The sequence below is a fragment of the uncultured Campylobacter sp. genome (assembly GCF_937921625.1).
Lineage (GTDB): Bacteria > Campylobacterota > Campylobacteria > Campylobacterales > Campylobacteraceae > Campylobacter_B.
This window is the reverse complement of sequence record NZ_CAKZTI010000055.1, coordinates 1-56251: the sequence shown is the minus strand read 5'-3', so window position 1 is coordinate 56251 and position 56251 is coordinate 1. Positions and strand designations below refer to the sequence as shown.

The window sequence follows — 56251 nt, the reverse complement described above, 5'->3', positions numbered from 1 at the left end:
CTGCTTCCGTTTATCATCCTAGCGGTTATGAAAGCAAATCGCGACAAACCTCGTGAGACCGATCCTTGGGCGTGCGGCTTTAAATATAGCCCTCGCATGCAGATAACTGGCGGTCCTTTTACCGGCGATTTAAGAAAGATTATGGACTGGTTATTTAGAGGTCATAAACGCAGAATAGAGCAAAACGGCTACTTCGGACCGATCGAGTATCACAACCACCCACAAGACATTTGGTGGACGATAATTTATCAACCGGTAATCGATTGGAGTAAGAAGGTCGCCGATAAGATAGGAATTATTCAAAGCGGCTATGCAAATTTATATACGCTTTACATCCTAATCTACCTTTGCGCGATACTGGGCGTCGGATATTTTTTGATCTAGGAGGTTTGAGATGCAGACTATACAAACTATATTTTTAATGATATTTCAAGTCGCGGTTATCGTCCTAGTCGCTCCACTCTTCGACGGTATGGCTAGAAAACTTCGAGCCAAGCTTCAGTCGAAACAAGGAAGTGATTTTTTCCAGACTTACCGCGATATTATTAAGCTTTTTAAGCGCGGCAGAACCGTTCCTGCGTGCAGCCACTGGGTATTTAGGTGGGCTCCGTTTTTCCTATTCGCTACTTCGGCGGCGATCTTGGCGGCCATTCCTATAACATACAGCAAAGATACCCTTTTCGGAGCATATTCGGATATTTTCGTTATCCTATATCTAGGCGCGCTTTTGCGCTTCGTATTCGGTGCGGCTTCGATAGATAGCGGTAACCCTTTTGCGGCAACCGGCGGTGGACGCGAGCAGATGCTTGCCGTTTTTGTCGAACCTGTGATGATGATGTGCCTAATCGTAGTAATGATGGCTGCAGGAACTTCAAATTTAGTTGAGATCCAGCAGATGGTACGCAGCGGTCAGATCGGCTATCAAATTCCAAGCTTTGCTGTCGCTTCGATTGCGTTTTTATGGTGCATGTATGTAGAAACCGGCAGAAAGCCATTTGATCTTGCCGAAGCCGAGCAAGAGCTTCAAGAAGGACTTTTGGGCGAATACGCAGGCAGCGATTTGGGCTTAGTGCAAGCGGCGCTTATTTTGAAGCAGTTTGCGATGATCGGATTATTCCTAACGATATTTGAGCCGTGGAATTTTAGCAATCCGTTTTTGGCAATCATAATCTTTGTGCTAAAAACCGGTGTATTTTACGTAGCAGCCGTTTTCATCGACAACTTTGGACCACGCTTCAGAATGACTTCGAGCATGCGCAAAATTTCATGCGGCGCTCTTGCCATTGCTTTTGCGGCATTAACGCTTTACGTAGTAGGATTTTAAGATGAATAGTATCGATATTTTAGCAATTTGTATGATCGTAACGTCACTCGCGGTATTCGGACTTAGAAATTTAAAACTTTCGATCGGAATTTACGCGATTCAGACGCTACTTTTGGTAAGCATATTTTTTATGCTATATTCTAACTTCAATGCGCCGCAGCTTAGAATTTGGGCGATAGTGGCGTTTTTTACGAAGGTTATTTTCGTGCCAGGAATTTTATTTTGGCTAGTTAAAAAGCTGGATGTGATCAGCGAGGATGAGCCGGTAGGCGGCTTTTTCGTAAGCCCCGTTATTGCGATGGGATTTTCGCTAGCGATTGCGATGACAATTAATCCGATCTTGCTTAAATTCTCTCTTATTCAAGAAAGAATCGTTCTAATAGCGGCGGTAACCGTATTTATGATGGGAATTTTCGGCTTCATGCTAAGAAATTCTTTCATCAAGCAAATTCTAGCCTACTGCCTCTTTGAAAACGGCATCCACCTAAGCCTTGCGCTTATGGCTTACAACTCTCACGAGCTAGTCGAGCTTGGAATTTTAACCGATGCAATCTTTGCGGTTATTATTATGAGCATTTTGGCGGTTAGATTTTACAAAGCCTATGACGGGCTTGATACGTCTAAAGCTTCGAATTTAAGGGGTTAATGATGAATAGTTTAGCTTTTATATTAATTTTTCCGTTGCTCGGAGCGCTGATATTATTCTTATGCCCTAAGAATTTCAAGCTCCTAAGCACGCTACACGTTTTGATTTCTGCGGTTACATCCGCAGGGCTACTCTGTAACGTAGGCAAGCTTATCAGCGGCAACTTTGAGGCTTTTTACGCATACGATAAATTCCTATTCCTAGATAGCCTAGGCTGCGTATTTTTAGTGCTAATCGCTGTAACGGGCTTTTTGGTAAATTTATACTCTACCACCTATATGAAATGGGAGATACAGGGCGGTCATCTGGATCTTAGCGATCTTAGAAAATACTATGCGCTCTGCCACGTTTTCGTTTTTACGATGACGCTTAGCGTTATATGCAACAACGTCGCGTTTATGTGGGCTGCAGTAGAGGCCACTACGTTAGCATCGGTATTTTTGGTCGCTATTCATAAAGACAAAAAATCTACCGAGAGCGGTTACAAATATATCGTTATCTGCTCGATCGGCTTAGCGTTTGCGCTTTATGCGACCGTTTTACTATATGCGGCTACATTCAAAATCACGGGCGATGGCGAGGCTTCGATGCTTTGGACTAGCATTATGGATCACGCCAAAGGCTTAAACAAAGATGCCGCTAAGCTTATCTTTATATTCGCTCTAATAGGCTTTGGAACCAAAGCAGGACTTGCTCCTACTCACACTTGGCTTCCTGACGTTCACGCAGAAGGTCCGGCTCCGATTTCGGCACTACTTTCGGGTGTGCTTTTAAAATGTGCGATGCTAGCGATATTTAGATATTACGCGGTAACCGCCGAAGCGGTAGGGCCAGACTTCGTTAAGCACGTGATGCTGATTTCGGGCACGATCACGCTATTTATAGCAGGAATTTTCCTTGTTCGTCAGCACGATGTAAAGAGGATGTTTGCTTACCACTCGGTTGTTCATATGGGTGTTATTGCATTTGCACTAGGCATCGGCGGATATTTTGGCTTGCTTGCCGCGATCTTTCACTGCTTAGCTCACAGCTTTACCAAGGCTCTTGCATTCTGCTCTACCGGTAATATCGCTAGAATTTACGGTCACAAAGATATGACCAGAATGGGCGGCATGGTAAAAATCGCTCCGCTTACTACGATAATGTTTGGTGCTGCGGTTTGCTCGCTCGTAGGTGTTCCTGCGTTTGCGATATTCGTGAGCGAATTTAACGTTTTCAAAGGCGCGATAGCCAGCGGTCAATACATAGCCGTAGCGTTATTTGCGATCGCGCTCGTAATTATTTTCATCGCGGACTTCGCGCACTTTAATCTAGCGAGCTTCGGTACGCCTAAAGGTGAAGTGGTTTATGCTAAAGAGATGAGCTTGTTTGAAAATTTACCGCTAATCTTGCTTTGCGCTTTAGTGATAATTTTCGGCGTATGGCACGTAGGTGATTTTTGGATGCTCGTCGAAAACGGCGTTAGAATAATGATGAGAGGTTAAAAATGAGAGGCGATAAATTTATAGAAATTTTAAAGACCAAAGTCAAGGTCTTAGAAGTTACCCGCCAAGCCGAGGATCAAATCACCGTTTTAGTGGATAGAAATGATCTGCCGCTTGCGGTTAAGACGCTATATTATGACATCGGCGGTTTTATCAGCACGATGATCCCTAACGATGAGCGCGAGCTAAACGGAAATTTCGCGCTTTACTATGCGATATCTATGGAAGGTGGCAAAATGACCGAAGCGGAGGATTTCGCCGCAGAGGATAAATGCTTCATTACCGTTAAGACGCTAATTCCCGGATCGGATCCAACATTCCCGTCGGTTACTCCTTTAGTGCCTGCTTGCGTATGGTACGAAAGAGAAGCTTTCGATATGTTTGGTTTAATCGCCGAAGGCTTGCCTGATAAACGCCGTTTAGTACTAAGCGACGATTGGCCGGATGGACTTCATCCGCTTCGCAAAGACGCGATGGACTATCGCTATAGGCCCGATCCTGTAGATCATAAAGACGAGCCTAATGCAGAGTTTTTATTTCCTAGCGGCGACGGCGTAGTAGATGTTCCGCTTGGACCTCTTCACGTAACGAGCGATGAGCCGGGACACTTCAGACTATTTTGCGATGGCGATGAGATTATCGATGCAGACTACCGCTTATTTTATCAACACCGCGGTATGGAGAAACTAGCTGAAAACCGAATGAATTACGATCAGATGGGCTATTTAGCAGAGCGCGTCTGCGGAATTTGCGGCTACGCTCACGCGATTGCGTGTATTGAAGCAGCAGAGAAAGCCATCAAGCTTGAAATTCCACTTCGTGCGCAAGCCATCCGCGTCATCTGCCTTGAGATTGAGCGTCTTCACAGCCATCTTTTAAATATCGGTCTAGCCTGCGAGGTAACGGGTAACTACAACGCCTTCATGCATATCTTTAGGGTGCGTGAGTATTCTATGGAGCTAGCCCAGCTCGTAACCGGCGGTCGCAAAACTTACGGCAACGTCATTATGGGCGGTCTTCGCCGCGATATGACCGATAACGAAATCCGCAAGAGCATCGAGATCATCAATAAACTTGATGTTCAAATTTCTGAAATTTGGGACGCCGTTATGGAGGATAAACGCCAAATCGGTCGCTGGAAGGGCGTGGGCGTATTAGATCGCAAAGTAGCGCGCGATTTCAGCCCGGTAGGTCCAAATATGAGAGCTTCCGGTTTTAAACGCGACAACCGCTACGATCATCCTTACGATTTCTTCAATAAGATAGAATTCGAAGTAGCCGTAGAACACGGTGGCGATGTATTCAGCCGCGAAGTCGTAAGATATAAAGAGCTTAAACAATCGATCCACATCATCAGGCAGTGCTTGCATCAAATGCCGCAAACTCCGATAATGATCGATCCACAGACTATGATCAGACCGGAAAACTACGCTTTAGGTCACGACGAAGCGCCGCGAGGCGAAAACGTCCACTGGATCATGCAAGGAAACGCACAGAAGGTTTACCGCTGGAGATGTCGCGCCGCTACGTATAACAACTGGCCGAGCTTGCGATTTCAATTCCGCGGAAATAACATCTCCGATGCGGCGCTAATCGTATGCTCGATGGATCCGTGCTACTCATGCACCGAGCGTGTAACTTTAGTCGATATTAATAGCGGAAAGAGTAAAATTCTAACCGAAAAAGACCTTAAGAAATTTTGCCAAGACGGCAAGGTTAGCAAAAAGGATTTAAGATGATGAAATTATTCGACATTACCGAAAAATATGGTAAGGCGACCTATGCTTATCCGTTTGAGCCATACATCGTGCCCGAGAATTTTCGCGGGCAGCCTGAATATACCTATGAGCTTTGCATAGGCTGTGCTGCGTGCGGAATCGCCTGCCCATCTAATGCGATTGAGCTTAAGATGAATGAAGCCCAAACCAAACTAATTTGGGAATTTGATTGCGGACGCTGCATATTTTGTGGTCGCTGCGACGAGGTATGCCCTACGGGAGCGGTAAGGCTAGGCAATAGCTTTGAGCTAGCGGTAAAATTTGATAAAAGCGCGCTTATCCAACACGGCGAGCTTGAGATGGAGAAATGCAGCTGCTGCGGCAAGCCAATGACCCCAAAAAGGCTCATCAATTACACGCTAGAAAAGTTAAGTACTGCAAATTTGCTCCCAGGCAGATTAGAAGAAGCTAAAAAATATCTCTATATCTGTCCTGAATGCAAAAAAGCTCAAGCGGTCGAAAGAGTGACCAAAGGTATAGAGGAGGCAATAAAATGAGTTTGTATCAAGTCCCCGAAAATATTAAAAACGCAAACGATCTAACCGCAAAATTGGAGCTTTTGAAAAATATCAAACGAAGCTTCAGCGTTTATCGTATCGACTGCGGAAGTTGCAATGGCTGTGAAATCGAAATTTTTGCTTCTATCACGCCGATGTGGGATCCGGAGCGCTTCGGATTTAAACTCGTAGCTAACCCTCGCCACGCAGATATCTTAGTCTGCACCGGTCCGGTTACTAGACAGATGTATTATCCGCTGCTTCGCGCTTATGAGGCCGCACCTGATCCAAAGATCGTAGTAGCTCTTGGAGCCTGCGGAAGCACTGGTGGAATTTTTCATGACGCATATAGCGTATGGAGTGGTATCGATAAGATTATACCGGTAGATGTTTATATCCCCGGCTGCCCTCCGCATCCTGCTAGCATCATCTATGGTCTTGGCATGGCGCTTGGCATCATCGATCAAAAGCTTCAAAAGAAGAGCTATGAGCAAGATAGCACTCTTCCGCCACCGGTTAAGAGTTCAGTTATCGGCGATATTTTATTCGAGCGCGATCTGCAAGCTGAAGCTAAGAGGCTGATGAGCTATATTTTCGGAAGAGTTTTATTCGCAAAATATATGGATGCGATCAAAACCTCATCTGACGTTCACGATCCAAAAGCTTCTCGCGAGGCTCTACTTAACGCTATCCACACCGAAGAGGATCCTAGATACGCGGAGTGCATGGCACTATTGCACAATGACGTATATCTAAAATACGCCCGCGCTACGGAAGAATTTAAGATCGATCCGCAAAAAGAGGTCTGGAGCAAACGATGATTGAGGTTTTTAAGCTTACAAAGCGGCATATGGACGAAAACGAAAATTTACCTAAAGAGCTAAAGGATATCAAGGTTTTTTCCACCTGCGTCGGTCACGGCGTGGGTACGATAGATTTTAGCGAAAAGGTGCTTGAGATAGACGATGAAGAATTTAAACGCATCGTCGAGAACTCGGGCGACTACGTTAAATTTAAGATCGGTAACCTAAGCAAGTATTTCGAGATTGAAATTTTTGCCGAGCACGCAGCCAAGCTAATCCCTCAGCTTTGCGAATGTGAGCTTAAAGATCTGCTAAAAAATATGCGCGAAGGATACTTCGTGCTAAGGAAGGATTTTTGATGCGAAAGGCGTTGCTTTGTATCGGCAATCCCCTTCGCGGCGACGACGACGTGGGCAATGAAACAGGGCGAATAGTCGAGGCAAACTTAAAAGATTGGCGCGTTTTTTATGGGCAGGATGTGCCCGAAAACGAATTTGCAGCCCTTAGGGAATTTGCCCCTGAAATTCTAATCGTAGTAGATGCGATGAGCGGCTTTGATGAGGATAAGATAGAATTTTTCGACCTCAGCAACGATCGTGACTATATCTACTCGACGCATAACCTGCCTACGCCGGTGCTTCTAAGCTATCTGCGCAAAATTTGCCCAAAGACATTGTTTTTGGGCATTAGCGTGTTGCTCGATAACGTCCTTGATTTTAAAGAAGGACTGAGCGAGAGCGCAAAAAAAAGTGCGCAAAAAGCTTATGAGCGTATCTTAGAAATTGATTCAAATTTAAATGAGGAGGAGTAAATGTTAAATCCTGCAGAAACCGCGCAAGCGGTATCTAGTTCGATGCAACACAAGGCGCATACCCCGCTAATTAGCATAATTTTTCTAGCTATAATGGCGGGCGCTGCAATCGCTATGGGCGATATTTTCTGGGCTCACTCGACCGTCGGAATGGCTGAAAAGCAATCTATTGGCTTATCGAATTTCATCGGCGGTATTACCTTTAGCTGCGGTCTGATGATGGTGGTTTTTTACGGTGGGCATCTATTTACCAGCTCGGTTTTAACGGGCGTACCTGCCGCCGATGGCAAATTACCGCTAGGTAAAACTATCGGCTATTGGGCTATCGTTTGGTGCTTTAACTTTGTAGGTGGCGCGTTAATCGCGTATATGTATTATTACTCAGGACTTCCGCTTAAATATGATGGCTACATCTTGCAGCACTTCATTCCTGCAGCAGCAGGCAAAATAAACGCACCTTTTCATGAGCTATTCATCCGCGGAATTTTTTGTAACGTGTTTGTATGTATGTCTATCTGGACTGCGACCAGCGAGAGTAATCTATCGGGTAAATTCTTCGCAATTATGTGGATGATCGGCGCATTCGTAGCTTGCTCTATGGAACACTGCGTGGCAAATATGTTTATCCTAACCGAAGGCATCATCGCTAAAGGCCACTATTTAGCAGCTGCTGGTGGCGATGTAAATGCTCTTGCAAGCTCGCTTCACGGTGTAACGGCGGCTCAAATAGATTCAATAAACTGGGGAAATTTCATCGTTAAAAATATGATCCCAGTTACGCTAGGTAACATCTGCGGCGGTCTATTTTTCGTAGGCTTGGTCGGATTTATGGTAAATAAATACGATATGAAAAAGAAAGACTAATCTATCGCGCTTCACCACGATATAAACAAAATATGGCGCGGCACTTTGCCGCGCATTTTTAGTTTCTTAAATTTTAAAAATTCCGATGCGTAAAATTTCGTTCGATCCAAAATTTTAAATTCCATTGCAACACATAAAATTCCAGCTTGATTCAAAATTTTAAATTCCATAGCCTGCCACTAAATTTAAAATTCCAAAGCTTTGCGTTTTAGGATAGCGGATAAAATCAAAAAGCGAATTGTGCGTTAAAATTTTAAGCAAATTCAAAACAGAATTTTAAACGAGACCACAAACCCAAATTTTATATAAGTTAAAATTTTAGACGAAATCCTAAGCGAAATTCGGGATGAAATTCCAAAACCAAGCTCTTGATAAAAATTTTACGCTGTAAATCTGGACAAAATTTTGCGCCGTAACTTTAGACAAAATTTCGCGCCTAAGCCGTAACGTAAGCCGCATAAATGCTTTAAAAACTCTAGCCCGCGCCTAAACACAGTAACTAAGCAATCTGTCGTAGTCTAGGATCAAAAACTCGTGCTGACTGATTTTTTGAATTACGTTATCTTTTACAAGCTCGTTAAACGCGGTACTCGCGCTTTGACGCTTGAGCCCCACAAAGGATGAAAGCACCTTTAGCGAAAAGGGCAAAAAGACGTATTTGTAGCCATTTTGATGAAAATTCTGCTCGTTTGCAAGCTCGATCAAAAAGCTCGCGATGCGCCCTTTTGCATTTTCAAAAAGTATAGAGCGTGTGATTTTGCGCTGCAGCAGAATTATCTCTGTTAAAATTTTTATATACGCCTCGCAAAAGCTGCGATTTGCCAAGATCTCTCCGAGTCCGCTCGCATCGATCGTGTAAATCTCGCTGTCCTCTAAAAACTCAAGCGCGCAAATTTCATTAAGAATGGTAATATTGTCCTTATTTAGGTAGTTGATGATGAATTCTTCGCCGTCTTCAAAAAACGAAAGCTTCGCCTGTCCACTTTTAAAAATAAAAACTTTAGGCGCCTCGCTATAAAAAACATAGCCTTTTTTGATGACTTGGTGCTCGAACATTGCAAGCTCCTCGTCGCTAAGCGTGGCGATGGCCTCGGTTTGCAGTAGTCCTAGCCGCGATTTTTCCATATAACCTCCAAAAGCTAAGAATTATACAATGAAATATTTAGACAAAGATAAAGCTGCGCGGACTAAATTTACCATCCAGGCTATAGCTGCGCATCTGGGTCACCTAAGCTAATAAATTTTATAGCTATTAAAATTCTAATTTTACCCGCGCTTTACATCGCATAAAATTTCAAAATTAATTGAGCTTTACGCGGCAATATTATAGCCAAAACCCGCGGCGCGAATTTAAAATTCTGTCTTTAAATAAAAATTCATATCATTTCATTGAAATTTTATTTAGCAAGGATATAATAATACATATTAAAAATAAGCGGTATTTTGCTCGCGATGACACCGCAAGAAAGGCACTTCATGCAAAAGTTAAATTTTAAAGATAACGTTTCCGAGACGCTGCTAATCAACGTCTATATGCGCCATTTGGATTTCAAAGACGCGGATCCGATCCTAAATGATCCCTTTTCAAGCGCCGCGGTCGAACAGATCGATTATGATTTTGCAAAATTTAACGACGCGCGCCTTAGCAAGACGGGCACCGTGATCCGCGCGAAATTTTTCGACGACGAGACGCTGCGACTCGCGGCGGAGCTTGATCGCCCTATCATCGTGCAGCTTGGCGCAGGGCTCGACACCCGCCCGCTTAGGCTCCAGCACGTCCTACCAAACGCTCTATTTTACGACCTCGATCTGCCCGACGTCATCGCCGCACGCGACGCGCTGCTACCCAAAGCTCAGAACAACTTTAGCTTGCCCTACTCGATGCTAGATCCCTCATGGATGGACGAGCTGGTCGCAAAGCACGGCAGCACGGGCTACATCTTCATCTTAGAGGGCGTGAGTATGTATTTTGAAAAGGAGGAATTTAAAAAATTTTTTATCGCGCTTTCGCAAAAATTTAGCGGCTACGTACTGAGCGACTTTATGAGCGAGTTTTCGGTTAGGAAATTCGACTCTAGGCGCCATGACGCGATGCGGCACATGCAAAACGCGCCCTTTAAAATGGGCATTAGCGGCGGCGCAGAGGTGCAGGGCTGGGATAGTGCGCATATCTGCTTCGCCAAAGAGGCTGCAATGCTGAAAATGTATAAAAGCCACTGGAGCCTCAAAGGGCGCCTATTTAGCCTGATTCCCGCCTTTTTTAACGCTTGCAAGATGTTCGTTTTCAAAATCGGCGGTGATGAATAGGCTTAAAAATTTCAGTTGATTGCTTTTCAAATTTCGACAGCTAAGGCGGGAATTCTAAGCTGCTTATCTGGCAAGCTGGCATGCAGCAAACGGCACATACCGCTTTGCTTAATACTTGAGTAAAATTATAAAAACGCTTTAAAATTTCGCTTAAATTTCTCTCGATTTATAGGAATTTAAGAGTTTTTAAAATATATTTTCGCATCTTAAATTCACGGAAAAGATCATGCAAAATTTTCTCGACAAACTCACCGCCACAATTGACGCAATCAACTCCTTTTTGTGGGGTCCGTACTTTCTAATCGCCCTACTTTGCGGCACCGGCGCGTATTTTACGGCGCGCTTGCATCTGGTGCAGATTTTTAAATTTAAAATGGGTGCGCGCAAGCTTTTCGGCAACTTCTCCCTGCATGGCGAGGCTGCGGGCAAAAGCGGCATGAGCTCGTTCCAAGCCGTCGCCACGGCAATCGCCGCGCAGGTCGGTACGGGCAACTTGGTAGGCGCCAGCACCGCGTTAGTAATGGGCGGACCGGGCGCGATATTTTGGATGTGGTGCGCGGCGTTTTTGGGCATGGCGACGAACTTTGCAGAGATCTGCCTGGCTCAAATTTACCGCACCAAGGACGACAGCGGACACATGATCGGAGGGCCCGCGTTTTACATCAGTCGCGGACTTAAAAACCCCCTAGCCAAGCCTTTAGCGGCGTTTTTTGCGCTGGCCATCATCTTTGCTTTGGGTTTCATGGGCAATATGGTGCAAGCAAACTCCATCTCCGACGGCTTTAGCAGCGCATTTGGAATCCCGAAGTGGGTGAGCGGCGCAGCATTGGCGCTCATCTGCTGCGTCATCTTTTTCGGCGGCGTAAAAGCGATCGCGCGCGTAGCCGAAAAGGTCGTGCCACTAATGGCGATCTGCTACGTACTCGTTGGTCTCGTCATCATCGGCTCAAATTTCGATAAAATTCCATCCGTCATTGCGCTGATATTCAAAGCTGCTTTCGATCCATCGGCTGCTTGGGGCGGCGCTACGGGCGCTACGATCGCCACCGCGATGAGATACGGCATCGCGCGCGGGCTCTTTTCAAACGAAGCGGGCATGGGCTCGACGCCGCACGCACACGCCGCAGCGAACGTCAAACACCCCGTAGATCAAGCCGTGCTCGGCATAATGGGCGTTTTCGTCGATACCTTCATCGTACTTAACATCACCGTTTTTGTGGTGCTTAGCACTGACGTAGTCACCTTCGAAAACGGTAAGGCGGTATTTTCGGGCATCTCGCTGGTGCAAGAAGCCTTCGCATCGCAAATTTTAGGTCGCAGCGGCGGCTACGGCTTCGTGGCGATCTGCCTGTTTTTCTTCGCATTTACCACGATTTTGGGCTGGTATTACTTCGCCGAGATTAACGTGCGATACCTCCTGGGCGCAAAATTCGTCAAGCTCTTGCAAATTTTAGTCGTCGCATTCGTATTCATAGGAAGCGTGCAAAAGATCGACCTCGTCTGGGGGCTAGCGGATATGTTTAACGGACTGATGGTGATCCCAAACCTAATCGCGATCATCCTACTTAGCCCCGTCGTCGTGCGGCTTTTGAGCGACTTTAACGACGGCAAAAGCTACGACGCAAACGACTACAAATAACACCGCGCGCTAAATTTCAAGCCCGCACTTGAAATTTAGCGCAAAATCGCCGCAAAATTTAGAATTTTAAAATTCTTTTCTAGCTAAAATTCTTGCCTAAAATTTTATGATCTAAGGAGAACGGATGCAAATTTTAAGGAGCGAAAAATGCCAGTTTTAAAGGCATTGCTGACCGGGCAACCGCGCGCTTACGGCGATGAGCGTGCTACGCAGCCTCTAAAAAGGCGCTGGGAGACGGCGATTTTTAAGCAAGCTAGAGCGGGCGAAGTGCACGCAAATGAGCTTGGATTCGAGGGCGACGCGGTAGCCGACACGCTGCATCACGGCGGAGAGGAAAAGGCGATTTTTGCCAACTCGTTGCAAAATTACGCCGCGTGGGAGAGGTTTTTGGGGCTTAAAAATCTAGCTTACGGCGCAATGGGCGAAAACCTCACGATCAGCGGACTACACGAGCAAAACGTATGCATCGGCGATGTGCACCGCATAGGCTCGCTGGTACTGCAAGTAAGCCAGCCGCGCAAGCCCTGCTACAAGCTCTCAATGCGCTGGGGCAACGTGGAGATGACGGCGGAGATCGCGCGCAGCGGACTTACCGGCTGGTACTACCGCGTGCTGGAGGCGGGCTCGTGCCGTGCGGGCGACGAGATTTACGTCGTAGAGCGCGACCCCGCTACGATGAGCGTGATGGAACTCAACCGTCTATTTTACGGCGAGCGTATCGATGAAGGGCTGTTAGCAAAATTTAACCTGCTTACGACGCTTACGCCAAAATGGCGCGAGGACATGCGCCGCAAGCTGGAAGGCAGCTACGACGACAGCTTTATGCGGCTATAAAATTTAGCCTCGAAGCGGCGTTTTAAAACAGCAAAGTAGTGCCGCGCCTTGTTAGTTTTAAAACGGTCTCTTGGTGCGGATTTTAAAAATACTTTCTAGCGAGCCAGCCTGCAAAATACTTTTTTGCTTGAGTATTTAAAACATCTTCTAGGCTTTCGGTATCAGCGCGCAAAACTACTTCTTAAGTGCAAGCATAAATTTAGGCTAAATTCCAAAAACGAAATTTTAATTTAATCCACGCCTCACGCACGCAAACGATCTATTCTCGCACTCTGTTTTGCAATACGATACAGGCTACAAACGGAATTAAAAATGCAAATTTAACCGCACTTAGAATTTAAGCCGCTATGAAATCTAAATTTAATCGCACATTAAAAGCCGCGCGTGCGCTCTTTGTAAATTTTAAAATTTAAAAGCGGTAAATTTAATCCCCTTGCTACGCAACGAATTTTCCATAAAAGCAAAAAAGAAAATTATTTACTCGCGCGACGCACTCATCTCGCGCATTCAGCGGCGTGGCTCTTACGCTGTAAGCGAGCTTCCTTAAAGCTTATAATGCATGCCGAATTAGACATGTCAGATGTTTTGCCAAGCGCCTTTCAAAGCTCATTCATAGCGCTCGCCATAGATAGAATTTCGCGTGGAATTTTGTGCGGTGCGGTAATAATTACGACCTTTAAAAAACGCGCGCCGCAGCCCAAAAGCCTATTTCAGCTTTTTTAAAACCGCGCGCTGTATGGCTCAAAGTCCACTCCTGCGCTCACTCCACTATCGTGATCCCTGCATCTGCGCAGGCTTTTCGCGCCTTTTTTGATATGCCGATGCCGGTCGTCTCTATTTTCTTAAGATTAACGAAGGGCGCAAGCTCGGCGGCGTCAATGTTTTTAATGTCGAAAAGCTCATCCTCGCCGTCCCAATCAGGCGCGATTTGCAGGTAAATTTCGTTTCCGCCGTCAAGATATAGCTCGCTCACCTGCTCCGCCAGATTTGCGGGAATCGGATAGTCTTTAAACCACTTTTTGGCTTGCGGTAGGGCGCCAAAATCCGCATACGGATCGATACCGCGCTACTCGCAGTACTCAAACACGTCAAATTTGGGCTGTAGCAGGGCTTTTTCATACATCAGCTCGTTCATCACGGCGATTTTGAAATTGAAATTTTTAAACAGGAGCGTCTCGCCGGCCGCGCGCGGAAGCTTAAATTTATCGCTCGGCCTGCGCTTTACCTTTTTCGCCTTCTGATTGATGCAGACGCGCCCTATCGGCATTTTCGCAGCTCGCACGATATCTGCGATCTCGTCGGTGTCGCGCTTAGCGAAGCGCTCGGCAAAGTCCATCGCGCCTATGCGCTCCTGCACGGCCTCGGCAAGAGCTAGCGAGACTTCAAATTTGCCTAGGCTAAGCTCCAAAAATATATATGCGCCGCGCAGCTCCTGCTCAGGCACGGCCTCAAGCGGCGGTCTGCCATCTATCGTGAACGCGCCGCCGTATAGCTTTCGCGGAACCTCGTGCTGCACGCCCTTTGCAACCTCAAGCATCAAAATTATCTCGGCAAGCTTCGGTTCTGCGAGCTCGCCTACGCGCACAAAGGCGAAAATCCCCGCCTCATCCCAAAAATAGCGACTTTTGCCCTCTCCGTCATCGATCACGCGCGGCTGACCCAAGGCTTCGTTAAACTTAGCTAGATCAAACTCACAGTTTACGCCGCCGATGAAAATGCCATCCGGACGCACATCGATGTCAAATTTTTGCTTTTTAAAAATGCCAAACAGTCCCATTTATCGCTCCTAATTTTGCGTTAAATTTCGTTTTAAAATTTTTTCAAAAACCCATAAAAATCATCTGCGAAAAGCCTATCCTCGCTCTCCACGTAGTCGCGCACATAGACCTTGTATTCACACGGCGCGTCGCCTGCTCGCTCACTCGCTATCTTTTTCGTCGCTCCGCTTGCCGCCTCGCTCATTGTCGCGCCTGCAGCTTTGCACGTCGTTTCATCTGGAGCTTCTGCATTCATATCGCACGCCGCATCCGGCGATCGCTCCGCGCGCGCTTCGTCGTCCAACGCCCTATTTTCTGCACCGTCGGCTACCGTCGCGACGACTGTATCGCTCGCAGCTTTGCCACTCGTGCTCTCCGCCGTCTTGCCGTGCGCCGTGTTTGGCGAGCCATCCGCTATGTCGCTTGCGGGCGAAATTTTAAAATAATACTCCTCGTCCTCGAGCTGCAAAAACACGAGCTCGTCCGTGGCAAATAGGCCATTTTTTAGATTTACCTCATACGTGTAGCAGATATCGGCGTCGGCATCCTCCGCAAACTCGGGCGGCGCGATCGTTTTTAGCTTCGTCCCCGCCGCACTGACGCTAGCGTATCTTAGCAGCATCTGCTTGTAGCTCGCAGGAAGCGCGAAACCGAGCCGCCGCTGCGCCTGCGCGATCCACGCAGGCTCTATGTCGCTGCGCCCCGCTGCCGTGATATTTTTAGATTTTTGAATAAGTTTTTCTATCATTTTGATCCCATTTTGAGCGAGAAATTTTAACGCCTTAGCACACCAGACGTGCTGTTTACATAAACCCGCGGGTATTTAGCGCGGCTTTGAAAATCTAAATTTAAAAGCTCGCGCAGCTTCAAAACCAAAGCGAGCCGTTTAAAATTTCGAGCAGCCCGCGTCCAAATTTTAACCGTAAACGCGAACCGGCAGAGTTCTAGCGATCCAAATTTAGTGCTAAGCCCTAGCCAGCGCTATTACTTCGATCTCCACAAGCGCGCCTTTGGGGAGCTTGGCGACCTGCACCGTACTGCGAGCTGGCTTGTGCTCGCCGAACGCCGCTGCGTATATCTCGTTCACCGCGGCAAAATCGCCCATATCGGCCAGAAAAATCGTCGTTTTGACGGCATCTTGCAGCGTCGCGCCCGCCTCTTTCAATATCGCGGCGAGGTTTTGCAAAACCTGCCTCGTCTGCGCCTCCACGCCGCCCGCGACGAACTCGCCGTCCGGCTTAAGCGCGATCTGCCCCGAGGTAAAGATGAGCCCGCCCGCCTTGATCGCCTGAGAGTACGGCCCGATGGCCTGTGCCGCATCGGGAGTCGAAATAATCTGCATACTAAATCCTTTGTGAAAAATTTCGTCCATTTTATCGCAAAATATTTTAACTTTGTTTTAGGCGGCGGAATTTTGCGAGCAAGATTGCGGGTGCAGCGGGTACGATGAAATTTAATAGGTACGAGAGGTTGGCTAAATTTCGGCGGGCGAGGCGAAACAGATACGCGGTAATGCGACAAATTAAATGGCATGGATAGACAATCGCCTACGATATCAGAGTGAAACGGCAGGCGCAGCGGTGCGGTTAAATTTATCGCGCAAATACAGCTAGCAATAGGCGAGGGGCTAGCGCGGAAAGCGAGCCGTGGCAGCAAAACGGCAAAATTTAAAATAGCTGATGGTCGCAGAAAATAGCGTGTGGAAGTGCGGCTAAATTTAATCGATACGAGTACGGCGGCGAATCTGCACAGCAAATGGTTGAACTGTCGGCACGAGCGCAGGGCGAGCAAAACGGCTTGCTAACGGTGGCGTATATTTTAAAAGGCAAATAAGCGGGAAAGAGGCGTGCGTGACGGTGCCCGATTAAATTTCATCAATGCGGGGCACGATAACGCCGCGCTCTCGGCAATACGATGACTCTATCGGCAACACCGAATGAATGGCATGGCGATACGACGAAATAGATACGGGCAGTGTGGCTAAATTTGACTGATGCGAATGGACGAAACTTCATCGGCATCGTTGTGTAGCAAATCAAATCCTTGCACCATCAAGATGGCAATGTCGTGACAGCAAAACCGAGCCGCCCACGGTAGTGATACGGGCGGCGGGGCGGTAAAAGCAGCGCTAAAATCGCTACCATCGCAGCAGAAAGAACAGCGCCGTCATAAAAAAATCAGTGCGACACCGCGCAACGCAATTAAAATCCTCGCAGTAGCAAGCGCGGCAACGAAGTTGTCGATGTAGCGGAGCAAAATCAGCGATATCGAAAAAATAAAATCAAAGACCTCGCAGCAAGCGAAGCCTTCGACACAACGGCAACAGAATCGACATCGCAGCAGCAGAAAATTAGCGTAGTCGTGACAAGATCAACACAACGCTACGGTAAAATCGACGCTGCAGTAGTAAATTGGCAGTATCGCAGTAAGTTCGGCGCAACACTGCGGCAAAATCGGCGCCGCAGTAACGAAATCAACACTGCCGCGGCGGCAAGATCGGCGCTGTCGTAGCATATCAACGAGGGTTCATAAAATTTTACGCGAAATTTTATACGAAATCCTGTATAAAATTCTATGATTTTGACTTTAGATTGGCCTGTGATGGGCCCTCAACCAGTCTGCAATCAACCCGCGATCGATCCTCAACCAGTCTGTAATTAATTTGCAATCAGTCCGTAAAGTAGCTTTAAAATCGTAGCGGCAACGACGAGCAGAAGCATCTTGCGCACAAATTTCACGTCGCATCTCATCACTAGGCTTGAGCCTGCGAAGCTGCCCGCGATCTGTCCGACCGCCATCACCGCTCCGACGAGCCATAAAATTTGCCCGCCGATAATAAAAACGCCCAAAGAGACGATGTTTGAGGTGAAATTTAAAACCTTCGTGTGTGCGACCGCCTTTTTCATATAAAGCCCTAAAATTCCCACGAGAGCAAACGTCCAAAACGAGCCCGTACCAGGACCAAAAAATCCGTCGTAAAACCCTAAAACAAGCCCAAAAATCGCGTAAAAGCTCTTTTTTGACATCTTGGGTTTGGCGGGCGCTTCGCCTAGGTTCGGCGAAAAAATCATATAAAAGAAAAGCGCCAGCAGCAGGATCGGAATGAGGTAGTTTAGGAATTTCGCATCGATTAGAAGCAGGACATAAGCGCCGACGAGCCCGCCTACGAACGTAAAAATCACGCCGCGCAGGATCTCCGCCGCATCGACGTAGCCCTTGCGGATGAAATTTAAAGCGGCGGTGAAGCTTCCGAAGCTGCCTTGAAATCTATTTGTGGCGATCGCTACATGCGGCGGAACGCCCACGGCAAGCAGCGCAGGCAGCGAAATCAACCCGCCGCCGCCCGCGATCGAGTCGATAAATCCGCCGAAAAACGCCGCCGCAAAAAGCACCGCGAACTGCCAAAGCTCAAGCTCCATCTTTGTCCTTTTTTTTCAAATCACGCAGGCACGTGCTATGAACGCCTGTCAGAATTCTCGCAATTACGATCGCAAACCGCTCATACGCCGCAAAGTGCATACAAGCGCCTGCTAGAATTTCGTGAAATCCTATAAAATTTCGCGGAATTATATCGGATTTTGCTGCGCCTCTCTACTTAAATTTTATGAAATTTACCGCACGATTGCCGTTTTAGCTCCATGCATTTTATCGCGTCGCGCACAAGCTGCAAAATTTCATAAAATTTAAGCAGCACAAGGCTGTGGAATTTTACCCAAATTCTACAAGATAGCCCTATAAATTTATGCGGCTATCCGTAAAATTTGTGAAATTTTACGAAGCGATCTTTTGCTAAAATTCCATGAAATTTCGGCGCGTTGTACTTAAGGCGTACGGCAAATCCATAAAGCCAGCTCCGCTTATGCGGCAGCACAGCGCGAAATTCCGCCGCACACCCGCTCCAAAGCTTCATAAAATTTCATCGCCCCGCTCGTATCAGATAAAATTTCGCCAATTATTCCGCAGTTTTATCTAAACTCGCCGCTTAGTTCGGGTAAAATTTTATCTATCTCGCCACTCTGCCCGAGGCGGTACAGCGCGAAGTCGTATTTGATGGGATCGCTCGAATCGAAGCGCCTTAAGCTTTGCGTAAGCTGCAAAACCGCCTCAAAATCGTAACTCTTGCGATCGATCAGCCCAAGCTTAAGCGAAACTTTATGCGTATGGGTATCGAGCGGGATGAGGAGGCGCGATTTTTCGATCTTTTTGTACAGCCCCAGATCGATGTCGCTGTCGCGCACCGCCCAGCGCAAGAAAAGATTGTAGCGCTTGTACGGCGACGTGGGCTTTTGCGCGAAGCTGCGCCCGAAAAAAAACTCATACCCAGGACTGCGGTAGGGATTTAATCTGTAAATCTCGCCGATTAAAAAATTTATCCCGTCCTCGATCAGTCCGCTTTTTTGCATGCCGAAAAGCACGCTCTCTTCGATGCTAAGGCTGTTTTTAAGCCGCTTTAAAGTTATAAAAATTTCAGCGACATCGCGCGAGCTTTGAAATCTATACTTTTTGCCCGCAAGCTCCGCTCTCATGCGCTCATCGCTCCCGTCCAAAAGCGAAAAATCAAGCGAGCGGAGGAATTTTAAAATTTGAGCCACGCTCCCGTAAGCAAACAGCGCGCAGATAAGCGCCGCGACGTCGTTTCGATGCCGCTTTGCGACCTGCAGCGGATCGGGCGCGCCGAAAAGATCCGCGTCGCAATTTTTCAAATCGGCGTAATAATCTAAAATTTGCTTTAAGCTTTTCATTTTGCGTAGTAACTCATCGTCGTAGCGCCGAATTTGCGCGATTTAAGCAGCGCGAAATCGCCGATTTTAGGCGGCAGCTCAAGCTCGCTCATATGCTCGATCGCGATTAGCAGCTCACACTGCGCGCAGCTCAGGCGCGCTATCAGCGCCAACACCCGCTCATAAATCCCGCCAAAACCCTGCCTGATCGCAAACGGCGGGTCCAGATATACAAACACTATGTGCGCGGGATCGGATACGGAATTTTCTTTGGAATTTGCGATATGGCTTTCGCTAGAATTTGCAACAGAACATTTGCCTAAATCGTTTGCAGCAGAGCTTTCTCCTAAACCGCAGGATAGATTTTCACGGGAGTTGGCGGCGAAATTTTTTCCTGAACCACGGGTTAAATTTACGTTTGGGCGTGAATTTTCTCTGCACTTGGGGCTAAATTTGCCGTCAGAATTCTCAGCAGAATTTTTTCTTGAATCATAGATGAAATTTGCGCTTGAATATAAACTTTCTCCGCAACTAGTGCTAAAATTTTCGCCTAAATTTAAAATTTCTTTCTCTTCGCAACTCGCGCCTAAGCCCGTACTGCGATTTGCGTCAAAATTAGAGCTCTCGCCGCATTTTGAGCTTAAATTTAAGTTGCAATTAGCGGTCTCGGTGCCGCTCGCGTCGTATTTCGAAGCGCAGTTATCGTCAAACTTTTCGCTAAAGCTCACAGCGTCCGTAGCTAGCGAATTCACGCAGTATTTTATACTAGAAGCACCCGCATAATCGCCAATCTGAGCACAACCGCCAAAGCTCTCCATGCCTGCGCAATCAGCATTTGTACCGCTCTGCGCGCCATTTTGCGCGCTGTCAAGCACACTACTTCGCGTGCCGCATTTAGCTAAATTTTTTACGCCGCTTTGCGTGCCACCTTCCGCTTCTACGCTTTGCGCGGCGCGGTATCCGTCCTCGCCCTGCTCTACGCTACTAAAGCTTTTGCGACAACCCTCTTTTTCGCTGCTTGAATTTTTACAGCAGGCGTCGTCATCGGCATGGTTTTTGAAATTTTTGCCGCTTAAATTTAACAAATTCCCGCACGAGCATCCGTTCGTGCCCGCTTGCAGCTCGTGCAAAATTTCAGGTAGTCGTTCGAAGCAATCGCCCAAAATCGCATTTGCGCCGAGCCCGAAAAGCTCGAAATTTTTCCGCATTATTTTATGCGCGGCAGCGTCCTTTTCGATCGCATAAACGTTTTTTGCGCCGTTACTTAGCGCCTCAAGCGCCATCGCGCCGCTACCGCCGAAGCACTCGATAAACGCCGCGCCGCGCAACTCCGCCCGCCAAGTATCGAAAAACGAGCCCTTTACGATGCTTTTCGTGCTGCGCGTACTCGAAAGCGCGGGCAGAGTAAGCTTTTTGCCCTTATAAATGCCGCTTGAAATTTGCGTAAAGAGCGTGCCGTCAGGTTTGGAAAATTTAGCCATTTTGCCTTCTTAAAATTTCGATGATTTTTTCCTTAAACTCATCAAACAACGCGCAAATTTCCTCTTCCGCCGCATCGTATCCGCTAAGATCCCGCTTTAGCAAACCTTGGAAATCCTCCAGCTTCGTTAGCAAAGTATTCTTTGAAAATGGTAGCGTCAAATCTCCGTCCTCGCCGATTAAAAATAGCGGTTTTGCCGAGCTTTGCGACTCATCGCTTATTACAAAGTCGCAATCCTGCGCACTTGTAGCGCAGTCCTTCAAAAACAGCTCCAGCGTCTTTTGTAAAATTTCGCAGTCGCAATCGATAAAAGCTTTCATCAAAGCCCCTTTTTAAATTTTATCATCTTAAACTTTTCGCCAAACTCCGCGCGCAGGTGATTGAACTGCAAAAGCGCGTTATGATAGCCCCTCTCGCCGCTTTTTTGCATAAAAAGCTCTAAAAGCTGGACCGCGCCGAAGTCTATGAGAGCCGCGATCTGTCTTTTAAAATCCGCCGTCACGGCGCCCGCATCCTCAAACGCTGCGCGCAAAATTTCAAAATTTACGTCATAGGTAAGATCGCTCTTGCCGTAAAAATCGCTTAAGTTTTGCACCTCAAAGAAGCTAAAAACCTCGTGGTTTCGGTAAATCCGCAGGCTAAAATCGCCGCTAGCGCCCATCTGTCCGTAATCGAAGGCTATGAAATAAAACCGCTGCGCGCTGGCGCAAATTTCGCGGGCGAAGCGAAAATATCCGACCGGGATTTCGCCGCGCGATATGCCAAATCTGCGCGCGAGGGTTAAAATTTCACGTTCTTTTATGGGAGCAAATTTTGCCGCGCCGCTTTCGATAAAAAGCATATTTTCGCCGTCCACCGCCTCGCATTTAAAGGCGTCAAAAAGCTCGTTTGCCACAAAGATCGCATCTTTAAATTTCGCCTCATGCGCGCTTGTGAAATACTTTAGCGCGATCTCGTCGCCGAAGCTCTCCGCAAAGCTCGCCCGCTGCAGCTCGCGCAGGCGCTCGTGCGGCTCGATAATTGCAAAGCTAAATCTATCAAGCGCCGCCACGCCGCCTAGCGTAAAGATAGCTTGCGCTATGTCGCAAAGCAGCCGCCCGTCGTGCGAGCCGATCTCTACGATAGCGATTTTAGCGTTATTTTGCGATTTTTCTGTGAGCACAGCATCTGAATTTAGCTCGCATGCCGCCTCAAGGTCTTGCCGCGATGCGCCCAAGCTTGCCGCCGCATCTAAGCTTAACGCTTGCGTCGCACCAAAATCCGCGCTTAAGCGTAAAATTTCGCGCGCGATGCAGATCCCAAAGAAGCTTCCTATGCTCACGGCGGTGTAAAAATCGCCGCCCTTACCGATTTTAGCGCCATTTGCGTAGTAGCTCTCATTTAGCCAGCCCTCGAAAAAATCGCTAAATTTCACGCCCGCACTATCTCGTCCAGGCTCTTGCGTAGGCGCGCAAAGCCCTCTTTGATCTCCGGTTTTTTGATATTTAGCGCAGGCAAAAATCTAAGGGTGCGCTTGCCGGATTTCAGGATCAAAAGTCCGTTTTGCAGGGCTTTGTTAAAGATCTCGCCCAGATTTTTTTCATCGCGTAGCACGAGGCCTTGCATCAGACCGAGCCCCACGCGTTTTTCGATCAGGCTAGGATAGTCTGCGGCGATAGCGTCTAGTTTTTTGATAAATCTTTTTATGGTCTTATCAAGCTTGCCGCTCGCTTTTAAAAACTCTAGCTGCGAAAGCACCGCAAGCGCCGTAGAGGTCGCCAAAAAGTTACCGCCGAAGGTGCTGCCGTGCTCGCCCGGAGCAAAAATATTTTGCTGCGCCACGCACGCGCCGATCGGCACGCCGCCCGCAAGACCTTTGGCAAAGGTGATGATGTCGGGGTGGATGCCGTAAATTTGCGACGTCGCGAACTCGCCCGTGCGATATACGCCGCACTGCACCTCGTCGGTGATCAAAAGCAGCTTTTTCTCTTTCAAAACCGCCGCCAGCCTTTGCACGCTCGCCTTATCCAGAGGTTTAATGCCGCCCTCGCCCTGGACTAGCTCGATCATCACGGCGACGCTATTTTCATCGATATGCGCGATGATATCCTCGATATCGTCGAAAAATTTAAACCCGGGCATATAGGGCGCAAAAATTTCCAGATGAAATTTCTCCTGCCCCGTAGCTTGCAACGTCGCTAGTGTGCGCCCGTGGAAGGAATTTCGCAGAGTTAGAATTTCAAATTTCTTATTAGGGAAGTTTACGGTGCCGTATTTGCGCGCCATTTTGATCGCCGCTTCGTTCGCCTCCGCACCCGAGTTGCAAAACACCGCGTATGTGCGGTATCCTAAAAGCTCGCTAATCTTTTGAGCCAGGGCTTCTTGGGGCAGAATTCTATAGATATTTGAGCCGTGGATGATCTGCGCGGCTTGCGTGCCGATCGCTTCAAGCACGATTTCATTTGCGTGCCCCAGGCAGTTTACGCCGATGCCCGCGCCAAAATCTACGTAGTCCTTGCCCGCTTCATCATAGACTATCGAGCCCTCGCCTCTTACCAGCGCCACGTTTACGCGCGCGAAATTATCCATCAAATAGTTCATTTTTTATACTCCACTTTAGGCAGATGCCAAGATTTGTAATAAGCCACCATGCGAAACGCAACCCCTAAAACCAGCAAAATAAGCACCGAAACTACGCCGCTAAGCCCCAATCCATCAAGCACGAAATATATCAAGCCCACGCCCATGCTTATCGTGCCATAAAGCCCCGTATGCAAAAACCACGGCACTTCGTTCAGCAGCACATCGCGCAAGATGCCGCCGCCCACGCCGTTGCAAAACGCGATCAGCACCACGCCGAAAACGTTATGATTATAGCTTAGCGCAACCATCGCCCCTACGATCGAAAAACTTACGACGTCGATCGCATCGGTTAGAATAAATAAAAATTTACCCTCCAAATCGCGGTTCTCGTAAAGTTTGGCAAAAATGGCTACGGCGCTTACCGCGAGCACGATGGTTACGGGCGCATAGTGCGTAAACGAGTAGATCTCGCGGCTTACTAAGGTATCGCGCATGATCCCGCCACCAAGCGCCGTCAAAAATGCCGCGATAAAGATCCCAAGCCAATCGCAGCCCTTTTTCACACCGAATAAAAACCCGCTAAGCGCCGCCGAAGCGATGCCCACGCACTCCGTAAGCTCTAAAATACTCATATCACAACCCGCTAAAATCCTTTTAAAAACGCATTTTACAACAACTAAATATAAATTTCGGTAAAGCGCAACTAAAGGCTTAAGTGGGATTAACCTTAAATTTAAACAATTTTTATATCATTAGTTAATTTTATTTTGGGTAAGGAGCGTTATGAATGAACAACTCAAAGATGCATTGCAAAACGCAAAAACTGCACTAGGGCGATTGCACAAAGAGATCAAAGGTAAGATTAGTGCGTGGCGCTACGTTGTATTACAGCAAGATATAGCCACTCTATCTGATCAAAATAAGAGGATTAAAAGCGAAATGGAGCTTGTTAAAATGGCGGCAGCAAAGTATATAGAGAATTTGGACTCCAAGCTAAAATCGAGTGAAAAGGAGTTGTTAGACGCCCTAGATGAGCTCAAAATCGCAATCGACGATCTAAGCAAAAAAATCAAATAATCTCTCCAAATTTAATCCATACTTTTGTAGCGCGGATTGAAGTCCGCTCTTTTAATCACTCAAATTTCATTTAAAATTTAGAGTGAAAAGCCCGCCGGGAAATGCGTAAAATAGAATTTAAAGGCGTCTGCGGCTTCCACTTCGTCGTAAAACTCGCGGGATAAAATTTTAAAAGCGCAAGCTTATGCAAGGAGGAATTTCGCAACGCGGAGAAATTCGCGACGCTACGAGGTGAGCGCGCGAAGTAAAATTTCAAGTGATTTAAAATTTCAAGCGAAGAGAAATTTTAAATCACTTGAAATTTTAAAATTAGCTCCGATCCTGTGCGCGGCGGCTTAGAATTTCAAAACCGAGCGCGAAAGGATTTTGGTAAAATTTAAACGAAAGCTATGCGCTCGCCAGACGAGACGGCTTGAAATTTCAAAATTTCACACAGTTAAAATTTCAAGCGAGCTGCCCGCATTGAAATTCCAAAGCGCGGCTAAATTTTAAACCCGCCACTCGCGTTAAAATTTCAAATTTTGCGCCACTTAAAATTTCAAAATTTCGCGGCACGTATGCAGCCGAAATAACGCCGATTTATGCGCAAGCAAATTTTAAAATCACGCTTCAAGGCAGCCTCTCTTTTAAAATCTTCCAAGTCCCTGGCATTGCCAGCAGTCCATTGTGCGGCGCGGCGGCTATTTCATAAAATAGATCGCCCGCCTTAAGAGACCCCGCAAGATCATACGAGTGATGCACGGGTATCAGCTCATCTGCGGCTCCATGGATGAGCGTGATCTGCGTGCCGCGTGCCGCTTGCAAAAATTCCGCAGTCGGAATCTTATAGCGGATCAAAAATTTCGGCACAAAGGGGATTTTTTCGTGCGCGAGCCGCTCGAAGCTAAAATATGGCGCGAGCAAAATCAGCCGCGCCGCATCCCACTTCGCAGCCTGCTGCGCGGCGATGCCGCTTCCGATCGAGTAGCCGATCATCGCGAGCTTTCTTGGCGGATGCTGCGCTAAAACGTAGCGGCTCATCGCGTCCGCGCTCGCAAAAAGCTGCTGCTGCGATGAAATTTTGCCGTCCGATTTGCCGTAACCCGGGTAATCGAAAATATAAAAATCGTATCCCAAAGCCGCAAAATCCGCGCCGTATGCGCCCCAGCCGCTCACGTCGCCGAAGTTGCCGTGAAAGAACAAAATCGCGCCTTTAGGCTCTGCCGCGCTAAATTTCAGCCCGTTTATCGCCCCGCCCTCAAACGGGATATTGATCTCTTGGAATTTTATCGCAGCAGTATTTGCGTTATTGCCCGCAGCGGCGTTTCCTGCGGCGTTTTTGCCGCCGCGCTCGCTGCTAGTTTGAGCGTTTTTGTTTTTGATCTCACCCGCTACGGCGCCGTTTTCCTTTACGCCGCCAATCGCCGAAGCGCTTTCGTCCGCGACGCCATTTATCGCCGCGCCATTTTGCGTAGCGGACATCGATGCCTCTAAATGCTCGCCGTTCTCTGGCGCATTCACAAGTCCCGCAAATTCGGAATTTTCAAAGCTAAATTTAAAATTTTTATCCAGCGGCTCGCCCAAAAATATCAGCCGCTCCTGAAAGATATAAAGTGCCGCCGCGATCGCCGTACAGAGACACGCCGCGATAATACACAGCCTAAGTAAAACCCTCATCGCCGTCCTTTAAATTTAAAGCCGAGGCGCAAAAATACGCAACGGCACGTGAAATTCCGTCTCGCCGCTAAGCTTTAAACTCGCTCAAAAACCACTGAAATGCTAGGATCAGCCCCGGCGCGCGCACGATCTTTTCGTCGAACATAAACTCTCGCACCTTGGCTGCAGGAAGGTAGAAAAGCTCGATCTTCTCGCCGTCCACGCCGCCGCCGGCTCCTAGCTTCATCGATTCGTCGATACGCGCGAAGTATAAAATTTGGCGGTTTGCCGCAAAGCCCAGGGCGCTGTAGTAGCTCGTGATAAATTTCAGATCCTTCACGGCGTATCCCGTCTCTTCGAGCACCTCTTCGATCGCCGTTTGCTCCTCGCTGATACCCTTGTCCAAAATGCCCGCGCAAAGCTCATAGGTGTAGCCTTTCTCAGGCGAGTTGATTAAGCCTTCCTCTTGATAAAACCACACGCTGGGGCGAAACTGCTTGACGAGCAAAAGCGCGTCGCGCTGCGTATGATAAAGCAAAATCGAGACGCTATCGTGCACCTTGACGCAGTCCCACGCGCGCGCTACGCCGTCCATCTCAAAATTTAAGCGAAAGGGTTTAACGAAATTCGAGCTTTTAAGCTCGGAAATTTTAAAATTTTTTATAGTAGTATCCATGTCGCAAGTCCTAAAAAGCTAAAAAATCCCACGATGTCCGTCACCGTAGTAAGCAGCACGGAGCTGCCGACGGCGGGGTCGATATTTAATTTTTTAAGCGTGATCGGAATGACGGCGCCGAAAAGCCCGGCAAGCGTTAAATTTAGCACCATCGACATCGCAATCACCAGCCCCAAAAGCTTAATGCCGAACCAAAAATACGCCACAAACCCCATCAGCGTGGCAAAGATTAAGCCGTTTATAAAAGCGATTGTGATCTCGCGAAAAAGGACCTGCTTTTTGTCTTTAAACGCTATCTCGCCCAAGGCTAGGCGGCGCACGGTTACCGTAAGCGCCTGCGTGCCGGTGTTGCCGCCCATGGAGGCGACTATCGGCATAAGCACGGCGAGCGCGACCAGTTTTTCGATAGTGGCGTCAAAAAGCCCGATGATCGTAGAACTTACGATTGCCGTGCATAAATTTACCGCTAGCCACACAGCGCGCGCGCGGCCCGCCTTAAAGATCGTAGTCTCATCATCCTCTGCTTCGTCATCGACGCCCGCGAGGTTGTAAATTTGCTCGGTGGCGCGCTCTTGGATGAGATCGTGGATATCATCGGCGGTGATACGCCCGATAAGCACGCCGTTAGCATCGACAACGGGGATGACGTTAAGATCGAATTCTTCAAAGTCCTTGATTACGTCGTCGATCTTGTCTGTATCGGTGGCGAAGTGGATTTTATTTTCGGCGCCGAATTTTTGTGAAATTTGCTCCAGCGTGAGCGAAAAATCGTATAAAATCAGATCGGACGTCGAAAAGGTAGTAAGCAGGTGCCCTTTTTTATCGAGCACAAAGAGCTGAAAGACGTTCTCGATCTCGTCCTTTTCGCGCATAACGCGTAGCATCTCAACCGCCTGCCCCAGGGTCTGATCTTGCCTCGCGCTAAAGACCTCGGTCTGCATATACGCGCCCGCCTCATCTTCGCTATATTTGGAGATAGTAAGAATATCGTGGCGATCGTCCTCGTCAAGCCCATAGAAAATCTGCTCGGCCTTGTCCTCGTCGATTTCGCCGATGTTTTGCAAAAGCTCCGCCTGATCGTCGCTTTCGAGCTCCTCGATCGCTTCGACGATCTTTTCGTGAGGCAGAGTCTCGATGACGTCTTCGAGCATATGCTCGGGCATCTCAAGCGCAGCATCGGCAAGATCCTCAGGATCTAGCTTTTTTAAGAATTCTACGTATTTTTCTTCGTCGTGCTTCTTTAGAGTTTTTAAATGCTCCGTAAGATCGGCGGCACTCAGCTCATGCTCAAGCGTATCGCCTAGATGCGCATCAAGAAGCGCTTTGGCTTCCTCGACGTCGTCCAGCTGCTCTTTATTTTCCATTTTTGGCCTTAATTTATCGTGATAAGCGACTCGTAGTTTTCAAATTTAGCAGGGTTTTTCGAGCCGTCTTTAGCCGCAGCCATTCTGGCGTCCATATCTTTGACGAGAGCTTTAAATTTAAGCTCTTCGGCGCTTATGACGTTAGTTTTTTCAATCTTGACTACTTTAAGGGGATCTATAGCCTGCTTATTTTTATAAAGTCCGAAGTGCAGATGCGGTCCCGAACTAAGCCCGGTCGAGCCCACATAGGCGATTAACTGACCTTGCTTGACACTAACGCCTGCTTTTGTGCCGCTAGCAAAGCCACTAAGATGTGCATAAAGCGTGCTAATGCCGCCGCCGTGGTTGATTTCAACGGTATTGCCGTAGCCGTTTTTACGCCCTACAAAGCTAATCTTGCCCGCTCCTGCGGCATTTACCCTAGTGCCTTTGGGCGCTGCATAATCCACACCCAGATGCGCGCGATATCGCTTTAAAATCGGATGAAATCTTTTAGGGGTAAAATACGATGAAATTCTAGTATAAATAAGCGGTGTAATAAGCAGAAAAGATTCGACCTTTTTACCGCTTCGGTCGTAGTATTTATCGTCGAAAAAATATAGCGATTTGGGCTTTTTATTTTCCTCGATCATTCCTGCGGTGATATTTACTCCGCCAAAAGGTTTGCCAAGGCGCGTTTTTTGCTCATACAGGATCACGAGCCGATCGCCCTTTTGCAGCTTTTTAAAATTTACCTCATTTTTAAAAACAAGCATAAACTCATTCGCTAAAGCCGCATTGCCCGTAGCTTTGATGATATCTTGATAGGGTGAGCTTTCGATCTGAATTCCTAAAGAGTAGCTGTTTTCCTCATAAACTATCGGAGTATAAACGAATCTAAAAGTGCCGAATTTATCGCGGTATATGTGAATCTGAAGCTCCTCGCTGACGGGGATTAACAGCTGGGAGACGCGACCTGCTGGATCACGCAAAATTTGACACTCCACGCCCGCTCGCACCTCAGCGGCAAGCTCCTGATCCTCTTTATCCAGGTCGTAATATACAGATGCGGGGATGCCCGCAGTCTCCATAAATTGCAGCAGACTCACGCCATCGGGCCAGGCAAACTTCTCTACGCTGGGGTTGTTCGCAAAAACTACGCCTATCCACAGAAAAAGCAATATAAAAATTCTAGTCATATAAAACCGCTTTGAAATATTATTTTAAGGCGGGATTGTAACGAAAAAACGCTTATATTTCGTAAATACCGCGGAATTTTATCGCTAATTTCAAAGTTTTATGTATAATTAGCCGAAATTTTATTCAGGAGCAGAATTTTGAAAAAAGCTTTACTTATTTTAGGTCTATTTTTAAGTGCGGCGATAGGGGCGGAATTTAACATGCCGCGATACGAAACCGCCCTACTTAGCGTAACGGATGGTTCGGGCGAGATTACAGATAGCCCTACGATTGCCGTAGGTAGCAGCGGAGTGGTGATGCATAATTTCGGCAGTGGCGCAAGCTCCATCATCGCGCGCGCAGTCGTGACGCAAAAAAGCGCAGGCAAAGCAAAGGTGCGATTTGAGGTTTTTGATATGTTAGCTCAAGAGGCACTGCCACTGCCTAAAATTTTACCCTCAAGCGGCGATAAAGTGATCTTAAATTTCCTCTATGACCGTGCCATAATCGTCGCGCCTAACGCTGAAATTTACGAGCAGGTTATCAAGGCTTTTCCGAATATAAATTTTATCCACCCAGATCTTGGCGGCGCCTATCTTAGCTACAACCACAAGCCAAACCCGAGCCGTGACGATTTTCGTAAAATTTGCGCGCAAAACAGCGCCGGACTGATTTTTATCGCGATGGATAAACAAGGCGTATTTGCCGACTGCGGCAGCTTCAAGCCTTTGCGCACGTTCGCTAGCGGCGGCGTGGCTTATTATCAGCTGCCATTTTACTCGCGCGTAGGCGAGATAAAGACCGTCATTTGGGATTTTACTAATGGCCCGATCAGCGATTACGACAAACACTACCGCTATTTGCTGGGCTTAGATGGCGACGAATAGCGCTGCGCGAGCGTTTTTTACAAATCTATTAGGCGCGGATAATGCCTATTTTGACGAGGCTCATCGCACGGCATACTGCTACGACGCGACGAAAAGGCGCTGTCTGCCGGACGGCGTGCTTTTCCCGCGAAGTGAGAACGATGTCAGTCAAATTTTAAAATTCTGCAACGAAAATTTAATCCCTGTAGTTCCAAGAGGCGCAGGTAGCGGTTTTACGGGTGGATCTTTAGCCGCAAACGGCGGAGTGATTTTGGCATTTGAAAAACATATGAATAAAATTCTAGAAATCGACATGCAAAATCTACTCGCCGTAGTCCAACCGGGCTGCATAAATATCGATCTGCAAAAAGCAGCCGCAGCGCGCGGGCTTTTTTATCCGCCCGATCCCGCAAGCCAGGATTATTCCACGCTAGGAGGCAATGTCGCCGAAAACTCCGGCGGTATGCGCGCCGCAAAATACGGCATCACCAAAGACTATGTAATGGCACTGCGTGCGGTACTGCCTAATGGAGAGGTGATCCGAGCAGGCAAACGCACTATCAAAGACGTCGCAGGCTTCAACGTGGCAGGAATTTTAATCGCAAGCGAAGGCGCGCTTGCCGTCATCACCGAAATTACGCTCAAACTAATCCCGATGCCAAAGCTTAAAAAGACCGCGATGGGCGTCTTTCCTAGCGTAGATACAGCAATGAATGCCGTGTATAAGACAATGGCAGCCGGTATCACGCCCGTGGCGATGGAATTTTTAGACGCGCTGTGCATAGCCGCGGTCGAGGAGAAATTTCATAAAGGCTTGCCGAAGGGCGCGGGCGCGATTTTGATCTGCGAAACCGACGGCAATTTAGAAGTAGCGCTTTTGGAGGAGCTCGCACTCATAAAAGAAATTTTCGTTCAAAACGGCGCGAGCGACTTTCGCGTCGCAGAAAGCGAAGAGGCGCGTGCGGGCATTTGGTTTGCGAGACGCAACTGCTCGCAGGCGATCAATATCTACGGCACGCTTAAGCTAAATGAGGACATCACCGTCCCGCGCTCGCAGCTGCCCGAGCTACTGCGCCGTATCGCGCGCATCGGCGATAAATACGGCGTGCGCGTGCCCTGCTTCGGGCACACGGGCGATGGCAATGTCCACACCAACGTCATGGTCGCCGACAAAAAAGATGAAGCTCAGGTGCGACGCGGACATGACGCAATCACCGAAATTTTCAAAGCTGCAGTTGATCTTGGCGGTACGCTCAGCGGCGAGCACGGCATCGGGCTAAGCAAAGCAGAATTTATGCCACTAGCTTTTAGCGCAGCAGAGATGGAGCTATTTCGCGCAATCAAAAGGGCGTTCGATCCAAAAGGTATCTTAAATCCCGGAAAAATGGGGCTTTAAATTAGGATCGTCATCCAACCGCTATGATGATTTGAAATCGATTTATCCAGCTTACTCCATCTAAAATTTTACTTTCTTACAATATGCCTGCTTAAAATTTATCTTGCTTGCAATTTAGCTTATTTACAGGCTACTTCGAGTTAGTTTTAAGCTTGATACCCATTGACAGATCGATTTTGCTTGCTTTGCAATGAATAATTTTACTTGTTTATTGATAGATTCCATCCACTTGATAATTGATTTTACTTACTTCGCAGATTGATTACCTTGTGCGATCTTTTTCGGATATTTTTGCCATATCAGCTGTGATTACATAGCTACTCGCTAGTTTGCGCAATTTTTTCTCTTTCAACGATATATGTTTAGCACTACGATTATGATGAAACCCCTATATCGCGATGGATAAGTCTATGACAAATTAAAATTATGTCAATAAAATCCATAGCATAGATTAAATTATAAACTTCCAAAATACTGAAATTTTAAAATCGCTATCTATCGCCATTATCGCAATATGCGGAATTTCAGCGATAAAATTTAGAAATAAAATTCCGCGGAATTCCATAAAATCCCATAAAGCTCCGCAAAATTTCTATACTAATTTCGATCTCGCCGTATTATCTAGCTAGCCCTGCCATCTATTTGGTCGCATTAGCCTCGCTTGCATTTATTTTATTCATCGCGGCTACTACGTTGCAGCTAAACTCCGCTCCCAGTTTGCAAGCCTTGTCGTAGTAGATCATCGCCTTATCCAGATCCGGCTCGCCAAATTCCTTCTTTGAATACGCTAGTCCAACCCTTTGGCATCCCTCCGCCAAAGCAGCATCGCAAGATTTTAGGAAAAACTTAAGAGCGCCCTGATAGTCTTTTTCTTCATAGCTAGCGACCGCAGCGTTTAAGCAGCCCTCGCCTAGTCCCAAATCGCATGATTTGGCAAAAAATGCGAACGTATTTTTCTTATCAGCATTTTTATAAGAGATTATCGCGGCGTTGTAGCAAGCTTTGGCAGCTCCAAGCTCGCACGCTTTGGAATAAAACCGCGCGGACTTGCCCTTATCTTTTGTAGTTTTATATAAATTTTGCTCGTCGTAATATAAATCCCCCGCGATAGCACAGCTATTTTCTAGCCCTGCTTCACAAGCTTTTTCAAACGGCTTTTTTGCTGCTTCATAATCACGCTCCTCAAGCAAATACGTTCCGTAGTCTTCGCACGAATTAGCCCTACCGATGCCGCATCCGACAAACGAGATCGCCTGCGGGAAAAATATCTGCGCGAGCAAGTAGACTGCTACGATTAGTGCGGTAATCGACGCTAAAATTTTCATTTTTGCTCCTTTTAAATTTTAAAAATAATTATAGCAAAAAGCGAGGGGTAAAATTTTAATTTTTGATAATAGCTGTGAAATTTGCGGCGAAATTCCTGCAAAATTTCTATCAAAATCCCAAGCAAAATTTTAAATAAAATTTTAAACGGAGCTTTGAGCTGAATTTCAAAAAGACAAATTAAAATTTTACTTGCAAGATTATTTTTATGGCTGGCTTGCCTCAATTTTTACTCGCACGTCTTATGACCGTCCACGGCTATAGTATTTATAATAAAGCATTTAATCCTGAGGTCTGAAACACCTACAGCCTCTACAATGGTAATTTATCAGGGCGACAATCTAATGCGTAAAATATTTTGTTGCATACCAAGCCCGCGACAAGCATCTTGCCGCGCCCTAGAAAACTTTTGAAAATTTCGCATTGCTGCTTAGAAATTTTAAAAAATTTTACACTGCCAGCCTTTAAATTTTATCTTAGAAATAGGCTTGCCTATGCCAAAACTGCAGGCGTAATGCGTCTTTAGGCGTTTTGGCTCCAATACCCAGGATTCTTAGATCGCACCCACTTAGATATGTGAGTCTTAAAATAATTTAGGCCGCGCAGTATCTGTATCGCGCATGCAAATTTCATCATGTAAGCCGCACCCACACATCATCCATGAGCACTATATTTGCCGCGATTCCGCGCGCTGTATGCCAAAAAAGCGTATCGGTCATGAGCGATAAATTTCCACTTTTCGCCGCTTACACGATCCATGAAATTTTATCCTCTCGGTCTTTAAATTTACGCTTTTTTGGAGCCGAACTCTATCACAACCTCCTCCTCGCCGAACCACATCACTGAGTTTTTCATATCGCAAAACTTCGCCTCGTCCGCCATCAACTCCGCTAGCACCGCTCGCGCTACCTCGCTGTTTCGCGCCTCCGCAAACGCCTGCACGCTCTCATACCACAGCTCGCCCATCGCATCGTAGCTAAACGCCGCCGTCTCGCGCCTGGTGCTCTGTCCCTCGAGGAAAACGGGCATGGTTTTTGCATAGCGGACGATATTTAGCGCCTTTTGATTAGCTAAAACCTTTTGTGAATGCGCCGCCCAGTGCACCAAAAACTCCTGCTGCGTGATACCCGGCGCCTTTTTTACTAACATCGTGATCTTAAACATAACCGCTCCCTAAATGAAATTTATCGCAAATTTGCGCCCTATTCTATGATGCATCCGCGTTTTTGCAATTTTGCTTAGCATTCTTTGCGTCTAAATAGACTTTGAAAAAATTTAAAATAGCAGCCGTACGCGCGAGCACAAATCGCCAAAAATGCATAAACCTCGCCGTTTACAACTTAAATCGCTGTCAATCTCACTTGATTTAACTACATAAAGCGTCATTTACGGCTACAGCCAAAATAAATTCCGCAGGCTCTTTGTGGGCAAAGTAAAATTCTGCCGAGCTTTAGCAGACGATGAAATTTTACCGACTTTTGACGCGCATAAATTCCGTCCGTTTAGGCGGGCAAGATAAAATTTTGCGAGCATTAAGTGGTCGGCAAAACAGACGAGTGGCAATTCTCTCTTGCGTCGCCGCGTGCAAATTACATTGCTACGCATGCGCCTAGCCCCTGCTTGCCAAAAACCTCTGCAAAATTATTGTCGCGGCAATGCTATCAAAGCGCGCGTCCTTGCCGCCGCCCTTAGCGCCTTTGCTAGCAAACTCCGCCGCTTCGGCGCTCGAAAAGCTCTCGTCTTGGAATTTTATCTCGCCGTCAAAATCCAGCAGCGAGGCGAAGTGTCGTATGCGCCTGCTCATCTCCTCCTCGCTCGCCCCGCCGCGCGGCACGCCCAGCACGAGCACGCTGGCGCCTTTTTCGCGCAGCAGCTCGCTTAGCTCGCGCGCGGCTTGGGTGCGATTTTTGCGCAGGATCGGCTCGCACGGAAGCGGCGTCTTATCATCCGGTGCCACCGCCACGCCGATACGCTTAAGCCCAAGATCAATCGCAACTATCAAAATTTATCCTTTGCTAACATCAAATTTTGCGGAATTCCGCCATTAAAATTCTATCGCCGAAATTCCGCGATCGGAATTTCATAGCTAAATTTTATCGCAGAATTTAGCTGCGGATTTATGAAATTTTATACGAAATTGACATAAATTTCACTCGCTCGCGGCGCTTGCGAGCTATTAAATTTAGCGTGCCGCGAGCTTCAAATTCCAAAATTTCGATCGCCGTGCCCGGCTCGGTGTATCCGCACTGCATCCACGCGAACCGCACGTAAGCGACACACAAAAGCACGACGAGCATAAATCCTGCCGTGCAGGTGCCGGACGTGCAACCAACCCACCCCACGCAAAATCAAAATTTTAAAGCAAACCCGCACTCACGCGACGGAGCAGATACAAGCCCCCCCCCTGCGCTTTATAACTCGTAAAATTTTGCTGCTACGATCAAAATTTTTCCTTGCGGCAAATTCAGCCTACCACGCTTATGCTGAAATCTGCAGCCAAATTTACCCGCAAAAATTTAGCACGATAGGCAAACAAACATTTAAACGCTATTTCAGAAAATTTCATACATTTTAACACTTAAATTCTGCGCCGCAAAGTATTTATAGATCGCGAGAAGCATTCACAAACCGATCATTACCGCAATCGGAGCGAGTGGCACTACACAAACAAGCCGCGCGGGTTTGTTTTAAACTCAAGCGCTACTTGCGGAAGGTAAAATTTTACCGAGCTGCCTTTTTCTAAATTTAAACTCAGGCTGCGCAGGCCTGGCGCCGTACAAACAAGCCGCACCGGCGGGCGGCACCGATTAAACCGCGGCAAGTAAGCGCCCGCCGCCAGCTACTTTGCCACGATCTTTGCGCCTAAAATTTCGATCTTGCCTTCAAGCTCGTATTCATAAATTTTATCGCCGAAGCGCTCGATCGCCGCTTGCAGATCGGAATTTAGCGCTAAAAATTCCATCACTTCATCCTGCGCGCGCTCGGTGCTTTGCGGCGTCTGCGGAGCTAACGAAGCCACAAACTCGCCAAAATCCGCAATCAGCCGCGCCTGAGATTTTGCGAGCAGATCGTTCGTGCCCGCGCTCTCGTCCATGCGGTGCGGCAGCACGTACACGGGCACGCCCATCTCACGGGCGAGGCGCGCGCTTTGCAGCGAGCCGCTACGGGGCTCTGCTTGAGCGACGATCAGCGCCTCGGACAGCGCCACGACGATACGGTTGCGCTGCAAAAACTGAAATCCGCGCGCGCTCACGCCGTCCTCATACTCGCTAAGCGCGAGGCTGCGCTCGTAAATTTTGCCGATCATGGCGGCGTTTTGCGCTGGATAAATTTGATCAAGGCCATTTCCAAAAACCGCGATCGTGTTTGGAAACGCCCCTTCGTGCGCGGCTATGTCGCAGCCGATCGCCGCGCCGCTTACGACGCAAAAGTCCGCATCGCTCAAAGCGCGCGCGAGGCGCAGGATCAAATTTTTGCTATAAACGCTCATCTTGCGCGAGCCCACGATCGAAATGCGGCGCTTTTGTAACATCGCCGGCTCGCCCCTAAAATACAGCCGCGCGGGCTCGCTTGCGCCGAGCCTTGCTAGGCTTAGAATTTTAAAACCAAGCTCACTCGTAGTACTCATAAATTTCGTCCAAATAGACCAAATCGACCTCGCCTAGGATGTCGGCGCTGTTTGCAAGCGCGCGAAGAGTGGAGCTTTTGGGATGGCCGATAGCGATGGCGTAACCCTGCTTTTTGGCAAGCGTCACGGCTTCGCGTAGTTTTTTGCGTACCGCGGCGACGCTGTTTTGATTATCTAAAAACACATCGCGATGCACGTATCGCATACCGAGCCCCTTCATCGCTGCCTTAGCCTTGGTAGCGGGGCTCGTGCGCGAGTCGATAAATAAAAATCCATACTCGTTCATCGCGCGCAGCAGATTTTGCATCGCGCGCTCGTCGGCGGTAAATTTAGAACCGGTGTGGTTGTTTATAAATTTAGCGTTCGGAAAGTCCGCGCGCAGCTTCGCTATGACACCGCGCAGCTTCTCGTAACTATCCGAAGCTCGCAGCGTCGCGGAGTTATTTTTGGCAGAGCTCGCCTCCATCGGCAGATGGATCGCGTAATGCTCAAAGCCGCAAGCGAGCGAGCGCGTGTCCTTGCGCTGATACTCGGGCGGGAAGATGGACGGCGTCACGCGCACGGGTAGCGCAATGAGCTTTTGCGCCTGCTCGCCGGTGCCTACGTCGTCGATGATGATCGCTAGCTTTGCGCGAGAGCCTGCTGGCAGGGCCTTGCGCGGCGATTTGGAAAGATCGTCCGCGTTGCCCGAAGCGTGGCTTTGTGCAGTAGAATTTATAGAATTTTCTGGCGCGGAATTTGCTGCGGTAAAATTTATGTCAGGTCCGTCGCTCGCCGAATTTGCGGCGGCGAAATTTGAGGAAGTAATAGAATTTGCGGAATTTTGCGAATTGCCGTTTGTAGAATTTTGTCCTGCGGAATTTTGCGAGGCAGGCTCTACGGGAAGCTTCGGCGTAGTTACGTTTTGCTCGGCGATCTTATCAAGCTCCTTTTGAATCAGCGCTTCCTTCTGTGCAGCGCTTAAACGAGGCTTTTTACCGCGAGAATCAGAAGCGCTCTCGGGAGTTTGTTTGCGCGAGCTTTGCTGTAACGCGGCTTTATTGCCCGAAAATACGAGATCCAAAACCGCGTAGGTAACCGCACCGCTTAAAAAGCATAAGATTACGACAAAGGCGATCGTTGCGTAGTTGATCGAGCGCTTTTTGTGGCGCCCGCGTGGATTTCTACTAGCCAAAGCTCAGCCGAAATCAGTTTTTATCTTTATTTACGAGCTTACCCTTGGCGATCCACGGCATCATCGCGCGAAGCTTATCGCCAGTTTTGGTAAGCAAGCTGTTTGCCGTGATATTGCGCTCGGCGTTCATTCGCACGTAGCCCGCCTTACGCTCGAGTATGAAATCTTTTGCAAATTTGCCGTTTTGGATCTCCTTTAGCACCTCTTTCATCGCCGCTTTGCTGCTTTCGTTTACGACGCGGTTGCCGCTTACGTAATCGCCGTATTCTGCGGTGTTTGAGATCGAATAGCGCATATCTGCCATGCCGCCTTGATAGATGAGATCCACGATCAGCTTCATCTCGTGCTGGCACTCAAAATACGCCATCTCAGGCTCATATCCAGCCTCTACGAGGATCTCGAAGCCCGCGTTGATGAGCGCGCAAAGTCCTCCGCAAAGCACAGCCTGCTCGCCGAAAAGATCGGTCTCGGTCTCCGCTTTGAAGGTCGTTTCGATGATGCCGGTGCGGCCGCCACCGATCGCGCTTGCGTAACTCAGAGCAAGCTCCTTGGCTCTGCCGCTTTCATTTTGCGAAACGGCGATCAGCATCGGCACGCCGCCGCCGCTTACAAACTCATTGCGAACGGTGTGGCCAGGGGCTTTCGGAGCGATCATAATGCAGTCGATGCCCTTTGGAGGGACGATCTGTCCGAAGTGGATATTAAAGCCGTGCGCGAACGCGATCGCGTTGCCCTCGCTTAAGCTCGGCTCGATCTCCGCTTTGAAAATGTCGCTTTGAAACTCATCGGGCGTTAGGATCATTACGACATCTGCGGCCTTCGTAGCCTCGCCGACGCTCATTACTTTAAAGCCCTTTGCCTCCGCCTTGCTCCAGCTCGCGCCACCCTTTTTTAGACCCACGATAACCTCTACGCCGCTATCGCGCAAATTTTCGGCGTGAGCGTGTCCTTGCGAGCCGAAGCCGATCATAGCGACCTTTTTGGCCTTAATCAAACCCAAATCGCAATCTTTGTCGTAAAAAACATTTATTGCCATAACGCATCCTTTTTTAAAAATTTAGGCGAGATTGTAGCTAAAATTTGCTTTTACGTAGATAAACCGCGCGCCGCAAGGGCGGATAAAGAAATTTTGAGCTATCATTTAGGCATAATTTAGCTTTAAAAGGAGCGAAAATGAAAGTGGGATTTATCGGCGGCGGAAATATGGGCGAGGCGATGATCGACGCACTTTGCAAAGCTGGCGGGCAAGATTGCGCGGCGGGCGGAGAAAATTTTACAGAGGATAAAGAAAATTGCACGGCGGGCGGAAAAAATTCCGCGCACGACGGGCGGAATTTTATGCCAGATACTCAAAGCTTTGCGGCTTGCGAGCGGAATTTCGCAAATTTAGAGCAGAATTTTGCGAGCCGCGAACGTGATTTCGCCTGTGTGCAGCCCCGCTCCGAGACAAAACTAGAAGTCCTAGCCTACGCCAGAAGCAAAAACGAAGTCTTACGCAAGCGCTACGGCGTGCAGATTTTGCAAGGCGAGACGCAACTGGCGCACGAAGCGGATATTATCGTGCTCGCGACCAAGCTCGCCAGCTACGAGGGGATTTTGCGCCTGATCGCGCCCGAGCTCGCGGGCAAAATCCTGCTTCTTTTGGCGCCGAATTTCAAACTGGAGTGCGCCCAAAATATCGTAGGTGCGGACGTTTTCGTGGCCCGCGCGATGCCAAACGTCGCTGCGGGTATCGGCGCGTCGGCTACGGCGCTGTGCTACGGCGAGTATTTTGATGAGGCTAGTCGGGAGATCGTACGAGCGCTAGCCGCCAAAATCGGCAAATTTTACGAGATAGACGAGGCTGGCTTTGCCGCATTTACTGGGATTGCGGGCAGCTTGCCTGCCTATGTGTGCGCCTTTATCGAGGCTGCGGCGGATGCGGGCGTGCGGGGCGGACTGCCACGGGCGCTATGCTACGACGCGGTAGCGACGGCGGTAGAAGGCACGGCGCGTCTGCTACAAAGCGGCAGGCGCCCATCGGAGCTCAAAGACGCCGTCTGCTCGCCTGCGGGTACGACAATAGAGGGGCTGGCGGCACTGGAGGCGGCTGGGTTTCGCGCAGCGGTGATGGCGGCGATCGAGGCGTGCATCGCCAAAGCTCACAGTTAGCCTCGTCACACCTCGTCGGTTTCGGATTTCAAACATAGCGCGTTCGTGATCGCGCTAATATCGGAATTCTGTGCGGGCACTTCTCTAGCAAAATTTTGCCTTATCTTTAAATCAAACGAGATTGCCGCTCCTGCAGCGGAGGAATTTACGAACTCTATGGCGAACAAGCCGCCAAGCCCGCATTGCATTTAAATTTTAAAATTTAGCGACTTTGGAAATTTTAGATCAAAATTTACGCTTAAAATTTTAAATTTAGAGATTGTAAATTTAGCGCTCGCGGCAGGGCAAAATTTTGATTTTTAGCGGCGCGAACCTGCGTCCAAAACCATTAAAATCAAAATTTAGCGTAGCATAGGTAGATGCGCCCGCGACTGCGAACTTGCTGGATAAAAAATCAAGCCAAGAACACAAGCGCTAAAAGAGTGCATCTTGCGCCGCAGTCTTGCTAGGATGCAAACGCAAACTGCAAAATTTCGCCGCTCGCGCAAACAGCAAAACAAAGCTAGTCGCGCCGAACCGTATTTTACTACCAAAGCAAGCTGCAAATCAAAACACATTCCGCCGCCCGCCGAGCAAGCCTCAGATCAAAACCGCATCTCATCGCGGAGCGAGCCTTAAATTTAAACCGCGCTTCGCCGCCGAGCCACAAACCAAACCTGTGCGCCAAATCCTGTCAATCTGCGCAATAAAATTTGGCTTTAATTCGGCTGAAACTTCGCACGCAAAACCGCGATAAGCAAGTAAGATCAGATAAATTCCTTCTCTAAAGGCTGCATCGCGTTGCCGTCTGCGTCGAAAAGCACCCGCCCGCAAACCTCGCAAACCTCGTCTCTAGGAGAGGGCTCGTCCGCGCCCAGCTGCCACGCGGACATCTCGCCGCACTCGCAGTTTATGACGTAAAGGATCTGCCTTTTGCGGCGCTTGCCCCACGGCGCGATATCCCAAAATAGCTCCTCGCGCTTGCCTAGCTTTTTAAAATCTTTCTCGGCGTCCTTGTGCGCGACGAGCAGATAGTAGGCGTCGCTATGAAGATCCAAAGTAAAGAGCCTAGAATCGCTCTTCTTCAGCGCCTTTTGAAACTCGTTCATCAAAAATAGGCTCACATCGCCGCGCTCGAAACCCTCTTTTTTCGCTTCTTTTTCGAGCTTTGCGTAAATTTTATCGCACTCTAGTGACACGCCGCTTTGCAGCGCATCAAGCCTAGAGCTGATAAATTTGCCCACATCGCCCGTCTCGTCCTCGCCGGCCCAGTCAAGCATCCAAACAAGCCCTTTTCCGATAAGCGCATCCAAAAACTCGCCGTCATCAAGCTCGCCTATCTTTTCAAAACCGTCCGTCTCGCCTGCCGTCAAATGCTTTAAAACGCAGCACTGATCCTTCGTCATTTTCGCTCCTTTGATTAAATTTACCGCCTATGTGGGTCTGTTTAAATTTTACTCCCAGAAAGCTTTAAGCTTACTTTTCGCAACTCCTTGCGCTGCAAATTTAGCTCGCGGCGGCGGGTAAAATTTACGCTATAATTTCACAAAAGCGCTAAAATTCCAACCGAAAAGGACGCAAATGCAAACGGATCTGCAAGAAAAGATTAAGGAACTACAGCGCAAGATCGCGCGCAAGATCACCTATTTTCAGACGGGCGGAGTTAGGCCGCGAGGCGCGATCGATGAGTGCTGGATCGGCCGCGTGTTCGCTTGCGCGGCGGACGAGGAGCTGCCGACGGATCAAAACGGCGCGCCGATGCTCCCTCTAGCGCAGTTCTACCTGCCCGCGCTGCCCTACGTGCCGCAGGTCTTGGACGGCGTCAAGCTGCTTACGGTCTTTATCTCACAGGATCTCATCGGCAAATCCCGCGAGGATATGGACGGTCTGTGGGCGATCCGCGAGTATAAAAACGAGGGCGAGCTCGTCATAAAGGAGCTTGCAAATCCGCGCTCGCAAATAAAGCCCTTCCCTTTGCAGCTCAAATTTGCCGCGGACGATACACCCGTTTGGGACGGCGGCGGGCTGGATGCGGATGTCGTGCACGAAATTTTGGAGCTTAAAAGGTCGGTCGGGCTTTATTATTCCGACGTCACGGCTGGGCTGGAATATTACAACTGCACGAAGCTCGGCGGCTACCCCTCCTTTTGCCAGTCAGGAGTGAGCTTCGGCGATGGTTTTCAGTTCGTTTTTCAGATCTCAAGCGATGAAAAGGCGGGCTTTAACGTCATAGACGGCGGCAGCTTGATGTTTGCTAAAAACCCGCAAAACGGCGCGTGGAGCCTGTATTATGATTTCGATTAGGCACGCGAAAGGCTTTAGCTCGCTCGTAAAATTCCGCCGCTTCAAACGGACGCCGGGAGCGAGTAAATTTACGATGAAATTTTATCAGCGTGCGGCTTTGAGCCCGCTCGATGCAGATTAAATTTAAACGGCGGCGCGCTCCGATCTAGATTAAATTTAAGCCGCCAAAAGACGAGCCGTATGGTTGCAGACACACCGAATACGGCGAGCGGGCCATGAAAAATTCGGCGCCGTAAAATTTTAAAATTTTATAGCCCGAGATTTCAGCTTCGAGCTTGAAATTTAAGCCTGAGTTTAAAATTTTAACCCGCAAATTTAAAGGAGCGAAAATGAATGCAAACGAGCTTGCAAACATCTGGCGCAGGCCGATCTACCTGCCATATCTGCAAGAACCGCTCACGCCCGAGGCGCTGAGGGCCGCGGAAGAGGAGCTAGGGCACGCCCTACCGCGCGAGCTAGTTATGATGCTAAGCGTACAAAACGGCGGCTACCTGCGCTACGAGCTAGAGGGCTACCCGCTGGACGCCATCAGCGGCATCGGCGAGGCACATCCGTCGCTTACGCGCTTTAGCTGGGGCGAGGAGCGCGAGTGCGTGAGCTTCGAGCTTGACGGGCTGGTGCTATTCAGCGGCGTCGGGCATTGGTATCTGTGCCTGGACTACCGCGCGAGCGAACAGCCTGCGGTCGCCTATATCGACGTAGAATGCGATGAGCAAGGCATCATCACGCAGGATTTCGCTTCGTTTTTAGCGCTTTTGCGGCTCGACACGAGCGGCAAGATCGCGCTGCAAACGGGGCTCGATCTAAATGGCACGAAGGCGCGGCTGGAGGAAATTTTGGGCGTGCACGCAAGAGCCGCCGATCCGCAGCTTTACGGCTTTAGCGTGTATAATTTCGCTCGCGAGGGCGGCGTGCTGAGCCTTAGTCCGAACGAGGTTCGGCTCGGATTTGTCAGGCGGGGCGAGCGGCGTTTTAAGGAGCTTAAAAACTTCAGCGAGCCCGCCCTGCGCTATGCTGAGCTGGACGGCCGCGCGATGATACTGGACGTTTTCAAAGAGGAGCTGATGGGTGAAATTTTGCGCGAGCTCAAGAGCGCAGGCTTGTGCGCACAGAGCCTAAAAGACGCGATCGGCGCGTAGGCTTTCGCGATTGGGAGTGTAGATTTGTGTCGGCTGCGGCGCACGCTTGTGCAACCAGCAATGCGGGCTTGCGAGCGCAAATTTAGCTCGCCGCGGCGGGTAAAATTTCGCTATAATTTTGCCGTTTCAATAAGGAGAAAACGATGAGCGTGGAATTCCGCGTCAAAAACAAAAAGCGACCGCTATTTATGGGGTATTCGGACGCCATGAGCGTTAGCAAGGCATTGGATCTGCTGCCCGATCTATCGGTGTTTGGCATAGACGAGAGCGCCGAGGACTTTGACGAGAGGGCGTTTTTAAAATCGCCTTTGAGCGAGTATGAGTGTTTGATTTTGGGCGTGCGAGGCAAGAGCGGGCGCGGAATGGAGCTAAGATATGATGAGGAGCAGCAAAGCTACGCCGTGCGCGTAAATACGCCCGCGACGATCTTTGATTGGGTTTTGGCGATCTCGTATCTGCAGGCGCTATCTAAGCAGCTAGGAAGCGAGATCGCTGGTGAAGACGGCGAAATTTATACCCACGACACGATAGAGGAATTCGACTACGAGCGCGATATAGCGGCGGGACTACATTCGATAGATCAGCACTTAAGCGGCGATACGGAGGTAAATTTTTGCTACGGAGTAGAGAGGCCTTTTGCGATAAACCGCGCGATAATGGATGAAATTTTAGCCTCGTATAACCCCGCCGCCGAGTTTAGCAAGCGGCTGACCGAGATGCAATATCTTGACGCTTACAGCGCACACCAGAGGTTTTACCGAAATGGGAATGACGGCACGATAATGGGCTCATGCGCGCTCACGCAGGACCTGCCCACTATCCTGCCCTACAAGCCGTTTGTGGAGTGGCAAAACGCGGAGATGCTTAAAAATAGCGACGTAGCGCGCTGGCAGATCGCGCTAATAGGCATCGAGGGCGACGAAAACGACGCCGGTAACTACCGCGCGATCGCCGAGCTGGAATATGGCGAGTTTATCGCGCGCCTGCCGAAGCAAAACTACCGCTTCATCGATGCGAGCTATATTTTGGTTGACGGGCTAAGCGCTGAACAGCTAAAGGCGCTAGCGAGCTAAATTTTACTTGCGGTGAAATTCTACAGAATTTTATCGAGGATTGGCCTACAAAATTTAAGCCATCGAGGATTGACGCCGCAAAATTTGAAGTCACGGAATTTGCGGTAAATCTCGCGGCGCACAAAATTCTAAAAGACGGAATTTTATCGCAATGCACATTTAAGAATTCCATCACGATAAAATTCCGTCGCGGTAAAATTTAGAAAGGTTAAAATGAAAAGGACCTACTACGATCTAAAAATTTACGATAACGGCATGATGCGAGGCGTGCTGCAAGAGGACATCGAGGCATTGCCGTTTTTTGGCTACTGGCAAAAGATGAGTCTTGGCTCGACGCAAGGCATCTACATAGACGAAAATGGTAAAGAGCACAGGCTCGTCTATCTGCACGACTGGGAGAAATTTTGTAGATTATTCGCTCGCGAACAGGAGCTACTTAAGCGCGCCCCGGTCGGTAGCGAAAATGAGCGATCCGAGCCGTAGCGTATCTCGGTCGGCGGCGGAGAATAGCGGCGACCAGCTGCAACGCAAGTAAATTTTAGCCATTGAGTAGCTGCAACGCGTTTAATCAGCCAAAATCGCCGCCCCGCTTAAATATCCGAGTTCAAATTTAGCTCGTCTATGATAGATAAAAGCTCTGAAATTTCCTTTTTGATTTCAGCGGCGTCCCCTAAGCTAGGCGGCGGCGAAAAGAGCGTCGTCTCAAATTTGTTTTTCGCTCCGTTTAAAAATAGATAAAATTTATCGTCCATAAATGCCGCGCTCAGCCCCATTTTCCCCGCGAATTTTTCCTTTAGCTCTCGCAGGCGCTCCATAAATGCGGGCGTTAAAAGATACCTCGCCTCAACCTTATCGTCCGCAAAGACCCTAAATTCTTTGCTAAAAAACAGGTCGTCCATCTGCTCTTTTTCGCCTAAAAATCTGGTGTTTAGCGTGCGGCTCGCGACTATAGTTTGCCCGCTAAATTTCTTGTAAAACTCGCAGACCAAAACCGAGCCGCTAAAGGCTTGCATATCTTTCATCGTTGACCAAGCAAAAAATATTAGAGAGATTAGGTTAAGTCCGGGCGAGTCGCCTAGTTTTAGTTTGGCATCTCTGGGTATGCTTATAGCTTCGCTAAGATTAAATTTGACGCCGTTATACGTTCCGCTAATTAGGTCTTCGGCACGAAATCTGTCGCGTGAATAAATATTGATTTTTCTAAATTCTTGTTTGCTTATGCCTCCTTGGGGATCGTATTTAAAGATTGTATTTACGTCTTTTATTGCAATGCGAATGAACGTATTTTTAAAAAAACTCGTATAATCTTTTTCCGCATCCAGCGTATAGGATGCGGATATATTAATAGCAAGAATGATAAACGGCAAATAGGCGGCAGCAAATAAATCTCCAGCTCTGCTGCTGTCGAATATATACATAACGATCTCACCTCCTATCAAAAGCACGCCGAAGGTAAAGAAAAGTCCAAGAATTATGCTTTTAATATATAGTCTTTTGCATTCGCTTTGTTTTTTCGCGGTTGCCTCTATTGCTTCGTTTATATTCAAAATTTTACCTTTTTCTAAATTTACGCGGCGGATTTCGCGCTCGGAGCGAATTTTAGCAAAATTTACGCCGCAAAGATACGGCGGCGTGAGTAAATTTATTCGGCGGATTAAATTTATGAAATTTACGCCGCAGCGGCGATCTACTCGGACGTGCGCTGATTCAGCCACGCTCTCAGATTACCCGCGCCCTCTTTTAACACCCCAAATCCTGCCGCGGCAATACAGACAAAATTAATTAGCGAGCCCCTCCCGCCGACATTTAAAATCCCAAAGCCCACAATCCACAGCGCCGTGCCGAAGCCAAGCGTGCACACGGCGGTCGCGATCCCCAGCTTGCGGCGCAAGAGGCTTGGTTTGCGTACCACCTGAACTCGAGTAACCACGTAGCTGCCCGCATATCCTCCGCGGATGAAATACGCGCGCGCAAGCTCGCCCTCCTCTACGGGGATATCGTTAAACTCGCCGCGCAGTTTCACGCCGTCTATCTCGAAAAATATCCAAATTTTGCTATTTCCTCTTGCAGCGTGGACACGGAGATTTCGAACCTCGCCCGTGATCTCATATTCCAACTTGTCTCCTCAAACAGCTTTGCGCTTTGCTTCCGCGCTAAATTCCGCGCCGTAAAATTTTAAAATCTAAATTTATACCTTGCTTGCAGCACTGCCCATAAAATTTTAAAGTTAAAACTCTGCAAACCCTAAATTTAGAACTAAGCCTTAAAAATTTTATAGCAATAGAATTCCAAATAAAGCTCTGCCGCTAAATTTAGCAAGCCATATGTGCGGGCTATCTGGACCTTGCCGAATTTCGCACGTCGCAAAATCGCGGCGAAATTCCACGTGCCGTAAAAGCTCCAAATCCGCCGCAGCAATATCGCAGGCAAGCCCATCGCAAAAACCAATACCGCGCGACGAGCAGCACAAACAGGTAGTGAAAGGCGGATAGCGCAAAATAGACGCCATACTACAAACGGTGCACGGCGAGCAATACAAAACAGGTGGCGTGCACGGCAGGCAGTGCAAATCGGCAAATGTGCGCCGGGCTACCAAGCGCCTACTTCTTTAAAATTTCGTTTTTCATGAATTCGTAGAGCTGGCAGGATTTTTTATTGCCCGCGTCGCAGCCCTTTTTGACGCATCCGAGCCCCTTGGAAAATCCGCGCAGATCCCCCTTGATCACATACAAATAGCCTAAATTATTGCAGGCATCGCCGTAGCCCAGCTCGCAGGATTTGGTGTAAAGCTTCTCCGCCTTGTCTCGATTCTGCGGCGCGCCGAGACCCTTATCATATGCAACGCCGGCATTATAGCAGCTATCCACTAGCCCGCCGTCACAACCTCGCTCGAAAAAGCTCACCGCCTTTGCCGGATCCGCCGCGAGCCCAAAACCGCCCGTGAAATAGACTACGCCCGCATTGTGGCAGCTCTTGGCATAGCCTAAATCGCAAGCCTTGACATAGTGCCGAGCTGCCGCAACGAAGTCCCTACTCAGGCGCCCTCGCTGATATAGGTTGCCTAGCTTGTGGCAGGCTACGGCGACGTTTTTATCGCAGGCTGTGTCATAAAATACTCCCGCTTGCGTCGCATTGCCCTCGCCGTCGTATAGGGCCCCCAAATCAAAGCAGCTATCTTTCTCGCCCGCCTCGCAAGCCTTAGCAAGAGCGAGCCTGGCGCCTTCGTAATCTCCGCGGGAGAGTTTGTCGCGCCCCAGCTGCGCGCAGCTTACGCCGTCGCCGCGGTAGCATTTAAACGATAAAACGGGCGACGGCAAAAAAAGCACCATAATCAAGATGCAAACGGCGATCAAAAGCGCCGTTATGTCAATGATCTTTCTCATATCTATCCTTTTTGCAGCGATGCACAAATTTTAAATAACGCACCAGCGAACCTACAGTTTATTGCAAACAAGACGTTAAAATTTAAACCACACCAACAAGCGCCACAGTTCAAGCCGACTCGTAAAGTTTAGCGCATTAAATTTAAAGTATATCAACCTGCTCAACCGTCTTTTGTGCCAATGATGAAGTAAAATTTTAATTTTGCGGTTGATCTATTGAAATCGTGTCTTTTATCCATTGAAGCTTTTCACAAATTTTTTCATTCCCTAAGTCACAAGCCCTCACAAAATAGTCTAACGCCTTGCGGAGATCTTGCTTTACATTCTGACTACCGCCAACGTACAAAACTCCGAGATTACCGCAAGCATAGGAAAAGCCTAAATCGCAGGCTTTCGTGTAAAATTCTATAGCTTTATCATAGTTCATCTGCGTCCCGTCGCCTTGCTGATATGAAAATGCGACGTTATAGCAGCTATCGGGTAAGCCATGTTCACAGCCTTTTTTAAAAAGCTCAAACGCCTTTTCGTGATCTACTTCTAGTCCAAAACCGCCCATAATGTATACACTTCCACCGTTGTGGCAACTTTTGCCATAGCCTAAATCACATGCTTTTTCATAAAATTTTACCGCTTTTTTATAATCCTTCTTTAGGAGACCTTTTTGGTATAAATTTCCTAGCTTGTGGCAACTTGCTGCTTTACTTTTCTCGCATGATTTCAAATAAAATTCGCTTGCTTTTATAGCATCTACTTTATCGCCGTTATCATACAAGATACCTACTTCAAAGCAACTATCGATATCTCCTAAATCACATGCTTTTGCGAATATTGTCCTTGAGCTTTCATAATCACCTCTTGATTGTTTATCTCGCCCTAGCTCCACGCAGCTTTTATTGTCGTCAAAATGGCATTTTAACGATAAAATCGGCGTAGGAAAAAGAATTTTAATTAAAACGCAAACGGCAATGACAAGAGCTACGATGCTAATTGTCTTTCTCATATCTAATCCTTAAATTATCCACTCATATCCATTAAAATTTGCCAGCAACTTTATGCTTATTGCAGAAAAACACAAACGGAAAAGATTTCGTATCAAGACACGATTTGAGTGAAATTAATATAAAATCAACTGATATGAGCCTACATCTTCTCTTTCGTGCTTAGGCCCATCAGGGCAAACGCCGTGCGAATACTAAGCGCCACGAGCGCGAACAGCTTGAGCTTCGCATCCTCGTTCTCGCTACCTACGACGCGGTTTTCGTTGTAGTATTTGTGAAAGTCCGCCGCGAGCGCCTTCAGGAAATCGGGCAGCTTCTGTAAGCCGCGCGAATTAAATGCGTCGTTTAAAATTTCATTCAAACCAAGCGCCGCAAAAGCTAGGCCGAGCCCCGCTTCATCCAGCGTGCAGAAGTCCGCGCCCAAGACGTCCGCCTCGCGTTTGCCCGCTTTGGTAAAAATTTGATTGACCCGCGCATGGGCGTAGTTGATGTAAAAGATCGGATTGCTGCTGTCCTCGCGCGCAAGCTCGTCCACGTCAAACTCAAGCGGCGTCTCGCCCTTTTTACTGATGAAGATAAATCGCATAGCATCCCTGCCGATCGCAGCGAGCACGTCGCTCATCAAAATCGCGTTGCCCGCGCGCTTGCTCATCTTGTAGGTCTGCCCGTCTTTGAGCAAATTTACCATCTGCATTAGGATGATCTCGAGCCTGCTTTCGTCGTAGCCCAGAAAATGCACGGCGGCCTTTAGGCGCGCGATGTAGCCGTGGTGATCGGCGCCCCAGATGTTGATGCAGCGCTCATATCCGCGCTCAAATTTGTTGTTGTGATAGACGATATCGCCCGCGAGATAGGTAGGGCGCGCATCCTCGCGGATGACGACGCGATCCTTTTCGTCGCCGAGCTGCGATGAGCGGATCCAAATTTTGCCCTCCGCCTCATACATCTTGCCGCTGCGCTCAAGCTTTTTAATCGTAGGCTCAAGCTCGCCGTAGAGGCTCTTTTCGCTAGCCCAGTTTTGGATATGGATGCCGGCGTCTGCGAGATCTTTTTGTATGATTTTTAGCACTTCGTCTTTAGCAAACTCCGCGAGGATCAAAACGCGCGATTCGTCGCGGAAAATTTCATCGCCGAATTGGGCGCGCGCAAGAGGGATGATCTCGTCAATATACTCGCCACGATAGTATTTCTCGGGATAGCTCACGTCCTCGCCCGCAAGCTCGCGCGCACGAAGCGCGATCGAAGTGCCCAAAAGCTCAATCTGATTGCCCGCGTCGTTGATGTAATACTCGGTATCGACGCGGTGCCCCAGATAGCCTCCGATGCGCGCGAACGTATCGCCGTAAACGGCGCCGCGCACGTGCCCGATATGAAGCGGACCGGTCGGATTGGCGCTGATGTATTCGAGCAGAATTTTTTGCGGCATAGCGGTGAAATTCTGCGCCTCATCGCAATTTGATGCTGCGAGGGAATTTGACGCCTCTTCGGAATTCTGCGAAATAAAATTTTGCCTAGTGGCGGAATTCCGCGATTTAGCGGTGTCGTTGCCTCTCGCAGCTAGATTTGCAGCGTAACCTTTGCTAGCAGGCTCGCTCGCGCAAAGCTTTTCCGAAACTGGTAAAATTCCACGTCCAAGCTCGGCGTCGTTTTTCGCAAAATCGCCGCCCAAGCTAAGAGCATTTTCAGCAAGAGCGCCCAACACGGCGGGCTTTAGATGAAAATTTAGATAGCCGTTTACCGCCGTGGCGCTTAGAATTTCGCTATCTTTAAATTTAGCCGCAAGCTCCTCGGCGATGAGCTTAGGCGCCTTTCGCAGCTCCTTAGCCAGCGCAAAAGCCTCGGGCGAGGCGTAATGAGCCAAACTTTTATCTTTGGGTCTTTCTAAAACGACTTTGCGAGATAAAATTTTAAAAATTTCATTTAAGACTAAATTTTTCAAATCCTTTACGCCTTTTTAGTATCGCTGATTTCGGCGTCTTTGATCTCTTCCTCTGCCTTTTTCTCGACCTTCTCAGGCGTATCGTCCTCCATCTCTTTTTTGAAGGTCTTAATGCCCTTACCTACGCCCTTTGCAAGCTCGGGGATTTTTTTAGCTCCGAAAAGTAACACGATAATCGCTAAGATAATTAGCAGTTGTTGAACGCTTACGCCCATTTTTTTCTCCTTTAAATTTTCCAAATTTCGATTAGCTTGCCTATGTCGCGGCTCGCCGTTTCTAGTTTGATAGTTTTGTAGATTGATCTTAAATTCTCATACGCCGCTTCCAGGCGGTCGTTTATTATAAAATAATCATACTCACCTAGGCGCTCCATCTCCTCTTGCGCGTTTTGAAGGCGTAAAGCAATATCGGCAGGATCATTATCGCCGCGAGCGCGCAACCTATCCCTAAGCTCCGACAAGCTCGGCGTAGTAATAAATACACTAGTAAGCTCGCTTTTAGGCACTTTGCTGCGCACGATCTCATATCCTTGCACATCGATGTCAAAAATCACGATCTTACCCCGCTCAAGCTCGCTCGTAGCGGCCTTTAGCGAAGTACCGTAGTATTTGCCGTGGACCAACGCCCACTCTAAAAACTCTCCGCGCTCGATGCCTGCGCGAAACTCGCCCTCGCTTATGAAATGATAATTTACGCCGTCCGCTTCGCCCGCACGCATTTCGCGCGTCGTAGAGGAGATCGAAAAGTATATCTGCCCGCCGAATTCCGCGATAAGGCGCTTGATAAGGGTGCTTTTGCCGCTACCGCTAGGACCGGAGACGAGCAAAATTTTGCCTTTCACTATCTATCTCCAAACGATATGTCTATATTGATCTTAAAGTCCTTCAGCGCGTCTTTAGCGTCCTTGCTGCCTGCAAATTTCTCGATCGTGTTTGCGATGCCCGCTTCTAGATCATCGCGCAACTTGGTTTTCAGCTCCTCGGCGCTTGGTTTTTTACCGTGCTCGTTACGCAGCGGCTCGCTTTTGGCGCTAGGCTCTAACTCGCTTGCCATAAGGCTGGCAAACTCCGCCGCAGCCGAAGCAGCAAGCTCATTCGGCGTAGACTGCGCGCCAAATTTTATCTCATTTGCCTGCTCGGACGCGCCGAATTTATACGCTTTAAATTCTGTGCGCTCCGAAGGCTTTGAAGCATTAAATTTTATCTGCTGCGCGGCGCTCTTTGCGGGTTTACCGGACTTAAATTGCTCGCTATCCGCAGAGTTTGCAAAATCGCCCTCCATAGCGCGCAAAAATCCGTCCGCAAACCCGCTAGCAACGCTATCAGCTTGTTCTCTTTGCTTCGGTAAATCTGAGGCATCTAATATGTGCGGCAAGTTTAGCTCCGAAAAATTTGGCGCAGGAGTAGAATTTATAATCCCGGTATTGCTAGAATTTGCAGAAGCTGCGAAATTCGTAGAAGCCACAAAATTTGCGCCAATTGAATTCCATGCTTCATTAGGCGTATTCTGTGCAAGTCCGCCAGTAAATTCCATGCTTTGAAACGGAACGGCGTTATAAAGATTTTCACGAGGTATATCGCCCGCACCCGCTAACGCAATCGGCGTATCTGAAGCGACCTCGTATTGAGACGAAATTTGCGTTTTTTGAAAATCCGTAGCCGCTTTATTTTTATCATGCGCAGATCTTTTATCCTCTTTTTCATCAGAAGCAAACGCAGCCGCGGCAAAATTATCATATCCTCCAAACTCCTCCACGGGCATGCCGGCACTATCGAAAAGCCTGGAAAAATCCATATCAAATCCGCTGTTAACAGGCGCGCCGGCTGCATCTTGCACTACTTGCGAGGCAGAATTTTTTTCATCTGTTTTATAGGCAAATGAGCCGTCTGACTCATGCTGTTCAAGCGTAACGTCCGCAGAGTCTTTCGCTTCCTCTAGATTAGGCGCAGCGTCTACCCTTTTTTCAACAGCAGCTTCATTAGAGCTGCCAGCTCTTTGCGGCTCGTCTTGCTGCGCAAGCGGTAGAGTTTCGCTTGCCCGTGTGGCAGGAATTTCATCTTCTGTCTGCGATTTATCTGTTTTGAAATTCTTAGGATTTTCATCATCTAGCGCTGCTAAAGCTATCGGAGCGTCATCCTTTGCGAGCGAAATTTCATCTTGAGGCGCGTGATTACTTTCGGCGGGTTCGCTTGTGCCGATACTATTTAGCGGCACATCCTCAGGGATATCGCTAGCAGCTAAGTTTAGAGGCATATCGTCTGCGATATTATCCGCAATCTTTTCTGCGACGGCGTTAAGCGGCGTGTCATCGGCGATGGTGTCCGCAAGAGCCGCTTCATCTGCAAGCTGCGAGAGCGGAATATCATCTGCGATCTCGTCCGTGCGCGGCATATCACCTACCAACTGCGAAAGCGGCACATCATCTGCAATCTCGGGCGCTATATCGTTTGCCAGCTGCGAAAGCGGTATATCTTTGCCGGAGTCATAAAAGCTATCCACAAGCTCTTCAAAATTACTACCCGAAGCGGAATTTGCCTGATCAATCGCATCGATCTCTTTCATCACAGAGCTTGCATCAGCAAATTCTTTCGCCATTTTTTCTTTCGCCTGCACGCTCATGTTTTGAACCGAAAACTCGCTGATAAACGTGATGAGCTCAAGCGGCGAAAAAGGCTTGGTAAGGGTGTATCGCGCTCCTGAGGCCGAGACATTCTTAGGCGTCAGAAACAGCGTTTTATTAAGATCAAATTTTGAAATATCATCGCCATCTTCATAATTTTTTATCGTCAAATCATATTCACTCTCGTCTGCACTATATGCTACTAGGTCCGCACCGATGCGCTCGCAGCAAATATTTACGACACTTGCAACCTGCTCATTGTGATTGTCAAGTAGAATTTTCATTTATGACCTTTTAGAAAGAATTTGGACTATTGTAAGATATTTTTGGTTATTAATTGCTTATATTTGCGCTAAATTTCGGTTATTTAGGCGATAAACTTTGCAGCATTTTTGCGCTAAATTCTCATCGTGGGTCACGAGCACGAGCGCGCCACGGCTGGATTTTACGTAATCAAAAATCACGCTCATGACCTCGTTTGCGGTATCTTTGTCTAAATTTCCTGTAGGCTCGTCGGCGAAGATTATGCGCGGCTTTTTGCAAAGTATGCGAGCGATGCTCACGCGCTGCTGCTGTCCGCCGCTAAGCTCGCCCACACCTTGAGCAAGCGTGTTTTCTATCTTAAGCTTTTTTAAAATTTTCTGATCTATCGCGTTATTCGTAAGTTTGGCGGCAAGTTCAATATTTTCGCCAGAGGAAAAGCCCTTAAAAAGGTAGTGAGATTGAAATATTATGCCGAAGTCGTTGCGGCGAATTTTAAGCCTCTCATCGGAGCTTAGCTCGTAAATACTGCGCCCGCCGTAGATCACTTCGCCCGAGTTCGGCTTTAAAAGCGTGCATAGAATATGAAGCAGAGTCGATTTGCCGCAGCCGCTAACGCCTAAAATAGCAATACTCTCGCCCTCCCCAACGCTTAAGCTTACATTTTCAAAGAGCGTATAATCATACGCGTGAGTAAGATTTACGCCCTTTAGAAGTTCCATATTTATCCGATTTGAGCCGCTACTTCAGCTGCGAAGTCTTCGCTCTTTTTCTCTAGACCTTCGCCCACTTCGAAGCGGACGTATTTTACGATCTCGATCTTGCCGCCTAGTTTTTTAGCTTCTTCCTCGATCACCTGCTCGACGGTTTTTTTATCGTCCATGACGTAAAATTGCCCTAGCAGAGTGAGGCGCTGATCGATCTGAGTATTGTCGGCGATGAAGCGATCGATCTGGCCCGGTAAAATTTTATCCCAAATTTTTTCAGGTTTATTTTGCTTGCGAAGCTCATCTTTTAAAACTTCTATCTCTTTGGCTAAAATTTCGTCCGTTAGATGCGCGCGCGAGCCAAACTGCGGGATCTTATGAAGGGGCTTACCTAAGCGCACAAACTCCTCATTTTCCTTCTCAAACTCGCCTTTAAGAGCTAAGAATTCTTTTTCGATAAAATCGGGATCAAGCTCTTTATAGCTGATAACCTGAGGTTTCATCGCGGCTGCATGCATGCAGAGATTTTTTATAAGCTCCTTCGCACCCTCTGCAGTCCGCTCACTGTCGCAAGCTGCGGCGATGATGACGCCTACGCGACCATTTGAGTGCAGGTAGCCGTTTACCACGCCGTTTGCGCCTGCCTTAATCGTCTCAAATCTTCTAACGACTAAATTTTCGCCGATCGTAGCGATCTGGCTTTTTAGATGCTCATCGAATTTAACGCCGTCGATGACGCTGGAATTTAGCTCATCAATGCTGCTAATGCCATTGCTTTGGATATGTAGAGTAGTATTTTTAACTAAATTTATAAAATTTTGATTTTTAGCCACGAAGTCGGTTTCGGAATTTATCTCGCTTATCGTGGCGATCTTATGATCCGCGCCCACTTCGACGCTCACTAGACCCTCGCTAGCTAGGCGGTCGGCTTTTTTAGCAGCCTTTCCGAGGCCCTTTTCGCGAAGCAGATCGACGGCCTTGTCCATATCGCCGTCTGTTTCAACCAAAGCCTTTTTGCAATCCATCATCCCCGCTCCGGTGCTTTCGCGGAGCTCTTTTACCATTTGCGCGCTGATTTCCATTACTCTTCGTCCTCGCTTACGTCAAAATCCTCTTCGCTCATCGCCTCAGCTACGACTTCCTCTTTCTCCTCGTCGCTGACGGCTTTGCTCTGCTCGACATCCTCGCTTGCGTCTTGATCGCGAAGTGCCTTGCCTTCGTTGATCGCCTCAGCCATCTCTTGGCAGAAAAGCTGAACCGAGCGGATCGCATCGTCGTTGCCAGGTATCGGGAAATCGACTACGTCCGGATCGCAGTTTGTATCCAAAGGCGCGATAACCGGCATTTTTAGGCGGTTAGCTTCCGCTACGGCGATCTTTTCTTTTACAACGTCGATGACGAAGATCATATCAGGCAAGCCCTTCATATTGCGAATGCCGCCTAGATAAAGCTCAAGCTTCTCTTTTTTGCGGCGAAGCATTAGCGCCTCTTTTTTGGTTAGTAAATTTATCGAGCCATCCTCTTCCATGGTCTCGATTACTTCGAGCTTGCGGATCGATTGCTTGATAGTGGAAAAATTCGTCAGCATGCCGCCTAGCCATCTGTGGCTCACATAAGGCATGCCGCACTTCTCGGCGTACTCTTTTAGCGTCGCGCCGGCTTGTTTTTTGGTGCCTACGAAAAGTATCGTCTTGCCCTCGGCAGCCGCGTCGCGCACGATATTATAAGTGTAGCGAAAGTAGCGGATAGTTTTTTGTAGATCTATGATGTAGATACCTTTTCTCTCGCCGAAAATGAATTTTTTCATCTTCGGATTCCATCTGCGTGTTTGGTGTCCAAAATGAACGCCGCACTCTAGCAAATCTCTCATTGTTACCATGAGTTTTCTCCTTG

Annotated in this window: 60 protein-coding genes and 1 pseudogene (1 of these 61 cut by a window edge); 23 read left to right on the top strand and 38 right to left on the bottom strand. The window is 48.3% G+C overall.

Annotated features, from left to right (window positions below; genetic code table 11):
* The 10 genes in view from Q0101_RS09280 to Q0101_RS09235 are tightly spaced (at most 10 nt apart) and all read left to right on the top strand, a layout consistent with a single transcriptional unit that may run on beyond the window.
* Positions 1 to 384, top strand: partial view of a proton-conducting transporter membrane subunit gene (locus Q0101_RS09280; RefSeq protein WP_297944749.1) — the end only. 1590 nt of this gene lie to the left of the window's left edge; the window shows 384 of its 1974 coding nt (coding positions 1591-1974); its start codon lies beyond the left edge, outside the window; its stop codon occupies positions 382 to 384.
* A 10-nt stretch (positions 385 to 394) separates the two neighbouring features.
* On the top strand, positions 395 to 1324 hold the full coding sequence (locus tag Q0101_RS09275) for an NADH-quinone oxidoreductase subunit H (protein WP_297901004.1): 930 nt from the start codon (positions 395 to 397) through the stop codon (positions 1322 to 1324).
* A gap of 1 nt (position 1325) precedes the next feature.
* Positions 1326 to 1970, top strand: coding sequence for a hydrogenase 4 membrane subunit (hyfE, locus tag Q0101_RS09270; RefSeq protein ID WP_297916762.1), 645 nt, complete (start codon positions 1326 to 1328; stop codon positions 1968 to 1970).
* 2 nt (positions 1971 to 1972) lie between these two features.
* Positions 1973 to 3454 carry a hydrogenase 4 subunit F gene (locus Q0101_RS09265; RefSeq protein WP_297944746.1) on the top strand — a complete coding sequence of 494 codons (1482 nt, stop codon included), beginning with the start codon at positions 1973 to 1975 and terminating at the stop codon, positions 3452 to 3454.
* A 2-nt stretch (positions 3455 to 3456) separates the two neighbouring features.
* Entirely contained in the window at positions 3457 to 5193 is a 1737-nt protein-coding gene (locus Q0101_RS09260; RefSeq protein WP_297944743.1) for an NADH-quinone oxidoreductase subunit C, read from the top strand.
* Positions 5190 to 5729 (top strand): formate hydrogenlyase complex iron-sulfur subunit, encoded by a 540-nt coding sequence (locus tag Q0101_RS09255; protein WP_177386902.1) that lies wholly within the window; start codon positions 5190 to 5192, stop codon positions 5727 to 5729. The genes Q0101_RS09260 and Q0101_RS09255 overlap by 4 nt, the downstream gene beginning before the upstream one ends.
* Positions 5726 to 6550, top strand: a complete 825-nt coding sequence (locus Q0101_RS09250) for an NADH-quinone oxidoreductase subunit B family protein (RefSeq protein WP_297944740.1) — start codon at positions 5726 to 5728, stop codon at positions 6548 to 6550. The genes Q0101_RS09255 and Q0101_RS09250 overlap by 4 nt, the downstream gene beginning before the upstream one ends.
* Entirely contained in the window at positions 6547 to 6891 is a 345-nt protein-coding gene (locus tag Q0101_RS09245) for a formate hydrogenlyase maturation HycH family protein (RefSeq protein WP_291936431.1), read from the top strand. Before Q0101_RS09250 ends, Q0101_RS09245 begins: the two co-directional genes overlap by 4 nt.
* Positions 6891 to 7343 carry a hydrogenase 3 maturation endopeptidase HyCI gene (locus tag Q0101_RS09240; protein ID WP_291936428.1) on the top strand — a complete coding sequence of 151 codons (453 nt, stop codon included), beginning with the start codon at positions 6891 to 6893 and terminating at the stop codon, positions 7341 to 7343. The genes Q0101_RS09245 and Q0101_RS09240 overlap by 1 nt, the downstream gene beginning before the upstream one ends.
* A complete protein-coding gene (locus tag Q0101_RS09235) occupies positions 7344 to 8207 on the top strand; it encodes a formate/nitrite transporter family protein (RefSeq protein ID WP_005871911.1) in 864 nt (287 codons plus the stop codon).
* Between the two features lie 486 nt (positions 8208 to 8693).
* On the opposite strand, the gene Q0101_RS09230 is transcribed toward Q0101_RS09235, so the two are convergent.
* Positions 8694 to 9332, bottom strand: coding sequence for a Crp/Fnr family transcriptional regulator (locus Q0101_RS09230; RefSeq protein ID WP_005871915.1), 639 nt, complete (start codon positions 9330 to 9332; stop codon positions 8694 to 8696).
* A 351-nt stretch (positions 9333 to 9683) separates the two neighbouring features.
* On the opposite strand from Q0101_RS09230, the gene Q0101_RS09225 reads away from it, so the two are divergent.
* From Q0101_RS09225 to Q0101_RS09210, 4 genes are all read left to right on the top strand, one after another.
* Entirely contained in the window at positions 9684 to 10514 is an 831-nt protein-coding gene (locus Q0101_RS09225) for a class I SAM-dependent methyltransferase (protein WP_297944736.1), read from the top strand.
* Between the two features lie 226 nt (positions 10515 to 10740).
* The gene (locus Q0101_RS09220) at positions 10741 to 12153 is read left to right on the top strand and encodes a sodium:alanine symporter family protein (RefSeq protein ID WP_297944733.1); all 1413 of its coding nucleotides are present in this window, start codon (positions 10741 to 10743) and stop codon (positions 12151 to 12153) included.
* Between the two features lie 147 nt (positions 12154 to 12300).
* A complete protein-coding gene (locus Q0101_RS09215; RefSeq protein ID WP_297944730.1) occupies positions 12301 to 12987 on the top strand; it encodes an MOSC domain-containing protein in 687 nt (228 codons plus the stop codon).
* Positions 12988 to 13542: 555 nt separating this feature from the next.
* On the top strand, positions 13543 to 13710 hold the full coding sequence (locus Q0101_RS09210) for a hypothetical protein (RefSeq protein ID WP_297944727.1): 168 nt from the start codon (positions 13543 to 13545) through the stop codon (positions 13708 to 13710).
* Between the two features lie 37 nt (positions 13711 to 13747).
* Here the strand turns inward: Q0101_RS09210 and Q0101_RS09205 are convergent, their stop codons facing one another.
* The 13 genes and pseudogenes from Q0101_RS09205 to Q0101_RS09145 all read right to left on the bottom strand — a co-directional run bounded on the left by Q0101_RS09205 (position 13748) and on the right by Q0101_RS09145 (position 24139).
* Complete coding sequence (locus Q0101_RS09205) at positions 13748 to 13960, bottom strand: hypothetical protein (RefSeq protein ID WP_297944725.1); 213 nt, start codon at positions 13958 to 13960, stop codon at positions 13748 to 13750.
* A gap of 93 nt (positions 13961 to 14053) precedes the next feature.
* Positions 14054 to 14764: a hypothetical protein gene (locus tag Q0101_RS09200; protein WP_297944722.1), complete on the bottom strand. Its 711-nt coding sequence runs from the start codon at positions 14762 to 14764 to the stop codon at positions 14054 to 14056.
* A 32-nt stretch (positions 14765 to 14796) separates the two neighbouring features.
* Positions 14797 to 15492 (bottom strand): hypothetical protein, encoded by a 696-nt coding sequence (locus tag Q0101_RS09195; protein WP_297944719.1) that lies wholly within the window; start codon positions 15490 to 15492, stop codon positions 14797 to 14799.
* Between the two features lie 216 nt (positions 15493 to 15708).
* Positions 15709 to 16086 (bottom strand): RidA family protein, encoded by a 378-nt coding sequence (locus Q0101_RS09190; RefSeq protein ID WP_297944716.1) that lies wholly within the window; start codon positions 16084 to 16086, stop codon positions 15709 to 15711.
* Between the two features lie 1315 nt (positions 16087 to 17401).
* The gene (locus Q0101_RS09185) at positions 17402 to 18163 is read right to left on the bottom strand and encodes a TSUP family transporter (RefSeq protein ID WP_297897422.1); all 762 of its coding nucleotides are present in this window, start codon (positions 18161 to 18163) and stop codon (positions 17402 to 17404) included.
* Positions 18164 to 18492: 329 nt separating this feature from the next.
* Positions 18493 to 18654: a hypothetical protein gene (locus Q0101_RS09180; RefSeq protein WP_297944713.1), complete on the bottom strand. Its 162-nt coding sequence runs from the start codon at positions 18652 to 18654 to the stop codon at positions 18493 to 18495.
* 55 nt (positions 18655 to 18709) lie between these two features.
* Positions 18710 to 19486, bottom strand: coding sequence for a TIGR02757 family protein (locus Q0101_RS09175; protein WP_297944710.1), 777 nt, complete (start codon positions 19484 to 19486; stop codon positions 18710 to 18712).
* Positions 19483 to 20283 (bottom strand): RsmD family RNA methyltransferase, encoded by an 801-nt coding sequence (locus Q0101_RS09170; RefSeq protein ID WP_297944865.1) that lies wholly within the window; start codon positions 20281 to 20283, stop codon positions 19483 to 19485. The genes Q0101_RS09175 and Q0101_RS09170 overlap by 4 nt, the downstream gene beginning before the upstream one ends.
* A 309-nt stretch (positions 20284 to 20592) precedes the next feature.
* Positions 20593 to 20946: pseudogene (locus tag Q0101_RS09165) on the bottom strand (RsmD family RNA methyltransferase); the annotation flags it as partial.
* Positions 20939 to 21265, bottom strand: coding sequence for a hypothetical protein (locus Q0101_RS09160; RefSeq protein ID WP_297944707.1), 327 nt, complete (start codon positions 21263 to 21265; stop codon positions 20939 to 20941). The pseudogene Q0101_RS09165 and the gene Q0101_RS09160, both read right to left, overlap by 8 nt.
* Complete coding sequence (locus Q0101_RS09155) at positions 21265 to 22359, bottom strand: SAM-dependent methyltransferase (RefSeq protein ID WP_297944705.1); 1095 nt, start codon at positions 22357 to 22359, stop codon at positions 21265 to 21267. Before Q0101_RS09155 ends, Q0101_RS09160 begins: the two co-directional genes overlap by 1 nt.
* Positions 22356 to 23525, bottom strand: a complete 1170-nt coding sequence (locus tag Q0101_RS09150) for an acetylornithine transaminase (protein WP_297944701.1) — start codon at positions 23523 to 23525, stop codon at positions 22356 to 22358. Before Q0101_RS09150 ends, Q0101_RS09155 begins: the two co-directional genes overlap by 4 nt.
* Positions 23522 to 24139 (bottom strand): TRIC cation channel family protein, encoded by a 618-nt coding sequence (locus Q0101_RS09145; RefSeq protein WP_297944697.1) that lies wholly within the window; start codon positions 24137 to 24139, stop codon positions 23522 to 23524. The genes Q0101_RS09150 and Q0101_RS09145 overlap by 4 nt, the downstream gene beginning before the upstream one ends.
* A 151-nt stretch (positions 24140 to 24290) precedes the next feature.
* Here Q0101_RS09145 and Q0101_RS09140 point away from each other — a divergent pair, with 151 nt between their 5' ends.
* Positions 24291 to 24584, top strand: coding sequence for a hypothetical protein (locus Q0101_RS09140; RefSeq protein WP_297944694.1), 294 nt, complete (start codon positions 24291 to 24293; stop codon positions 24582 to 24584).
* 366 nt (positions 24585 to 24950) lie between these two features.
* A complete protein-coding gene (locus Q0101_RS09135) occupies positions 24951 to 25076 on the top strand; it encodes a hypothetical protein (protein ID WP_297944691.1) in 126 nt (41 codons plus the stop codon).
* A gap of 117 nt (positions 25077 to 25193) precedes the next feature.
* On the opposite strand, the gene Q0101_RS09130 is transcribed toward Q0101_RS09135, so the two are convergent.
* From Q0101_RS09130 to Q0101_RS09115, 4 genes are all read right to left on the bottom strand, one after another.
* The gene (locus Q0101_RS09130; protein WP_297944689.1) at positions 25194 to 26240 is read right to left on the bottom strand and encodes an alpha/beta fold hydrolase; all 1047 of its coding nucleotides are present in this window, start codon (positions 26238 to 26240) and stop codon (positions 25194 to 25196) included.
* Between the two features lie 67 nt (positions 26241 to 26307).
* Complete coding sequence (locus Q0101_RS09125; protein ID WP_297944687.1) at positions 26308 to 26895, bottom strand: NUDIX hydrolase; 588 nt, start codon at positions 26893 to 26895, stop codon at positions 26308 to 26310.
* Positions 26880 to 28259 carry a magnesium transporter gene (gene mgtE, locus Q0101_RS09120; RefSeq protein ID WP_297944684.1) on the bottom strand — a complete coding sequence of 460 codons (1380 nt, stop codon included), beginning with the start codon at positions 28257 to 28259 and terminating at the stop codon, positions 26880 to 26882. Before mgtE ends, Q0101_RS09125 begins: the two co-directional genes overlap by 16 nt.
* 8 nt (positions 28260 to 28267) lie before the next feature.
* Positions 28268 to 29437 carry a peptidoglycan DD-metalloendopeptidase family protein gene (locus Q0101_RS09115; RefSeq protein WP_297944682.1) on the bottom strand — a complete coding sequence of 390 codons (1170 nt, stop codon included), beginning with the start codon at positions 29435 to 29437 and terminating at the stop codon, positions 28268 to 28270.
* Between the two features lie 138 nt (positions 29438 to 29575).
* Here Q0101_RS09115 and Q0101_RS09110 point away from each other — a divergent pair, with 138 nt between their 5' ends.
* Positions 29576 to 30304 (top strand): plasminogen-binding N-terminal domain-containing protein, encoded by a 729-nt coding sequence (locus tag Q0101_RS09110; protein ID WP_297944680.1) that lies wholly within the window; start codon positions 29576 to 29578, stop codon positions 30302 to 30304.
* Positions 30291 to 31679, top strand: coding sequence for an FAD-linked oxidase C-terminal domain-containing protein (locus Q0101_RS09105; protein ID WP_297944677.1), 1389 nt, complete (start codon positions 30291 to 30293; stop codon positions 31677 to 31679). The genes Q0101_RS09110 and Q0101_RS09105 overlap by 14 nt, the downstream gene beginning before the upstream one ends.
* A gap of 638 nt (positions 31680 to 32317) precedes the next feature.
* Here the strand turns inward: Q0101_RS09105 and Q0101_RS09100 are convergent.
* The 7 genes from Q0101_RS09100 to ilvC all read right to left on the bottom strand — a co-directional run bounded on the left by Q0101_RS09100 (position 32318) and on the right by ilvC (position 38840).
* Complete coding sequence (locus Q0101_RS09100; RefSeq protein ID WP_297944672.1) at positions 32318 to 33004, bottom strand: tetratricopeptide repeat protein; 687 nt, start codon at positions 33002 to 33004, stop codon at positions 32318 to 32320.
* Positions 33005 to 33788: 784 nt separating this feature from the next.
* Positions 33789 to 34166: an EthD domain-containing protein gene (locus Q0101_RS09095; RefSeq protein ID WP_297944669.1), complete on the bottom strand. Its 378-nt coding sequence runs from the start codon at positions 34164 to 34166 to the stop codon at positions 33789 to 33791.
* 445 nt (positions 34167 to 34611) lie between these two features.
* Positions 34612 to 35007 (bottom strand): Holliday junction resolvase RuvX, encoded by a 396-nt coding sequence (gene ruvX, locus Q0101_RS09090; RefSeq protein ID WP_297944862.1) that lies wholly within the window; start codon positions 35005 to 35007, stop codon positions 34612 to 34614.
* 112 nt (positions 35008 to 35119) lie between these two features.
* Positions 35120 to 35344 (bottom strand): hypothetical protein, encoded by a 225-nt coding sequence (locus Q0101_RS09085; protein ID WP_297944666.1) that lies wholly within the window; start codon positions 35342 to 35344, stop codon positions 35120 to 35122.
* Positions 35345 to 35841: 497 nt separating this feature from the next.
* On the bottom strand, positions 35842 to 36630 hold the full coding sequence (locus tag Q0101_RS09080; RefSeq protein ID WP_297944663.1) for a DNA-processing protein DprA: 789 nt from the start codon (positions 36628 to 36630) through the stop codon (positions 35842 to 35844).
* Positions 36614 to 37804: a divergent polysaccharide deacetylase family protein gene (locus tag Q0101_RS09075; RefSeq protein ID WP_297944660.1), complete on the bottom strand. Its 1191-nt coding sequence runs from the start codon at positions 37802 to 37804 to the stop codon at positions 36614 to 36616. The genes Q0101_RS09080 and Q0101_RS09075 overlap by 17 nt, the downstream gene beginning before the upstream one ends.
* Positions 37805 to 37817: 13 nt before the next feature.
* The gene (gene ilvC / locus Q0101_RS09070; RefSeq protein WP_297944657.1) at positions 37818 to 38840 is read right to left on the bottom strand and encodes a ketol-acid reductoisomerase; all 1023 of its coding nucleotides are present in this window, start codon (positions 38838 to 38840) and stop codon (positions 37818 to 37820) included.
* A 137-nt stretch (positions 38841 to 38977) separates the two neighbouring features.
* On the opposite strand from ilvC, the gene proC reads away from it, so the two are divergent.
* Positions 38978 to 39955: a pyrroline-5-carboxylate reductase gene (gene proC, locus Q0101_RS09065; protein ID WP_297944655.1), complete on the top strand. Its 978-nt coding sequence runs from the start codon at positions 38978 to 38980 to the stop codon at positions 39953 to 39955.
* Between the two features lie 5 nt (positions 39956 to 39960).
* On the opposite strand, the gene Q0101_RS09060 is transcribed toward proC, so the two are convergent.
* Positions 39961 to 40143, bottom strand: a complete 183-nt coding sequence (locus tag Q0101_RS09060; protein WP_297944652.1) for a hypothetical protein — start codon at positions 40141 to 40143, stop codon at positions 39961 to 39963.
* Between the two features lie 558 nt (positions 40144 to 40701).
* Complete coding sequence (locus Q0101_RS09055) at positions 40702 to 41340, bottom strand: hypothetical protein (RefSeq protein WP_297944649.1); 639 nt, start codon at positions 41338 to 41340, stop codon at positions 40702 to 40704.
* Positions 41341 to 41515: 175 nt separating this feature from the next.
* On the opposite strand from Q0101_RS09055, the gene Q0101_RS09050 reads away from it, so the two are divergent.
* The 4 genes from Q0101_RS09050 (at position 41516) to Q0101_RS09035 (ending at position 44933) form a co-directional block, all read left to right on the top strand.
* A complete protein-coding gene (locus Q0101_RS09050; protein WP_297944646.1) occupies positions 41516 to 42238 on the top strand; it encodes a DUF1963 domain-containing protein in 723 nt (240 codons plus the stop codon).
* 329 nt (positions 42239 to 42567) lie between these two features.
* Positions 42568 to 43377, top strand: coding sequence for an SMI1/KNR4 family protein (locus Q0101_RS09045; protein ID WP_297944643.1), 810 nt, complete (start codon positions 42568 to 42570; stop codon positions 43375 to 43377).
* 143 nt (positions 43378 to 43520) lie between these two features.
* Entirely contained in the window at positions 43521 to 44450 is a 930-nt protein-coding gene (locus Q0101_RS09040) for a DUF4299 family protein (RefSeq protein ID WP_297944640.1), read from the top strand.
* 213 nt (positions 44451 to 44663) lie between these two features.
* The gene (locus Q0101_RS09035) at positions 44664 to 44933 is read left to right on the top strand and encodes a hypothetical protein (RefSeq protein ID WP_297944637.1); all 270 of its coding nucleotides are present in this window, start codon (positions 44664 to 44666) and stop codon (positions 44931 to 44933) included.
* 107 nt (positions 44934 to 45040) lie between these two features.
* Here the strand turns inward: Q0101_RS09035 and Q0101_RS09030 are convergent, their stop codons facing one another.
* From Q0101_RS09030 to rpsB, 11 genes are all read right to left on the bottom strand, one after another.
* Positions 45041 to 46165: a DUF3137 domain-containing protein gene (locus Q0101_RS09030; protein ID WP_297944634.1), complete on the bottom strand. Its 1125-nt coding sequence runs from the start codon at positions 46163 to 46165 to the stop codon at positions 45041 to 45043.
* The gene (locus tag Q0101_RS09025) at positions 46138 to 46566 is read right to left on the bottom strand and encodes a hypothetical protein (protein ID WP_297944633.1); all 429 of its coding nucleotides are present in this window, start codon (positions 46564 to 46566) and stop codon (positions 46138 to 46140) included. The genes Q0101_RS09030 and Q0101_RS09025 overlap by 28 nt, the downstream gene beginning before the upstream one ends.
* Before the next feature lie 484 nt (positions 46567 to 47050).
* Positions 47051 to 47833 carry a tetratricopeptide repeat protein gene (locus tag Q0101_RS09020; protein ID WP_297944630.1) on the bottom strand — a complete coding sequence of 261 codons (783 nt, stop codon included), beginning with the start codon at positions 47831 to 47833 and terminating at the stop codon, positions 47051 to 47053.
* Positions 47834 to 48029: 196 nt separating this feature from the next.
* Positions 48030 to 48833 carry a tetratricopeptide repeat protein gene (locus Q0101_RS09015; protein WP_297944627.1) on the bottom strand — a complete coding sequence of 268 codons (804 nt, stop codon included), beginning with the start codon at positions 48831 to 48833 and terminating at the stop codon, positions 48030 to 48032.
* A gap of 140 nt (positions 48834 to 48973) precedes the next feature.
* Complete coding sequence (argS, locus tag Q0101_RS09010; protein ID WP_297944624.1) at positions 48974 to 50770, bottom strand: arginine--tRNA ligase; 1797 nt, start codon at positions 50768 to 50770, stop codon at positions 48974 to 48976.
* A gap of 5 nt (positions 50771 to 50775) precedes the next feature.
* Complete coding sequence (locus tag Q0101_RS09005; protein ID WP_297944621.1) at positions 50776 to 50985, bottom strand: twin-arginine translocase TatA/TatE family subunit; 210 nt, start codon at positions 50983 to 50985, stop codon at positions 50776 to 50778.
* Positions 50986 to 50996: 11 nt separating this feature from the next.
* A complete protein-coding gene (gene gmk / locus Q0101_RS09000) occupies positions 50997 to 51611 on the bottom strand; it encodes a guanylate kinase (protein ID WP_297944618.1) in 615 nt (204 codons plus the stop codon).
* Positions 51611 to 53674, bottom strand: a complete 2064-nt coding sequence (locus tag Q0101_RS08995) for a hypothetical protein (RefSeq protein WP_297944615.1) — start codon at positions 53672 to 53674, stop codon at positions 51611 to 51613. The genes gmk and Q0101_RS08995 overlap by 1 nt, the downstream gene beginning before the upstream one ends.
* A gap of 57 nt (positions 53675 to 53731) precedes the next feature.
* Entirely contained in the window at positions 53732 to 54373 is a 642-nt protein-coding gene (locus Q0101_RS08990; protein ID WP_297944612.1) for an ABC transporter ATP-binding protein, read from the bottom strand.
* A 2-nt stretch (positions 54374 to 54375) separates the two neighbouring features.
* On the bottom strand, positions 54376 to 55440 hold the full coding sequence (gene tsf / locus Q0101_RS08985; RefSeq protein ID WP_297944609.1) for a translation elongation factor Ts: 1065 nt from the start codon (positions 55438 to 55440) through the stop codon (positions 54376 to 54378).
* Positions 55440 to 56237, bottom strand: coding sequence for a 30S ribosomal protein S2 (gene rpsB, locus Q0101_RS08980; protein ID WP_297944605.1), 798 nt, complete (start codon positions 56235 to 56237; stop codon positions 55440 to 55442). The genes tsf and rpsB overlap by 1 nt, the downstream gene beginning before the upstream one ends.
* Between the last annotated feature and the right edge of the window lie 14 nt (positions 56238 to 56251).

Excerpts from the sequence above, each read along its gene's own strand:
- Q0101_RS09040 (WP_297944640.1), top strand. The coding sequence starts at position 43,521 with ATGAGCGTGGAATTCCGCGTCAAAAACAAAAAGCGACCGCTATTTATG.
- Q0101_RS09265 (WP_297944746.1), top strand. The coding sequence starts at position 1,973 with ATGAATAGTTTAGCTTTTATATTAATTTTTCCGTTGCTCGGAGCGCTG.
- Q0101_RS09170 (WP_297944865.1), bottom strand. The coding sequence starts at position 20,283 with ATGGAGAGCTTTGGCGGTTGTGCTCAGATTGGCGATTATGCGGGTGCT.
- Q0101_RS09260 (WP_297944743.1), top strand. The coding sequence starts at position 3,457 with ATGAGAGGCGATAAATTTATAGAAATTTTAAAGACCAAAGTCAAGGTC.
- Q0101_RS09055 (WP_297944649.1), bottom strand. The coding sequence starts at position 41,340 with ATGACGAAGGATCAGTGCTGCGTTTTAAAGCATTTGACGGCAGGCGAG.
- tsf (WP_297944609.1), bottom strand. The coding sequence starts at position 55,440 with ATGGAAATCAGCGCGCAAATGGTAAAAGAGCTCCGCGAAAGCACCGGA.
- Q0101_RS09160 (WP_297944707.1), bottom strand. The coding sequence starts at position 21,265 with ATGAAAGCTTTTATCGATTGCGACTGCGAAATTTTACAAAAGACGCTG.
- Q0101_RS09275 (WP_297901004.1), top strand. The coding sequence starts at position 395 with ATGCAGACTATACAAACTATATTTTTAATGATATTTCAAGTCGCGGTT.
- Q0101_RS09235 (WP_005871911.1), top strand. The coding sequence starts at position 7,344 with ATGTTAAATCCTGCAGAAACCGCGCAAGCGGTATCTAGTTCGATGCAA.
- Q0101_RS09240 (WP_291936428.1), top strand. The coding sequence starts at position 6,891 with ATGCGAAAGGCGTTGCTTTGTATCGGCAATCCCCTTCGCGGCGACGAC.
- Q0101_RS09225 (WP_297944736.1), top strand. The coding sequence starts at position 9,684 with ATGCAAAAGTTAAATTTTAAAGATAACGTTTCCGAGACGCTGCTAATC.
- Q0101_RS09255 (WP_177386902.1), top strand. The coding sequence starts at position 5,190 with ATGATGAAATTATTCGACATTACCGAAAAATATGGTAAGGCGACCTAT.
- Q0101_RS09140 (WP_297944694.1), top strand. The coding sequence starts at position 24,291 with ATGAATGAACAACTCAAAGATGCATTGCAAAACGCAAAAACTGCACTA.
- Q0101_RS09175 (WP_297944710.1), bottom strand. The coding sequence starts at position 19,486 with ATGAAAAGCTTAAAGCAAATTTTAGATTATTACGCCGATTTGAAAAAT.
- Q0101_RS09020 (WP_297944630.1), bottom strand. The coding sequence starts at position 47,833 with ATGAGAAAGATCATTGACATAACGGCGCTTTTGATCGCCGTTTGCATC.
- Q0101_RS09245 (WP_291936431.1), top strand. The coding sequence starts at position 6,547 with ATGATTGAGGTTTTTAAGCTTACAAAGCGGCATATGGACGAAAACGAA.
- mgtE (WP_297944684.1), bottom strand. The coding sequence starts at position 28,259 with ATGGAAAATAAAGAGCAGCTGGACGACGTCGAGGAAGCCAAAGCGCTT.
- Q0101_RS09180 (WP_297944713.1), bottom strand. The coding sequence starts at position 18,654 with ATGAAGCTTTGGAGCGGGTGTGCGGCGGAATTTCGCGCTGTGCTGCCG.
- ilvC (WP_297944657.1), bottom strand. The coding sequence starts at position 38,840 with ATGGCAATAAATGTTTTTTACGACAAAGATTGCGATTTGGGTTTGATT.
- Q0101_RS09035 (WP_297944637.1), top strand. The coding sequence starts at position 44,664 with ATGAAAAGGACCTACTACGATCTAAAAATTTACGATAACGGCATGATG.
- Q0101_RS09045 (WP_297944643.1), top strand. The coding sequence starts at position 42,568 with ATGAATGCAAACGAGCTTGCAAACATCTGGCGCAGGCCGATCTACCTG.
- Q0101_RS09185 (WP_297897422.1), bottom strand. The coding sequence starts at position 18,163 with ATGGAGCTTGAGCTTTGGCAGTTCGCGGTGCTTTTTGCGGCGGCGTTT.
- Q0101_RS09190 (WP_297944716.1), bottom strand. The coding sequence starts at position 16,086 with ATGCAGATTATTTCGACTCCCGATGCGGCACAGGCCATCGGGCCGTAC.
- Q0101_RS09105 (WP_297944677.1), top strand. The coding sequence starts at position 30,291 with ATGGCGACGAATAGCGCTGCGCGAGCGTTTTTTACAAATCTATTAGGC.
- Q0101_RS09215 (WP_297944730.1), top strand. The coding sequence starts at position 12,301 with ATGCCAGTTTTAAAGGCATTGCTGACCGGGCAACCGCGCGCTTACGGC.
- Q0101_RS09210 (WP_297944727.1), top strand. The coding sequence starts at position 13,543 with ATGCATGCCGAATTAGACATGTCAGATGTTTTGCCAAGCGCCTTTCAA.
- Q0101_RS09115 (WP_297944682.1), bottom strand. The coding sequence starts at position 29,437 with ATGACTAGAATTTTTATATTGCTTTTTCTGTGGATAGGCGTAGTTTTT.
- proC (WP_297944655.1), top strand. The coding sequence starts at position 38,978 with ATGAAAGTGGGATTTATCGGCGGCGGAAATATGGGCGAGGCGATGATC.
- Q0101_RS09080 (WP_297944663.1), bottom strand. The coding sequence starts at position 36,630 with ATGAGTACTACGAGTGAGCTTGGTTTTAAAATTCTAAGCCTAGCAAGG.
- Q0101_RS09150 (WP_297944701.1), bottom strand. The coding sequence starts at position 23,525 with ATGAACTATTTGATGGATAATTTCGCGCGCGTAAACGTGGCGCTGGTA.
- Q0101_RS08990 (WP_297944612.1), bottom strand. The coding sequence starts at position 54,373 with ATGGAACTTCTAAAGGGCGTAAATCTTACTCACGCGTATGATTATACG.
- Q0101_RS08995 (WP_297944615.1), bottom strand. The coding sequence starts at position 53,674 with ATGAAAATTCTACTTGACAATCACAATGAGCAGGTTGCAAGTGTCGTA.
- Q0101_RS09130 (WP_297944689.1), bottom strand. The coding sequence starts at position 26,240 with ATGAGGGTTTTACTTAGGCTGTGTATTATCGCGGCGTGTCTCTGTACG.
- Q0101_RS09250 (WP_297944740.1), top strand. The coding sequence starts at position 5,726 with ATGAGTTTGTATCAAGTCCCCGAAAATATTAAAAACGCAAACGATCTA.
- Q0101_RS09050 (WP_297944646.1), top strand. The coding sequence starts at position 41,516 with ATGCAAACGGATCTGCAAGAAAAGATTAAGGAACTACAGCGCAAGATC.
- Q0101_RS09220 (WP_297944733.1), top strand. The coding sequence starts at position 10,741 with ATGCAAAATTTTCTCGACAAACTCACCGCCACAATTGACGCAATCAAC.
- Q0101_RS09005 (WP_297944621.1), bottom strand. The coding sequence starts at position 50,985 with ATGGGCGTAAGCGTTCAACAACTGCTAATTATCTTAGCGATTATCGTG.
- hyfE (WP_297916762.1), top strand. The coding sequence starts at position 1,326 with ATGAATAGTATCGATATTTTAGCAATTTGTATGATCGTAACGTCACTC.
- Q0101_RS09015 (WP_297944627.1), bottom strand. The coding sequence starts at position 48,833 with ATGAGAAAGACAATTAGCATCGTAGCTCTTGTCATTGCCGTTTGCGTT.
- Q0101_RS09230 (WP_005871915.1), bottom strand. The coding sequence starts at position 9,332 with ATGGAAAAATCGCGGCTAGGACTACTGCAAACCGAGGCCATCGCCACG.
- Q0101_RS09060 (WP_297944652.1), bottom strand. The coding sequence starts at position 40,143 with ATGCAATGCGGGCTTGGCGGCTTGTTCGCCATAGAGTTCGTAAATTCC.
- Q0101_RS09145 (WP_297944697.1), bottom strand. The coding sequence starts at position 24,139 with ATGAGTATTTTAGAGCTTACGGAGTGCGTGGGCATCGCTTCGGCGGCG.
- Q0101_RS09095 (WP_297944669.1), bottom strand. The coding sequence starts at position 34,166 with ATGTTTAAGATCACGATGTTAGTAAAAAAGGCGCCGGGTATCACGCAG.
- Q0101_RS09200 (WP_297944722.1), bottom strand. The coding sequence starts at position 14,764 with ATGGGACTGTTTGGCATTTTTAAAAAGCAAAAATTTGACATCGATGTG.
- Q0101_RS09195 (WP_297944719.1), bottom strand. The coding sequence starts at position 15,492 with ATGATAGAAAAACTTATTCAAAAATCTAAAAATATCACGGCAGCGGGG.
- rpsB (WP_297944605.1), bottom strand. The coding sequence starts at position 56,237 with ATGGTAACAATGAGAGATTTGCTAGAGTGCGGCGTTCATTTTGGACAC.
- Q0101_RS09100 (WP_297944672.1), bottom strand. The coding sequence starts at position 33,004 with ATGAAAATTTTAGCGTCGATTACCGCACTAATCGTAGCAGTCTACTTG.
- Q0101_RS09125 (WP_297944687.1), bottom strand. The coding sequence starts at position 26,895 with ATGGATACTACTATAAAAAATTTTAAAATTTCCGAGCTTAAAAGCTCG.